The sequence below is a fragment of the Enterococcus sp. 3G1_DIV0629 genome (assembly GCF_002141285.1).
Classification (GTDB): Bacteria; Bacillota; Bacilli; order Lactobacillales; family Enterococcaceae; genus Enterococcus_B; species Enterococcus_B lactis.
In genome coordinates this window covers 855,898-913,568 of record NZ_NGLI01000001.1, presented here as the reverse complement: position 1 = coordinate 913,568, position 57,671 = coordinate 855,898, and the positions used below count along the sequence as shown (strand labels likewise).

Annotated in this window: 64 protein-coding genes (2 of these 64 only partly in view); 14 read left to right on the top strand and 50 right to left on the bottom strand. The window is 37.7% G+C overall.

Going from position 1 to position 57,671, the window contains the following annotated elements; genetic code table 11:
• The 3 genes from A5816_RS04685 to A5816_RS04675 all read right to left on the bottom strand — a co-directional run.
• Positions 1-525, bottom strand: the 5' portion of a protein-coding gene (locus tag A5816_RS04685; RefSeq protein ID WP_081156665.1) for a carbohydrate ABC transporter permease. It extends 306 nt beyond the left edge of the window; 525 of the gene's 831 nt are visible here — the first part of the coding sequence; its start codon is at positions 523-525; the stop codon falls past the left edge of the window.
• A gap of 10 nt (positions 526-535) precedes the next feature.
• Positions 536-1,363, bottom strand: coding sequence for a carbohydrate ABC transporter permease (locus A5816_RS04680; RefSeq protein ID WP_373404614.1), 828 nt, complete (start codon positions 1,361-1,363; stop codon positions 536-538).
• A 99-nt stretch (positions 1,364-1,462) separates the two neighbouring features.
• Positions 1,463-2,707, bottom strand: a complete 1,245-nt coding sequence (locus tag A5816_RS04675) for an ABC transporter substrate-binding protein (protein ID WP_086310844.1) — start codon at positions 2,705-2,707, stop codon at positions 1,463-1,465.
• 208 nt (positions 2,708-2,915) lie between these two features.
• Between A5816_RS04675 and A5816_RS04670 the strand changes: the two genes are divergently transcribed.
• Entirely contained in the window at positions 2,916-3,842 is a 927-nt protein-coding gene (locus A5816_RS04670; RefSeq protein WP_086310843.1) for a transcriptional regulator, read from the top strand.
• 77 nt (positions 3,843-3,919) lie between these two features.
• Here the strand turns inward: A5816_RS04670 and A5816_RS04665 are convergent, their stop codons facing one another.
• The gene (locus A5816_RS04665; protein ID WP_029682531.1) at positions 3,920-4,729 is read right to left on the bottom strand and encodes a glycerophosphodiester phosphodiesterase family protein; all 810 of its coding nucleotides are present in this window, start codon (positions 4,727-4,729) and stop codon (positions 3,920-3,922) included.
• Between the two features lie 578 nt (positions 4,730-5,307).
• On the opposite strand from A5816_RS04665, the gene A5816_RS04660 reads away from it, so the two are divergent.
• Positions 5,308-5,523: a DUF378 domain-containing protein gene (locus A5816_RS04660; protein WP_002289418.1), complete on the top strand. Its 216-nt coding sequence runs from the start codon at positions 5,308-5,310 to the stop codon at positions 5,521-5,523.
• Positions 5,524-5,660: 137 nt separating this feature from the next.
• Positions 5,661-6,113 (top strand): hypothetical protein, encoded by a 453-nt coding sequence (locus tag A5816_RS04655; RefSeq protein ID WP_086310842.1) that lies wholly within the window; start codon positions 5,661-5,663, stop codon positions 6,111-6,113.
• Positions 6,114-6,194: 81 nt separating this feature from the next.
• On the opposite strand, the gene A5816_RS04650 is transcribed toward A5816_RS04655, so the two are convergent.
• Positions 6,195-6,833 (bottom strand): hypothetical protein, encoded by a 639-nt coding sequence (locus tag A5816_RS04650; protein WP_086310841.1) that lies wholly within the window; start codon positions 6,831-6,833, stop codon positions 6,195-6,197.
• Positions 6,834-7,025: 192 nt separating this feature from the next.
• On the opposite strand from A5816_RS04650, the gene A5816_RS04645 reads away from it, so the two are divergent.
• The 4 genes from A5816_RS04645 to A5816_RS04630 all read left to right on the top strand — a co-directional run bounded on the left by A5816_RS04645 (position 7,026) and on the right by A5816_RS04630 (position 9,595).
• Complete coding sequence (locus A5816_RS04645) at positions 7,026-7,439, top strand: Hsp20/alpha crystallin family protein (RefSeq protein WP_086310840.1); 414 nt, start codon at positions 7,026-7,028, stop codon at positions 7,437-7,439.
• A 176-nt stretch (positions 7,440-7,615) separates the two neighbouring features.
• Positions 7,616-7,876, top strand: coding sequence for a hypothetical protein (locus tag A5816_RS16640; RefSeq protein ID WP_086311168.1), 261 nt, complete (start codon positions 7,616-7,618; stop codon positions 7,874-7,876).
• Positions 7,877-8,237: 361 nt separating this feature from the next.
• A complete protein-coding gene (locus tag A5816_RS04635; RefSeq protein ID WP_086310839.1) occupies positions 8,238-9,029 on the top strand; it encodes a TraX family protein in 792 nt (263 codons plus the stop codon).
• 173 nt (positions 9,030-9,202) lie between these two features.
• Entirely contained in the window at positions 9,203-9,595 is a 393-nt protein-coding gene (locus A5816_RS04630) for a VOC family protein (protein ID WP_025478503.1), read from the top strand.
• Positions 9,596-9,675: 80 nt separating this feature from the next.
• Here A5816_RS04630 and A5816_RS04625 read toward each other — a convergent pair whose 3' ends face one another.
• The 4 genes from A5816_RS04625 to A5816_RS04610 all read right to left on the bottom strand — a co-directional run bounded on the left by A5816_RS04625 (position 9,676) and on the right by A5816_RS04610 (position 12,074).
• The gene (locus A5816_RS04625; RefSeq protein WP_073994781.1) at positions 9,676-10,599 is read right to left on the bottom strand and encodes an NAD-dependent epimerase/dehydratase family protein; all 924 of its coding nucleotides are present in this window, start codon (positions 10,597-10,599) and stop codon (positions 9,676-9,678) included.
• Positions 10,600-11,277, bottom strand: coding sequence for a type 1 glutamine amidotransferase domain-containing protein (locus A5816_RS04620; RefSeq protein ID WP_086310838.1), 678 nt, complete (start codon positions 11,275-11,277; stop codon positions 10,600-10,602).
• Positions 11,255-11,608 carry a helix-turn-helix transcriptional regulator gene (locus A5816_RS04615; RefSeq protein ID WP_002374585.1) on the bottom strand — a complete coding sequence of 118 codons (354 nt, stop codon included), beginning with the start codon at positions 11,606-11,608 and terminating at the stop codon, positions 11,255-11,257. Before A5816_RS04615 ends, A5816_RS04620 begins: the two co-directional genes overlap by 23 nt.
• Positions 11,609-11,876: 268 nt before the next feature.
• The gene (locus A5816_RS04610; RefSeq protein WP_002324896.1) at positions 11,877-12,074 is read right to left on the bottom strand and encodes a cold-shock protein; all 198 of its coding nucleotides are present in this window, start codon (positions 12,072-12,074) and stop codon (positions 11,877-11,879) included.
• Between the two features lie 524 nt (positions 12,075-12,598).
• Here A5816_RS04610 and A5816_RS16510 point away from each other — a divergent pair.
• The 3 genes from A5816_RS16510 to A5816_RS04595 all read left to right on the top strand — a co-directional run bounded on the left by A5816_RS16510 (position 12,599) and on the right by A5816_RS04595 (position 13,797).
• On the top strand, positions 12,599-12,853 hold the full coding sequence (locus tag A5816_RS16510; protein WP_002374583.1) for a hypothetical protein: 255 nt from the start codon (positions 12,599-12,601) through the stop codon (positions 12,851-12,853).
• Between the two features lie 182 nt (positions 12,854-13,035).
• Positions 13,036-13,215, top strand: a complete 180-nt coding sequence (locus A5816_RS16635) for a hypothetical protein (RefSeq protein WP_002374581.1) — start codon at positions 13,036-13,038, stop codon at positions 13,213-13,215.
• 279 nt (positions 13,216-13,494) lie between these two features.
• Entirely contained in the window at positions 13,495-13,797 is a 303-nt protein-coding gene (locus A5816_RS04595; RefSeq protein ID WP_086310837.1) for a hypothetical protein, read from the top strand.
• Positions 13,798-14,020: 223 nt separating this feature from the next.
• On the opposite strand, the gene A5816_RS04590 is transcribed toward A5816_RS04595, so the two are convergent.
• Positions 14,021-14,227, bottom strand: coding sequence for a hypothetical protein (locus A5816_RS04590; protein ID WP_172436459.1), 207 nt, complete (start codon positions 14,225-14,227; stop codon positions 14,021-14,023).
• Positions 14,228-15,111: 884 nt separating this feature from the next.
• Positions 15,112-16,947 (bottom strand): translation elongation factor 4, encoded by a 1,836-nt coding sequence (gene lepA / locus A5816_RS04575; protein WP_002317740.1) that lies wholly within the window; start codon positions 16,945-16,947, stop codon positions 15,112-15,114.
• Between the two features lie 146 nt (positions 16,948-17,093).
• Here lepA and eis point away from each other — a divergent pair, with 146 nt between their 5' ends.
• From eis to A5816_RS04560, 3 genes are read left to right on the top strand one after another with little or no spacing between them, the layout of a single operon-like run.
• A complete protein-coding gene (gene eis, locus A5816_RS04570; protein WP_086310835.1) occupies positions 17,094-18,314 on the top strand; it encodes an enhanced intracellular survival protein Eis in 1,221 nt (406 codons plus the stop codon).
• A gap of 19 nt (positions 18,315-18,333) precedes the next feature.
• The gene (locus tag A5816_RS04565; RefSeq protein WP_086310834.1) at positions 18,334-18,828 is read left to right on the top strand and encodes a nucleoside 2-deoxyribosyltransferase; all 495 of its coding nucleotides are present in this window, start codon (positions 18,334-18,336) and stop codon (positions 18,826-18,828) included.
• A complete protein-coding gene (locus A5816_RS04560) occupies positions 18,806-19,492 on the top strand; it encodes a hypothetical protein (RefSeq protein ID WP_002316308.1) in 687 nt (228 codons plus the stop codon). The genes A5816_RS04565 and A5816_RS04560 overlap by 23 nt, the downstream gene beginning before the upstream one ends.
• 151 nt (positions 19,493-19,643) lie before the next feature.
• Here the strand turns inward: A5816_RS04560 and clpB are convergent, their stop codons facing one another.
• From clpB to A5816_RS04540, 4 genes are all read right to left on the bottom strand, one after another.
• Positions 19,644-22,253 (bottom strand): ATP-dependent chaperone ClpB, encoded by a 2,610-nt coding sequence (gene clpB / locus A5816_RS04555; RefSeq protein ID WP_002301554.1) that lies wholly within the window; start codon positions 22,251-22,253, stop codon positions 19,644-19,646.
• Between the two features lie 314 nt (positions 22,254-22,567).
• Positions 22,568-22,783 (bottom strand): hypothetical protein, encoded by a 216-nt coding sequence (locus A5816_RS04550; RefSeq protein WP_002340731.1) that lies wholly within the window; start codon positions 22,781-22,783, stop codon positions 22,568-22,570.
• A gap of 15 nt (positions 22,784-22,798) precedes the next feature.
• On the bottom strand, positions 22,799-23,371 hold the full coding sequence (locus tag A5816_RS04545) for a YcdB/YcdC domain-containing protein (RefSeq protein ID WP_086310833.1): 573 nt from the start codon (positions 23,369-23,371) through the stop codon (positions 22,799-22,801).
• 13 nt (positions 23,372-23,384) lie between these two features.
• Complete coding sequence (locus tag A5816_RS04540) at positions 23,385-23,804, bottom strand: MarR family winged helix-turn-helix transcriptional regulator (RefSeq protein WP_002374569.1); 420 nt, start codon at positions 23,802-23,804, stop codon at positions 23,385-23,387.
• 130 nt (positions 23,805-23,934) lie between these two features.
• On the opposite strand from A5816_RS04540, the gene A5816_RS04535 reads away from it, so the two are divergent.
• On the top strand, positions 23,935-25,284 hold the full coding sequence (locus A5816_RS04535) for an MFS transporter (RefSeq protein WP_256926001.1): 1,350 nt from the start codon (positions 23,935-23,937) through the stop codon (positions 25,282-25,284).
• A gap of 106 nt (positions 25,285-25,390) precedes the next feature.
• Here A5816_RS04535 and A5816_RS04530 read toward each other — a convergent pair whose 3' ends face one another.
• The 35 genes from A5816_RS04530 to A5816_RS04360 all read right to left on the bottom strand — a co-directional run.
• Entirely contained in the window at positions 25,391-26,437 is a 1,047-nt protein-coding gene (locus A5816_RS04530) for a lysylphosphatidylglycerol synthase transmembrane domain-containing protein (RefSeq protein ID WP_086310832.1), read from the bottom strand.
• 10 nt (positions 26,438-26,447) lie between these two features.
• Positions 26,448-26,720 carry a DUF1294 domain-containing protein gene (locus A5816_RS04525; protein ID WP_086310831.1) on the bottom strand — a complete coding sequence of 91 codons (273 nt, stop codon included), beginning with the start codon at positions 26,718-26,720 and terminating at the stop codon, positions 26,448-26,450.
• Positions 26,721-26,748: 28 nt separating this feature from the next.
• Complete coding sequence (locus tag A5816_RS04520) at positions 26,749-27,663, bottom strand: diacylglycerol kinase family protein (protein WP_002374562.1); 915 nt, start codon at positions 27,661-27,663, stop codon at positions 26,749-26,751.
• 130 nt (positions 27,664-27,793) lie between these two features.
• Complete coding sequence (gene pepT / locus A5816_RS04515; RefSeq protein WP_086310830.1) at positions 27,794-29,026, bottom strand: peptidase T; 1,233 nt, start codon at positions 29,024-29,026, stop codon at positions 27,794-27,796.
• 13 nt (positions 29,027-29,039) lie between these two features.
• Positions 29,040-30,161 carry a Nif3-like dinuclear metal center hexameric protein gene (locus tag A5816_RS04510; protein WP_086310829.1) on the bottom strand — a complete coding sequence of 374 codons (1,122 nt, stop codon included), beginning with the start codon at positions 30,159-30,161 and terminating at the stop codon, positions 29,040-29,042.
• Entirely contained in the window at positions 30,158-30,859 is a 702-nt protein-coding gene (locus A5816_RS04505) for a tRNA (adenine(22)-N(1))-methyltransferase TrmK (RefSeq protein WP_086310828.1), read from the bottom strand. The genes A5816_RS04510 and A5816_RS04505 overlap by 4 nt, the downstream gene beginning before the upstream one ends.
• A gap of 143 nt (positions 30,860-31,002) precedes the next feature.
• Complete coding sequence (locus tag A5816_RS04500) at positions 31,003-31,443, bottom strand: hypothetical protein (RefSeq protein WP_002374558.1); 441 nt, start codon at positions 31,441-31,443, stop codon at positions 31,003-31,005.
• A gap of 128 nt (positions 31,444-31,571) precedes the next feature.
• Positions 31,572-32,498, bottom strand: coding sequence for a primosomal protein DnaI (gene dnaI, locus A5816_RS04495; protein WP_086310827.1), 927 nt, complete (start codon positions 32,496-32,498; stop codon positions 31,572-31,574).
• Positions 32,498-33,871: a replication initiation and membrane attachment family protein gene (locus tag A5816_RS04490; protein ID WP_086310826.1), complete on the bottom strand. Its 1,374-nt coding sequence runs from the start codon at positions 33,869-33,871 to the stop codon at positions 32,498-32,500. Before A5816_RS04490 ends, dnaI begins: the two co-directional genes overlap by 1 nt.
• A gap of 22 nt (positions 33,872-33,893) precedes the next feature.
• Positions 33,894-34,373 (bottom strand): transcriptional regulator NrdR, encoded by a 480-nt coding sequence (nrdR, locus tag A5816_RS04485; RefSeq protein WP_077836495.1) that lies wholly within the window; start codon positions 34,371-34,373, stop codon positions 33,894-33,896.
• 313 nt (positions 34,374-34,686) lie between these two features.
• Entirely contained in the window at positions 34,687-35,019 is a 333-nt protein-coding gene (locus tag A5816_RS04480) for a hypothetical protein (RefSeq protein ID WP_002374553.1), read from the bottom strand.
• A gap of 51 nt (positions 35,020-35,070) precedes the next feature.
• Positions 35,071-35,700, bottom strand: coding sequence for a dephospho-CoA kinase (coaE, locus tag A5816_RS04475; protein ID WP_086310825.1), 630 nt, complete (start codon positions 35,698-35,700; stop codon positions 35,071-35,073).
• On the bottom strand, positions 35,664-36,500 hold the full coding sequence (mutM, locus tag A5816_RS04470; protein WP_065773060.1) for a DNA-formamidopyrimidine glycosylase: 837 nt from the start codon (positions 36,498-36,500) through the stop codon (positions 35,664-35,666). Before mutM ends, coaE begins: the two co-directional genes overlap by 37 nt.
• A 44-nt stretch (positions 36,501-36,544) precedes the next feature.
• Positions 36,545-39,190, bottom strand: a complete 2,646-nt coding sequence (gene polA, locus A5816_RS04465; RefSeq protein WP_086310824.1) for a DNA polymerase I — start codon at positions 39,188-39,190, stop codon at positions 36,545-36,547.
• A 124-nt stretch (positions 39,191-39,314) separates the two neighbouring features.
• Positions 39,315-39,998, bottom strand: coding sequence for a Bax inhibitor-1/YccA family protein (locus tag A5816_RS04460; protein WP_002374546.1), 684 nt, complete (start codon positions 39,996-39,998; stop codon positions 39,315-39,317).
• Positions 39,991-40,476 carry a MaoC/PaaZ C-terminal domain-containing protein gene (locus A5816_RS04455; protein ID WP_002291977.1) on the bottom strand — a complete coding sequence of 162 codons (486 nt, stop codon included), beginning with the start codon at positions 40,474-40,476 and terminating at the stop codon, positions 39,991-39,993. The genes A5816_RS04460 and A5816_RS04455 overlap by 8 nt, the downstream gene beginning before the upstream one ends.
• Positions 40,477-40,781: 305 nt before the next feature.
• Complete coding sequence (gene murC / locus A5816_RS04450; protein ID WP_002319131.1) at positions 40,782-42,116, bottom strand: UDP-N-acetylmuramate--L-alanine ligase; 1,335 nt, start codon at positions 42,114-42,116, stop codon at positions 40,782-40,784.
• 130 nt (positions 42,117-42,246) lie between these two features.
• The gene (locus tag A5816_RS04445) at positions 42,247-43,008 is read right to left on the bottom strand and encodes a YdcF family protein (protein ID WP_002374544.1); all 762 of its coding nucleotides are present in this window, start codon (positions 43,006-43,008) and stop codon (positions 42,247-42,249) included.
• 27 nt (positions 43,009-43,035) lie between these two features.
• Positions 43,036-43,506: a SprT family protein gene (locus A5816_RS04440; protein WP_002374542.1), complete on the bottom strand. Its 471-nt coding sequence runs from the start codon at positions 43,504-43,506 to the stop codon at positions 43,036-43,038.
• A gap of 19 nt (positions 43,507-43,525) precedes the next feature.
• On the bottom strand, positions 43,526-45,706 hold the full coding sequence (locus A5816_RS04435) for a Tex family protein (protein WP_086310823.1): 2,181 nt from the start codon (positions 45,704-45,706) through the stop codon (positions 43,526-43,528).
• Between the two features lie 143 nt (positions 45,707-45,849).
• A complete protein-coding gene (locus tag A5816_RS04430) occupies positions 45,850-46,581 on the bottom strand; it encodes a metallophosphoesterase (RefSeq protein ID WP_010732482.1) in 732 nt (243 codons plus the stop codon).
• A gap of 68 nt (positions 46,582-46,649) precedes the next feature.
• On the bottom strand, positions 46,650-47,591 hold the full coding sequence (locus A5816_RS04425) for a rhodanese-related sulfurtransferase (RefSeq protein ID WP_086310822.1): 942 nt from the start codon (positions 47,589-47,591) through the stop codon (positions 46,650-46,652).
• Positions 47,592-47,767: 176 nt separating this feature from the next.
• Positions 47,768-48,136: a VOC family protein gene (locus A5816_RS04420; RefSeq protein WP_002374534.1), complete on the bottom strand. Its 369-nt coding sequence runs from the start codon at positions 48,134-48,136 to the stop codon at positions 47,768-47,770.
• A gap of 607 nt (positions 48,137-48,743) precedes the next feature.
• Complete coding sequence (locus tag A5816_RS04415) at positions 48,744-50,135, bottom strand: L-cystine transporter (protein ID WP_002306552.1); 1,392 nt, start codon at positions 50,133-50,135, stop codon at positions 48,744-48,746.
• Between the two features lie 211 nt (positions 50,136-50,346).
• Complete coding sequence (locus tag A5816_RS04410; RefSeq protein WP_086310821.1) at positions 50,347-50,733, bottom strand: DUF1149 family protein; 387 nt, start codon at positions 50,731-50,733, stop codon at positions 50,347-50,349.
• A gap of 55 nt (positions 50,734-50,788) precedes the next feature.
• Positions 50,789-51,412: an HAD-IA family hydrolase gene (locus tag A5816_RS04405; RefSeq protein WP_002374528.1), complete on the bottom strand. Its 624-nt coding sequence runs from the start codon at positions 51,410-51,412 to the stop codon at positions 50,789-50,791.
• A 62-nt stretch (positions 51,413-51,474) separates the two neighbouring features.
• Positions 51,475-52,143, bottom strand: coding sequence for a 2,3-diphosphoglycerate-dependent phosphoglycerate mutase (locus A5816_RS04400; RefSeq protein ID WP_025478499.1), 669 nt, complete (start codon positions 52,141-52,143; stop codon positions 51,475-51,477).
• Between the two features lie 11 nt (positions 52,144-52,154).
• Positions 52,155-52,592: a hypothetical protein gene (locus A5816_RS04395; protein WP_025478498.1), complete on the bottom strand. Its 438-nt coding sequence runs from the start codon at positions 52,590-52,592 to the stop codon at positions 52,155-52,157.
• Positions 52,593-52,653: 61 nt separating this feature from the next.
• Positions 52,654-53,325 carry a hypothetical protein gene (locus tag A5816_RS04390; RefSeq protein ID WP_010732477.1) on the bottom strand — a complete coding sequence of 224 codons (672 nt, stop codon included), beginning with the start codon at positions 53,323-53,325 and terminating at the stop codon, positions 52,654-52,656.
• A 184-nt stretch (positions 53,326-53,509) separates the two neighbouring features.
• A complete protein-coding gene (locus A5816_RS04385; RefSeq protein ID WP_002292005.1) occupies positions 53,510-53,908 on the bottom strand; it encodes a P-II family nitrogen regulator in 399 nt (132 codons plus the stop codon).
• Positions 53,905-54,678 (bottom strand): DUF1538 domain-containing protein, encoded by a 774-nt coding sequence (locus A5816_RS04380; RefSeq protein ID WP_002329273.1) that lies wholly within the window; start codon positions 54,676-54,678, stop codon positions 53,905-53,907. Before A5816_RS04380 ends, A5816_RS04385 begins: the two co-directional genes overlap by 4 nt.
• The gene (locus A5816_RS04375) at positions 54,675-55,358 is read right to left on the bottom strand and encodes a DUF1538 domain-containing protein (protein ID WP_002292009.1); all 684 of its coding nucleotides are present in this window, start codon (positions 55,356-55,358) and stop codon (positions 54,675-54,677) included. Before A5816_RS04375 ends, A5816_RS04380 begins: the two co-directional genes overlap by 4 nt.
• A gap of 167 nt (positions 55,359-55,525) precedes the next feature.
• Positions 55,526-56,413 (bottom strand): carbohydrate ABC transporter permease, encoded by an 888-nt coding sequence (locus tag A5816_RS04370; protein ID WP_002374524.1) that lies wholly within the window; start codon positions 56,411-56,413, stop codon positions 55,526-55,528.
• Positions 56,410-57,279 carry a carbohydrate ABC transporter permease gene (locus A5816_RS04365; RefSeq protein ID WP_002329276.1) on the bottom strand — a complete coding sequence of 290 codons (870 nt, stop codon included), beginning with the start codon at positions 57,277-57,279 and terminating at the stop codon, positions 56,410-56,412. The genes A5816_RS04370 and A5816_RS04365 overlap by 4 nt, the downstream gene beginning before the upstream one ends.
• Positions 57,280-57,416: 137 nt before the next feature.
• Positions 57,417-57,671, bottom strand: partial view of an ABC transporter substrate-binding protein gene (locus tag A5816_RS04360; protein ID WP_086310820.1) — the 3' end only. The gene runs 1,032 nt beyond the window's last position; only the last 255 of its 1,287 coding nucleotides appear in the window; its start codon lies off the right edge, out of view; the stop codon is at positions 57,417-57,419.

Here is a 57,671-nt window from a genome sequence, read left to right as displayed (position 1 = left end):
ATCAACAACTGCCGATTCGTCTAGCTCTTTTGGGATTCCAAGAATAAATTGCCTCACTAGAAAAATATTGTAGACACCTGCTGCACCAGGAACGATGACAGCCATAAACGTATTCGTCCAACCAAGCATATCAATGATCTTAAAATTAGGGATAAGATTCATTACTGTTGGAAACATCATCGTGCCTAAAAGAAGAGAAAAGATCACCTCTCGACCTTTAAAAGTTAGACGAGTATAGCCGTATGCAGACATAGATACGATAAAAAGTACTAATAGCATATGCGAAAGTGAAATAATCAGCGAATTGACAAACCATCGAAAAACGGGAGACGATTCATTACCCATCAGCTGCAAATAGTTTGCTAAAGTCCATTGCTGTGGTAACAAACTGAAACCTGTTGCTTGGATCTCCATTTCTGGTTTGAAGGAAGTGAAGACAGCCCAGATCAAAGGGAACAACCAAATGATACAAACAGCTAGAAGCAAGAAAAAAGCGATTTTTTTACCTAGTTTATTTTCTTTCATTTTCTGTCCTCTACTTTTCTAGTTTTTTCATGCTTACAAACTGGAATATAGATACGATCATGATAGCTAACCCTAAAAGAACAGCCATCGCGGAGGACATTCCCGCTACTGATGTACTGCTTCCAAAAGCATTTTCCTGAATATACATCATCAAGACGCGTGTTGAATTATTTGGGCCACCCCCTGTCAGCATCAAAGGCTGCCCATAAATATTAAACTGAGCAATCGTCGTCATAACTGTCGTAAACAACAATTGATTTTTGATAGACGGGAGAGAAATCTTGAAAAATTTAGTGACGTTGTTTGCACCATCCAACTCTGCTGCTTCTAGCAATTCTCGGGAAACATTGCTAAGCGCTGCAGTATAGATGATGAGATTACCTCCTGCTGTCCACCAAATCGTTACAGCTACTATCGCTAACCAAGCCCATGGTTGCGTACCTGTTAAATGAACATCAAATCCAAAGAGCTCTTTGATAGGTCCAAAAGAAAGACTAAGTAAAAACCCCCAGATGATCATTACAGCTGAAATAGCGAATAATGTAGGCAAGTAAAGAATGGATTGAAAAAAACGGGCAAGTCTTGGTTTAGCTGATAACGCTGCGGCTAAACCTAATGGAATCACGATACATAGCGGAACTGACAATAAAGCAAAAAGCATCGTGTTTTTGAATCCATTGATGAATTGAGTATGATAAATAGAATCTGTATCCCATAGCAACGTCCGAAAGTTATCTAATCCAACAAATACAGGCTGACTGTATAGATCCCATTCTGTCATTGATACGTAAATACCAATCATTGTTGGAATAAGAAAAAATAGGACAAATAAAAGCATATGCGGACCAATAAATAAAGCAGGCCACACACTTATTTTCCCTTTGTTCTTCAATATTTGTGCACTCCTCTCACTTCAGATTCGTTCGATTTCTTTCGGTTACTTCATTTTTTCATCCACTACTTTTTGGATTTCTTCAAAAGTTTCTTTAATATCCGCCATTCCGGTAATCATATCCCAAGAACGATTATCATACTCAGCAAATACATAAGAAAGACCATCTTGATCGTTTACCGATAAAGCTTCCTGACCCTTTTCAGTCGCCAATAAAAATGATTGAGGCATATCCGTATACGATTCATTCTCTAACATAGCTAATGAAGTAGGGTTTGCTCCTGATTTGATCCATTCCAATTGATTGCTTTGCAACCAAGTCAAAAATTCGACCATACCAGCTTTTTTATCGTCCGAACGTTCCTCTCTCGTTTTGAACATTGCGAATTGATCAACACCTGTTCCTTGAACAAGATTTTCTGCATCCCATTGTGGTGTGAAGGTCGCTCCCCATTGAAAATCACTAATTTTTTCCATTTGTCCCAACATCCACGTTCCTTCTGGTAAGAAGAGGAGTCTTTGATTCAAAAATAATTTATTTGCATCCTCACCTTCTGGAACCATCAACTTATTATCATGAAGCTTTTTGAATTCTTCTACTGTTCGATACGAATGTTCATTGTTTATATCGATGTTATTCCCGCTATCTAGCCATTCTCCTCCCATCTGCTGATAAAGGTTCGAATAGTTCTGCATCCCCCAAGTATACCCATAACTATATATCCCATCTTCTTTTGCTTTTTGTCCGGCTTCTTCTATCTCTTGGTAGGTGATGATCTCATCATCTAACGCTTGAGGATGGTATTTTTCTACTAGATCCTTATTGTAATACATGATCCACGAGCCCATCGTTGCTGGGATACCATATTGATCCTCTTCTAATTTTCCTACTTCCCAAGCAATTTCTACATAATTCTCTTTTTTTAATTCTGTATCCGCTATCATTTCATTCCAAGTTTCAAGCATGTCCTGATTCTTATAAGTAGGAAGGGCTTCGGATGCAACAAGCGCAATATCTGGGACTCCTCTTCCTGATTTTCCAGCAGTAGTGAGCCGAGAAGTAAATGTATCAGCAGCCATTGAAACAAATTTTACAGGGAAATCGGGGTTTGTTCGATTATATTCGTCGATATTCTTTTTTATCTTCTCCCCATCTGGTCCCGTAGCAGAAGACCATAAAAGAATCTCATTTTTGTTTCCTGAAGAAGTATTTCCCTCACCGCAAGCAGCTAAACCGGTTATTGCAAGTGTTGCTACAGATAATGCCATCCATTGTTTTCTTAAATTCATTTTCCTCTCTCCTTTTTAGTCAACTCTTTCGTTTACTTTTTATTAAACAACTTGTTTATTAAATCATAAAACACGAAAGAAAACGCTGTCAAAAGGATATTAAGAGGATTAAAAACAGTAAACTAAATGGTTTATATTTACATTTGGTTTGTACAAAAGTTCTATATATAGTAAACTTGAAACGAAATAAAAAGAAAGGAGATCCGCCATGGAACTCTCCCTTGATCTAGATTCACTTCTTGTTTACAAGGCACTATCAGCAGAAACTCGATTAATCATATTGGATAAACTAGCACAAAAACCGCAGACTTCTAGTGAACTAGCACAACAAATGAATTTAAGCAAAGCCATCATCTCTCGTCACTTGAAAGTTCTTGAAGAAGCTTCACTTATTTCTCTTTTGGAACTTAGCGAAGTGGAGGAAGACAATCGAAAGAAGATTTATTCTTTATCTGTGGACAAAATAGAAATCCACTTCCCTCAACAAATCTATCTCCCTTATAAAAAAAAGAGCCACGAGATTGCTTTGGGTTATTTTTCGGATTTTTCTGTGCGGCCTTCTTGCGGATTAGCTAGTCCTGAAAAAGTGATTGGAAAAATGGATGACTTGCGTTCATTCGTATCAAACGAACGAGTCGATGCTTCCCTTTTGTGGTTTTCAGATGGGTATGTAGAATATATTTTTCCTAATCCTTTAGAAGCTTCTGATCAACCGGAACTATTGGATATTTCTCTAGAGCTTTCTTCTGAATTCCCAGTTTCCAACAACAACTGGCCAAGCGACATTTCCTTTTATATCAATGATGTAAAAGTTGGCACTTGGACCGCCAAAGGCAATTACTCCGACGTCCGCGGAAGATTGACGCCTGACTGGTGGGACAGTCGCTTCAGCCAATACGGTATGTTAAAGCACTTGCGCATCAATACAAAAGACACCGGGATAGATGGAGAGCAGCTATCAATAATCAATCTCTCTGATTTAAAATTGCAGCACTCCCCTTTTATCAAATTCAGAATCAGTGTCGACAAAGAGGCTAAGAACAAAGGCGGATTGACGATTTTTGGGCGCCATTTCGGTAACCACCCTCAAAATATTGTAGTTGATCTTTATTATTCACAAAAAGAAAAACATTGATTTCTCGATAAATGGTATTCATTCCATTAAAATATCCGCTTCTTTAAAAGAAACGGACATAATTAATTATTCTATTTTTATAAATCACTAGGATTGATTTCATCCGTTTCTACGATTGGAACGGATGATTTTTTTAACACTTCAAATCGTTTAACGTCATTCACACCATACACTTGATACTCGATTCCAGATTTATTTAGTTTATTGATTGTTTCTTCTGTAGCAGCATCATTAGATACTGAGAGCAACGCTTTTTTATAACTTTTTACTTGTTCAATCTCATCTTCAAGTTTATTTTTTTGGTCATATAACCAAGATACTGTGCAGTCAGGATGATTCTTTACGACTTCGTCTCGGATCTTTTTATCCGTCAGTACAAAAAATGAACGTTCATACACATTATTTTGTTTTAGCGTGTTTACGATGTCATTCACAAAATGTTCATCCTGCCAGTTTCCTTTTGAACCATCCACATTGACAATCAAGTTATTTTTTTTGATTTCCTTTACGGCTTCTTCAAAAGTAGGTATCTTAACTTTTTTATTTACGTATTCTGGATAGTTTTTCGTATCTAAATTAAACTTCTTTAGTTGTTTAATCGTGTATGTCTCTGGTTTCCCCGTTCCATCTGTTGTTCGATCCAATGTGTCATCATGCATCAAAAAATTCACGCCGTCTCTACTTGTCCGAACATCAATTTCGACTGCTTGGTAGCCTAATATTTTTGCTTGATGGATACTCTCCACCGTATTCTCAGGCGCAATAACGTGTGCACCACGATGAGCCACTAAGTAAGTTCCTTCATGTTCCAACCAATTATTCGCTAATGAAACACATCCTGTTAATAAAACAGTGAATAATATTACTATTCCAATCTTTTTTTTCACTTGCCAAATCACCTCAAAAACAAGTATAGCAAACTTAAACCTGATTAAAAAGTTATTTTAAAATGAGCTAAAAATATCCCTTATGGACTTTTTCTTCTTATTCTGTTATACTAAAGAAACACGAAAGATATTTTTATGCGACACTTTTCATTTGTTTTTATGAAATTTATTCAAAACTGGCGTAACTTCAGAGTTACAAGGATGTATTAGAGGTTAGGGAATACATCGTTTAAATGAGAAATAAGTAATAGTTAGTAATAGTCACCGAAACTTTAAATTAATGAATATTGAATCGTCAGATAGCCTTCTCGAGTTTTCGAGAAGGCTATCGTTTATTTTATGGATAAGTGAGTCCGCAAGTCATTCCTCATCGGAGCTCATCAAGTATTTCTGACTGTCAATGTTGAAAATCAGTCGTTTTGTAAGTCGATTTCTTTTTTGATTGAAGGCATTATCTGCGATACTTTTACTTATTTTTCCTCTTTTTGCATCATTTGCTAAAATTACTGAGCGTTATATAAGCAATGTTTCTCTTTTTGATATATAATTATTTTATCATTTAAGAAAGGAGAATTCTAATGAAAACTTTAGATGCTATTGCATTAACTTTATTGATTGTGGGAGGGCTGAACTGGCTATTGGTAGGCTTGTTCGAACTTGATTTAGTAGCTATGATTGCTGGTGGTTCAACAACTATTTTTGCGAAGATCATTTATATCGTCGTAGGTATTTGTGCGATCTACTGCTTGAAATTTTTCCCTATGATTACTAGAAAAGTTGATGAAAGATATTAGAAAGCTATAATTATTAAAAAAGCTATTATCTTCATGAACCTTCCCATTAGTGGGAAGGTTTTTTCATTTGAAGTCATCTGATTCCACACGGGAAGTGGTATACTGAATTAAGATAATCTATTTTAGGAGGTACCATCATGAATAAAGGGCTTTACATAGGATTGTTGGGGGTTGCACTACTTTTTTCAGCCTGTGGAAATGCTACAAAGAATTCTCTCAATGAATCTTCACTAATCAATTCAACAACTGAGGTCGGTTCGACTAATACTAGTAATGTAGATTCTCAATATAGCCAATCAAGCATTCAGTCGTCTCCCATTTCTTCAACATCTGAAATGCAAGAAAGAACTGAACCTTCTCTTCCATTGGAAAACTCTGATGAAGCACTTCTATTTCTTATTGCCCATCGTTCCGAATTACAAAGTGAAGATATCGTTACTAGCTTTTATCAAAAAATCGATAAAGATTATTTGTTCACGACTTCTAGCAAGCAGACTCGTGCCCAAGGAGGATCAGGAAGTGTCGGTTTCTATCGAGTGTCCCCAGATGGAGTGATTTCGATTACTGATGCGTACGGCACACCGCTTTGATGATATAGAAAGTTTCACATTTCTGTCTGTCCATTGTGTGTTTTAACGCTATTTTATTTTGAAAAAACGCGAACGAGTATCTCAATCGTTCGCGTTTTCTATTTCAAAATTCTCTGGTACGTCCCATTTATTCGCCACCATTTTTTTGTCAGATGCAGTCATACGATATAAGTGACCATTTGCGTCAACTACATAGTTTGCTACAGCTACTTCTTCCATAAAAATATCTACTTCTACTTCTCTAACTTGATTGATACGAACGTCAAACCAACAATAGTTAGCGCTTACAATAGTTGGATCTTCTAACTTCAAATGATAGTATGCCCACTTTTCTACTTGCTCTCTTGTTAAATTTGTGGTATCCACTTCGCTTTTGGTCAGTTGTGTAATAAAATTAGTCGCCGAATGGTTTTCTAAATCCAATTTTTCTATATTTGGGTAAAAGAATTTGCTTATTATAAAAAATGACACGATGATGATTCCTGCTATACAACATGTGTAATAGACGATTTTTCTTCTACGGGTTTTACGTATCGTTTTTATTTGGTAATTTCGCGCTTCTCGATCTCGCCATTTTCGTTGCTGCAAAGCTGTTTTTTCTTTTTCTAAAAGATAGCCGAGTTCACGTTTCTTTTGTGGATTGCTTGTCCTAGCGATTTCTAATTCTAAATGATAGATTCTGCTTTCTTCTCGCCAATAGGGATTTTTGGTTTTTGCCATATTTTCTCCTCTCCAAATTATTTTCTTACTATTATTCTAGCAAACCCTTTCTCAAATTAGAAAGATAACCTTTGTAATTCACTAGATGAAACTTTCACAAAGGCAACCGTTATACTTGCATTTTTTTCAAAATAGAGTTATTACGTAAATAGGGATAAATAAAAAAATACTCTATTGAAAGGATGATCAAAAATGGCAAATGTACCTAGCATTCGCGACATGTTCCCTGATTTCAATGATGTGTTTAGTCCAGCGTTCAATGATTTTTTAGGTGTTTCAAGTTATCCAAAAGTAGATTTAGTTGAAAATGAAAAAGAATACAAACTAACAGCTGATATGCCTGGCTGTGACAAAGAAGACACAACAGTTGAATATTCAGACAACACTTTGACGATCTCCGCCAATCACGAGTCCCATACGGAAGATAAAGAAGATGGCAACTACGTACGGAAAGAAAGACACTCGGTCTCTTACAAACGTTCATTCTATCTTCCTGATGTTGATGAAGAAAAAATCACCGGAACCTTTAAAAATGGTGTGCTGAAATTAGCATTACCTAAAACGGCGCATCATCCAAAAGAAACGAAAAAAATCGAGTTAAACTAGGAACTTTCGCCTCTCCATGAATGAGAGGCGATATTTTTGATAAGAACAAAGTGATTTCTAATTGAATTTTATAGTTATTCAGAACCAATTCCATGATCCTAATTAAAATTTCAAAAGGCACAAAAAAATATTTTGTTTTAGCGATAAAGATGGTATGATCTCTCTTGGTAAAAAATATGGGAGTTGATCATTTGATTGTCTTAAGTAAACTTTTATTTTGGATACCATTCATCATAATGACCAGTGTTTTCTTTTACTTATTCAAAAAGCCCAACAAATACTTACTTTTAGCTGCTTGTCCGATGATTTATTTTATCCATAAAATCAGAGGATTTTATTATTATGACTCTGGTATTTCATTGTTTTACTACGAAATCGGTTTATTAGCTTCGGCCATCTTTTTCATTTGTGTGTTAGGATATTTCAGAAAAAAATAAGCTTCCAGTCAATTTTGGCTGGAAGCTTTTTATTTGGCGTAGATCTTTTCATCATACAAATTGAATAAAAAGATAAATGTCTAAACAAGTTAAATTTTTTTTTGGTACATGGTGTATTGATATATAAATTATTTTTCGATATAAAGTTTACATAATTTAATTATAGTTATAATCTGTTATTCTCTACTACTCTCTGATATTCCAATCTCTGATATTCCAAAGATGATTTCTATTTTACTTTGATTTTTGTAGCGATTCACATGACAAAAATGTTCGACTTTTCGATTGTGTTTCTGACTTCAATTCATTAATAATGTGATTGTCACTTGTTTCATTTATTTAATCATTAGGAGGGAAAAATTTGAATACTGTTCGTTTGAAAAGAGGACTTTCTACCTTTGACTTGAAAATTTTAGGGATTACATTGATGTTTATCGATCACATTCATCAAATGTTTTATCCGTTTGGTGCCCCCGACTGGCTGGATTGGTTTGGTAGGCCAGTTGCTACTTTGTTCTTTTTTATAAGCGTTGTAGGCTTCTCACATACACATGATAAAAAGAAATATATGCAGCGACTTTATCTCTCAATGGTTCTTATGGCCTTCTTTACTTATTTTTTAGGTAATATCGTCCATTATGATGAAGTGGTATTGATGAATAACATTTTCAGAGATCTGTTTATTGGTACGGTCATGATGTATGCAATCGATCTTTTCACTGAGGGAAAAAATACAGGAAGTTGGAAAAAGATTGTTACAAGTATTCTCTTATTCATTTTACCAATCTTGCTCTCATTATTTATCCCGTTGTTATTTTCTAGTCCTGTTATCCTTCAAAACAAAGTTGTTTTTATGCTGATTACATCATTTTTACCTGCACTGCTTTTAGCAGAAAATAATTTTATGGTTCTTTTGATTCCTTTGCTTTATTTAGCAAGAAATCACCGTAACATTCAATGTGTCATCATCTCATTTGTTGCTGGAATATTCTTCTTTTTAGGTATGACCCAGTGGATAATGATCTTTTCAATCATCCCAATCTTGCTATATAACGGACAAAAAGGAAAAGGCATGAAATATTTCTTTTATATCTTTTATCCGGCACATATTGCCCTATTATATTTGCTGTCTGCCTTTTTATATAAATACTAGACTGATTATTATTAACGGAAGAAAAACTTGTCATGAACACTTAAAGAATCCCCTGAAACTTATACAGGAGAATTCACCATTTCGATTTAGTTCCTATCTTTAGTCTTTTTTATCCATTCCATGTTACAATCGCTTTGCAATCGATCTCAAAAAAGGAATCAGGAGGGAAAAAGATGAAGCAAATATTACCGTTTTTGACGTATAATGGTCAAGCAGAAGAAGCAATCAATTGGTATCACAAAGCTTTTCCTAACTCCCAAATCACCAAGTTGAATCGGTATGGAGATGCCAGTAAAGAGGAATCGGATCTTATCCTTGAAGGCGAACTTAAATTAGGCAATCAAGTAATTGGATTTTTGGATATGTCAAAAGATTTCCCTGCACCTATCTCCACCTGGGCATCTACCATTTTGATTGAAGTAGATAATCAGGAAGAATTTGATCAAGCATTTCATACATTAAAAGATAGCGGAACCGTAATGATGCATGAAAAAAATTACGAGAAGTATACAGAAGTTTGCTGGGTGACTGACAAGTTTGGCTTTACTTGGCAACTGTTATTCTAGCCATGACATAAAACAAAAAAGCGATAGTTGGCTTTCCATATTTAGCGGATGTCAACTATCGCTTTTTCTCTCGAGTAGCATTACTTTTCTAATTTGAATAATTCGTCTAATGCATTGGAGAATGTTGTTATTTCAAAATCTGGAAATTTCTTTTTAAATTTATCAGAATTAAACTTGTTGTTATAATGGTATCGAGGTAGTAACTCTTTTAGCTCTTGCATATTTTTATTGAATATAGAACCCAGATCAAACATCCATTGTTTGATCACTTTATATTTTACCGGTTTGCGCAGCTTTTCTTCCATCAACTTTATCATCTCTTCATATGTTCGACTTACATCACAAGGTAGATGCCAGGTTTGGTTATAAGTGTCAGGCTGATTTGCTAAAAGCGCCATGGCTTTACTAGCATCAGGTGTCCAAATCAAGGTCCTTAAAGTTTGATCAGAAATTGGTACCAAAGCAGTCTTATCGTCTTTCACTCGGTTAAACAATAAACTGTTTGTAATACTTTGCGTCTTATTAGGTCCATAAAATTCAGGAGCGCGACAAATCATCACATCGATGTCAGGATTCTCCATTTCAGTCACTAGCCGATCTGCCATTTTAGCTCGAACAGTGGATTTGATACCATCATAAATAAATTTGCTATCCTCAAATTGTTCCGTGTCATTTTTTTCGTACATATAAGTGTTATCGAAAAAAACTAATTTCGCCTTTGTTTCTTTACAAGCCTGTATGACATTTTCTAACATGATTTCAAATTTTGTTTTCCACTGTTCGGAGTCCATCGGTAATCCTGCAGCAAAATAAACAATCTCACTTCCTGCTACAGCACGAATAGTTGCCTCACGATCTAAAATATCCGCTGAGATCAGTTCGTCTGTATCGTTGATTGATTTCGGATTTCGACTAACTAAGCGCAGCTGTTTCCCGTACGTTTGATTGAGCTCTTTTGCTAATTCGTATCCAATTTGGCCATTACTGCCAATAACTGTTTGCATTTAGATAACCTCCTTGATGAATGTTCGTGCTAGTTCTCTTGTTGAATACGGGTTTTGTCCAGTTATCAGATGTCCATCCTTTACCACATGACTCTTAAAGAAACGCTTCTTGATAAAATGTCCTTTTCTCCTTACAGTCATCTCTTCATTATCAAAAGGAACTATTTTGCTTTTCATCGCTAATCGTTCCTCCATTTTAGTAAAACCAGTCAATTTTTTATTTGCTATTAAATAGTCATTATTAGCAAGTCTGATATTCAATAAACCTGCTATACCGTGGCACACAGATAATACATATCCATTTGATTCATAAATATCACTAGCTATTTTTTGTAATGCGTTATTCTCTGGAAAATCCCACATGACACCATGTCCTCCGGTAAAGTAAATAGCAATATAATTTTCACTCTTTATGTTTGCAGGAGACAATGTATTCTTCAAACCTTTTTCAATAAATGTTTTATTAGAATAAATGTCCATAACATCAGAATCTAGATTTTTCATACTTCGAGGATCAATCGGCACATAGCCACCTAACGGACTAACAAAATCAGCTTCAAACTGATATTTATAGATTTCTGCTAAAAATTCTACTGTTTCTCCTAGCCAAAGCCCAGTAGCTTTATTTGTTCCTTTGTATTGATTGACATTTGTTTCAACGATCAGGATTTTCTTCACTGTTTTTTAGCTCCTCCATTTCATCTATTACATCATTCAAAAAATCTCTTAATTTGTATATATTTTTATTTTCGTGTTTTAAATAGTAAAAATTTTTAGTTCCTTCTTCTCTGACCTCCAATAAATCGGCGTCTTTTAAAATTTTCAAGTGGTGCGATACTGCTGGTCTTGATAAACCTGTATCGTCAGTTAGTTCTCCTACTTGCAAACCATGACAGCTTTTTTCATTTAATAATCTAATCAAGATCAATTGTCTTTTTGTGTCTCCTAAAGCTGCTAAAAAACCACTCAATGATTCTAGTTCTGTTTTTAAGCGATCATGTCTAATCATTGTAGCTCACTCCTTTGGTTTATAAGTTTAAACCATTAAACCATCTTTGATAAAATATGTAAATTCCTTTGCTCAAAAAAGTAGCTTCTTTATGATTTGACGGTTTCAGATAAAAACTGAGTGACAGAAATAAACAAACTAAAGCAAACAATAGTGTTAAACTTAATCAATGAACGAAAACAATCCCTCACCTAATATTACAGTGAGGGATTGTTTCTACCAACATAAACAAAAAAACCACCTCATATGAGGCGGTTAACGTTCAACATTATTTTACGATATTTACTGCTTGAAGACCACGTTGACCTTCTTCAATATCATAAGTAACTGCTTGGCCTTCATCTAAAGACTTAAAGCCTTCTCCTTGGATTGCTGAGAAATGAGCAAATACGTCATTTCCATCTTCACCAGTGATGAAACCAAAACCTTTATCTGAGTTAAACCATTTTACTGTACCGTTATTCATATATATTTCCTCCTGATACGTATATAATACGTGTTTTATTGCAATTAATATTACTTGGTAAAAGGAGTTTTTATAGTGTGAATATATCGCTCAGATTACGTTTCAAATTAGATTACTTATTTACTATAACACGGATATAATACTAACACAAGGATAATCACTCGATATAAGACTTAAAGATGTAAAATTTCAGAAAGAACACAACAATTGGTTAATGAACGAGCGAGATCTCCGATTAATAATCTCATATCTATCTACTTTCTTTTTGTTCTTCGTTAACTACTTGGATTTTCAACCCGAATGATGGCCGGAAATACAATTGCTCGCAACTTTATACGCTGCTTCTTTAGGAACACCGTATTTTTTAAACTTTGCTTTTATTGCAGTTAGTTCTGGTTTTCTGAATTTTTCATTCTGGTGTGCTTGTAGTCCATTCGAAAGAAACTATTATCCTTAATATTTGGTTATTAATTGATAAAATGCTATTATCCTAATTGACATAAAACTATATAGGAGATGATACGGTGGTCACATTTAGCATGCTTTTATTTTGGATTCCAGTTTGTATTGGTATCAGCTCTTTCTTTTACTTCACTAAACGTTCTAGAAAAACAGTTATATTAATACTTTCTTTTTTTCCAACAGCAATTTTTATAATAAAAATAGTGCAATATACATTTTATCAATCGCTTTCAGCATTATTTTTTTACGTAGTTGGGTTGTTTTTATCACTTATTCTTTTCATCGTTGTTTTACGTTATCTTTATAAGAATGATTAATTTTTATACTTTTATAACTACAAATTTTCTCACTTATTGTTTTTGTCTTTATACTAGTACTATTAATAGACATCTATCTGTTTCATCTTGATTCTTCTTATTTCTGCCGACATTTTTATTAAGGTATTGACTACAAATTGAATAAGAGATACTCTTTTCTAAAAGTGATTGGAGATAGAAACATGACACCTATCAATAAACTTAACACTAATATATTTTTATACATCGGAATGATTCTTGTTATTCTTAATGCTATTTTTTTAGATTTCAATTTTTTTGTAAATATTTTAGGTCTTGCTCTTATCTTATTTTCTAGCAATATTATAAAATTAATTGGTAACTTTCTAAAAGACGATCACTAGTTGATTGTCTTTTTTTCTGAATGTCTATGTAATTAAAAAATAAAAAAGAAGCGGTTTATCTTTTCGCCTAGCGATAGTCGCTAAACTTTCCTTGCCCTATTTTCTCTTTTTTACTCATTTAAATAAATTTCTGATTTATCTTGTGTAGATTAAATTAGCTCCCTCCTAATTCTTCTCCTGCATAATGACCATAATCTTCTCTTCAGCAAAAAAATGGATAGAAACAAAAGTATCATGTATAATTAAATTAAAATTAAAATAATTAGAGAAGGTGAAATTATGGATGAATTCCAAATGATAAAAAGTACTCTTATGTCTATAAAAGAATATGTATCGATGCTAAGTAGCTTTCCTAATGAAAGTGATAGAAACAGTGTAATAAGACAGTTTAATATTCAGTTCATAGGAAAAGAACGTAAAAAAGTTATTTCTATAGAGATTGCTAATTATTTAAAATTAGAAAATAGTATATTTAACAAATATATTCAAGAAGTTGCCAAAGAACTCCACATCAAATTAGAAGGACTCCATAAGGTAAATTCTGCTACTTCGGAAGCTGATGCGTATTATATCTATCTTTGACAATAAGTAATTGATGTATTTTAAATAAACGTAACTTCGATGTTTATAAATTAATAGACAGCAACGGAAATAGTAAGAACAAGGATGTGAATTTCAACTCTTCCTAATTGTTCTTACTATTTTTCAACCGTTGCTGTTTATCGCATTTCATCATTCTTTCAATCCGAATTAATTAGGGTACTTTATCGGCATATCTAGTATTAAACCGTCTATACCATAACTACTAGCGTAACATCCGTCTTTTATTTTCATTCCGCTCCCTCCCATTGACGAGCATCATCTTATATAGAAATCCAAGCTTACGAATAGCCTCACTTGCAATAGCAACACCCTGACTTGCCGCTTTATATACTTCTTCTGTAGAAACTCCGTATTCTTTTTCAAATGTTTCCTTCAGTACATTCGATTCTTGTTTACTCAATTTATTCATTGCTGTTTCTCCAATTCTCATCAATCAATAACATTTTAAGTCGATTTTCTGAACTTATGTATCAATGATCATATAGCTTGAAATCGTTCTTATTATACTGTAGTAATCTACGTATCTAAGCAACCATTCATTTTTGTATAAGTCTTTTATTACCGACTCCCCCCTTCAATCTCATTTATTTCTCATAATCAATAAATAATGATAAGATAAATATATTGCGAAAGAGAAAAAATAAAGGGGATATAACTTTGTTATTTATTAGTAAAATTTTATTCTGGGTTACTTGTGCATATAAAATTATTGTTCTACACTGTTTAAAAATATGGCGTAAAAAAGATTGTTTACTGATCGTCTCATCCCTCCCATTTATCTATTTCATGATTCAGATTTGGGATGATTCAGATGCTGATCCCCTTTTTTTATCCAATTATTTAGTTGGGTTAGTAGTTTCGATAGTATTTTTTATTTGCATACTAATTTATCTGAATACAAAAAATTAAGTTTTCCAGCTCTTACGGCTGGCTTCTTTTGTTTCTAGTCTATTTTTTTCTAAAAAGTTACTTGAATAAATACACTTTTTGAGAGATTATAGCCAAACTATTTTTTAAAACAGCTAGGAATTTTGCGCTAATTTAAACGACATCACTCAGTTTATACATGGATTCTTTTGATTAATCCAAAGTTGTTTCCGACTAATCCTCTGATTTCAAGGCATCCAAAACATGATTAGATGGACAGTTATTCTCATGTTACAAATAACATGAGAATTGAAATAGTAGATATCATGGAGAATTTTACCAACAAAAAAGCCACCGGTGACATTCCGGTGGCAAACCCATGTAAATATGGTATATTTTTTTTAGTGATGTTAAACAGACCACTTGCTACTTCTTACTTTCTTCCTCATCCATTTTCAGAACGGCCATGAAGGCTTCTTGCGGAACTTCGACGGAGCCGATTTGTTTCATCCGCTTCTTCCCTTCTTTTTGTTTCTCTAAGAGTTTACGTTTACGAGAAACATCTCCACCATAACATTTAGCCAAGACGTTTTTACGCAAGGCCTTGATGTCTGAACGGGCAACGATTTTTTGTCCAATAGCTGCTTGGATTGGCACCTCAAATTGTTGGCGTGGGATTAGTTTTTTCAGTTTTTCAACGATTGCTTTTCCACGTTCATAGGCAAAGTCTCGGTGAACGATAAAGCTTAATGCATCGACTTTTTCTCCATTCAGCAAGATGTCCATCTTCACTAACTTGCTTTTTTGATAACCAGACATTTCATAATCCAATGAGGCATAGCCTTTCGTGCTTGATTTCAATTTGTCAAAAAAGTCAAATACGATTTCAGAAAGCGGAATATTATAGACGACATTTACTCGGTAATCGTCTAAATAATCCATCGTAATGAATTCTCCACGTTTTCGTTGAGAAAGTTCCATGACTGCACCGACAAAATCATTGGGCACCATAATCTGTGCTTTGACAAATGGTTCTTCTACATCTTGGATCGTTACAGGTTCAGGGAAATCTGCCGGATTATCTACTGTAGCAGTCGTACCATCTGTTTTATTAACATGGTAAATAACGGATGGTGCAGTCGTGATCAATTCTAGATTGAATTCCCGTTCCAAACGTTCTTGGACGACATCCATATGAAGAAGTCCTAAGAATCCGCAGCGGAACCCAAATCCTAATGCTTGAGAAGTTTCTGGTTCGAATTGTAAAGCAGCATCATTCAATTGCAGTTTTTCTAAAGCTTCCCGCAAATCGTTGTAACGAGAAGTATCAATTGGATAAAGACCACAATAAACCATCGGATTCATTTTTCGGTAACCTGGTAAAGCTTCAGCGGCAGGATTGTCTGCTAACGTTACTGTATCCCCTACTCGAGTATCTTGGACAGTTTTGATACTTGCTGTGATATAACCGACATCACCGACCATCAAAAAGTCTCTAGCAACTGCTTTTGGCGAGAAGACCCCGACCTCTGTAACATCAAATGTTTTGCCATTACTCATCAGTTTGATTTTATCTCCGGGTTTGACCATACCGTCCGTGATCCGGACATTTAGAACAACACCGCGGTAACTATCATAAATAGAATCAAAGATCAAAGCTTTTAGCGGTGCATCTAAGTCTCCACTTGGTGCTGGAACATATTCCACGATCTGCTCGAGAATATCTTCAATCCCAATCCCTGATTTGGCACTGGCTAATACAGCTTCACTAGCATCGATTCCGATTACGTCTTCGATTTCTTGACGGACACGTTCGGGATCTGCTGCGGGTAGGTCGATTTTATTGATGACTGGCAGGATCTCCAAATCATTGTCTAACGCTAAATAAACATTGGCCAATGTTTGGGCTTCGATTCCTTGGGCTGCATCGACCACTAAAACGGCGCCTTCACAGGCAGCAAGGCTTCGAGAGACTTCATAGGTGAAGTCGACGTGCCCTGGAGTGTCGATCAAGTGAAAGATATATGTTTCTCCGTTTTTCGCTGTGTAATTGAGTTCTACAGCATTTAATTTAATCGTGATTCCACGTTCACGTTCCAAATCCATCGAGTCTAACAGCTGATCTTGCATTTCGCGAGACGTCACAGTGTGCGTCATTTCTAAAATACGATCGGCCAATGTAGATTTTCCATGGTCGATATGAGCAATGATCGAAAAATTACGAATCTGCTCTTGGCGTTCTTTCATTTTCTTTATATCCATAGCGTCTCCTCTTTTCATATAATCAGCACTTTCCATTATACCAACGAAAAGTAGTAATTTAAAGACTTTTTAATTAGTCAGCTTTAGAAGTTTTTTTGGTAGAATTTTGCTATACTGTTATCAAGCTAATAAATGGAGATGAAAAAATGGATCAAAAAGATTTTAGAGAAAATCTTGAATTAAAACCAGTCACTCAAGAACATATCGATCAATTCAACGAATTACTTTCCTATGTGTTCCAAGTGACTGAAGCAGATATCGAGGAAAGCGGGTTTGAGAATAAACGAGCTTTTATCCGTTCCAAAAGACCGATTTTAGAAGTATCGAAAGTGTTCGGGTGGTTCCATGAAAACAAACTGATCTCTCAAATCGCTATCTATCCTTGTGAAGTCAATATTCACGGTGCACGTTATAAAATGGGGGGTGTGACTGGAGTTGGAACTTATCCAGAATATGCGAACCACGGATTGATGCAAGATCTAATCATCGTTGCATTGGATAATATGCGCAAGAACAAGCAATGGATCTCTTATTTGTATCCTTACAGTATCCCCTATTATCGGCGCAAAGGATGGGAGATTATGTCTGATAAACTTTCCTTTAAAATCAGAGATACTCAACTACCTAAACAAGTCCCAGTAAGTGGTATGGTTGAGCGATTACCAGTTGATCATCCAGACGTATTTGCCGTTTATAACAAATTTGCCCAACGAAACCATGGTGCTTTATTCCGCAGTGATTTTCATTGGGAAGAATATTGGCGTTTCGAAAATGAAGATGAGCGCACAGCCGCTGTCTACTACGATAGCAATCATGAACCAAGAGGTGTTCTATTCTACTGGGTAGCTGAAGAAATATTTCACGTAAAAGAAATGTTCTATCTTGATCAAGAAGCTCGAAATGGCTTATGGAACTTTATTTCCGCTCATTTTTCCATGATTTACTGGGTACATGGAGATATTTACAAAAATGAGCCCTTAGCTTTTTTGATTGAAGACAGTCAGATCAAAGAGCAGATCGAACCATATTTTATGGCTCGGATCGTTGATGTAAAAGAATTCCTTCAACGGTTTCCGTTTGTTGGAACAGCTGATGCTTTTCATTTCATCATTGAAGATCCTGTCGCTCCTTGGAATAATGGCGTCTTTGCTTTAACATGGGATGAACAAGGAAAAGTCCGTGTCTTGAACGAACCTATAGGAAACCCTGTTCGATTGAATATCCAAACATTGACTTGCTTGATGATGAATTATCGACGTGCTTCTTATTTGGCAAGAATCGAACGGTTAGAAACAGATAAAGAAACACTGAAGTCACTAGAGCGTATCATTCCAAACATGGAAGCTTACTTTAGCGATTATTTTTAATAAAAAGGATGATGTTTAGATGAAAATTTATTTTGCCGCACCAATGTTTGCTAAAAGTGATTTGTTATATAACGAGCAGATAGTTAAAGAAGTCAGAGCGCTCTCTCCTGAACTTTCAATTTATCTTCCTCAAGAAAATGAAGCAATCAATGACAAAACTGCTTATGCAGACAGTCGGATGATTGCTCTTGCAGACACAGAAAAAGTGTTGGAAAGCGATTTGATGATTGCTTTATTAGATGGATTGACGATTGATGCTGGCGTAGCATCGGAAATCGGTGTGGCTTATGCGAAAGGTATCCCAGTGATTGGCTTGTATACTGATACTCGGCAGCAAGGCGGAAACCACCCGAAAAAAATCGCTGCGCTACAAGAAACAGCTGAAAATCAATTTCACTATCTGAACTTATATACAGTAGGCCTGATCAAATTGAACGGAAAAGTGGTTTCTTCAGAGTCTGAGTTGCTTTCAGAAGTAAAAAGATTTTTAGATGGAGGGACTTTCAGTGATTAAAGAAATCAAAAAGGTTCAAATAGCTTTACTTGCTTTTGGTGTATTCGTTGTCTGCTATAATTTTTATGAATTTATCACCCAAAAGTATTCGACTTCTCAAGGAATCACATTTATCGTGGAATCTTTATTAGGGATTGCATTGATTTTCATGCCACAAGTCATTTTGACAGTTTTCAAACTTAAAATTCCAGCAGCAATCGTTTTGTTTTACTGGTTCTTCTTATTCATCTCTGTCTTTTTAGGTACAGGGATGCATTTGATCAGTATCATCTCTTTTTGGGACAAAATCTTACATGCGGTGAGTCCAATGGTCCTGACAGCTCTTGGCTATGGATTGATTGGTTACTTGATGAAAGATGCGGAGATATCAAAAACCAGTCCTTGGTTGTTCCTCTTATTCGGCTTTGCGTTTGCTGGACTTTGCGGCGTGTTTTGGGAGTTCTGGGAATTCTTATGCGACCAGTTCTTAGGCATGAATCTTCAACGTTTTGCTGCTTCTGATGGCACACTGTTTGTCGGACGAGCAGCATTGATGGATACGATGGGCGACTTGCTGACAAATACGATAGGTGCTGCCTTGATGGGATTGTTTGCATGGTCTCAAAGTAAAAAAGATGAGCGTTACTTTGAAAGTTATAAATTAGAAAAAGTGAAAAATACCTAATAAAAGAGGTTGTGACAGAAGCGGGCAGCTTCAAGAAATTTCGGCTTATTTTTCGAAGAAGCTACTTCTGGAACACTGTTTATTTGAAAAAAAGGAGGTCTGACACTAGTTGTGTCAGACCCCTTTTTTCTTTTATAGTCTCAATGGAAGATTAGACGATTTCTTCTAGCTCTTCTGTTTTGAAATGAAGTTGTCCATCAAGTAAAGTAATCGTTACTTTTGATTTAGGCATAACATGTCCTGCAACGATTTCTTTAGCCAGTGGTGTTTCTACTTCCTTAGTGATAAATCGTTTCAATGGTCTTGCACCATATGCTGGTTCATAAGCATTTTCAGCAATCCACGTTTTGGCTTCATCACTGATTGTCAACAGGATTTCTTGATGTTCCAGACGTTGTGCCAATTGCGCCACCATTTTGTCAACGATTCCTTTCACGTTGTCTAGGCTCAATGGTGTAAATAAAATCGTGTCGTCGATTCGGTTCAAGAATTCTGGTTTGAAGTTTCCACGTAATAGCGTGTTGACTTGTTCAGCCACTGCTTCTGGAATCGTTCCATCAGCAGTCACACCTTCCAACAGTAACTGTGAACCGATATTGCTAGTCATGATCAGAACCGTATTTTTGAAATCAACTACTCGCCCTTTTGAATCGGTTAGGCGTCCGTCATCTAGGACTTGTAACAAGATATTGAAGACATCGGGATGCGCTTTTTCGATTTCATCCAACAAGACGATTGTATAAGGATTTCGTCTGACAGCTTCCGTTAATTGACCGCCTTCTTCGTAACCTACATAGCCTGGAGGAGCTCCGACTAGACGAGACACAGCATGTTTTTCCATATATTCACTCATATCGATCCGTACCATATGATCTTCTGAGTCAAATAAGTTCTCAGCTAAAGCTTTCGCTAATTCAGTTTTTCCGACACCAGTTGGTCCTAGGAAAAGGAAAGAACCTAAAGGACGATTTGGGTCTTGCAATCCAGCCCGTGAACGAATCACCGCGTCACTGACCGCATCAACTGCTTCATCTTGACCAATCACTCGTTTGTGAAGTGTTTCGTTCAATTTAATCAGTTTTTCTCGTTCGCCTTCTACAAGTTTCGTTACGGGGATACCCGTTAATCTGCCAACGACTTGAGCAATCTCATTTTCGGTAACGGACTCTTGAACCATCTTGATCTCGCTGTCTTTTGCTTTGGCTTCTAGTTCCTTCAATTCTTTTTCTAATTGAGGTATCGTACCATGACGCAATACAGCAGCGCGTTCTAAATCATAGTTATTTTCTGCATCTTCTAATTCGTGTTTTGCTTTATCGATTTCAGCACGTTTTGCTGAAACAGAATTGACCTCTTCTTTTTCTGTTTCCCACTGCATCTTCATTGCATTTGCTTCTTCACGAAGTTCAGCTAATTCTTCTTGCAAATTTTTCAGTCGTTTTTTACTTGCATCATCTGATTCTTTTTTCAGTGCAGCTTCTTCGATTTCCAACTGCATCAAACGTCTGGTAACTTGATCTAATTCCGTTGGCATAGAGTTCATTTCTACCCGAATCGTTGCACTGGCTTCATCGATCAAATCGATTGCTTTGTCCGGTAAGAACCGATCAGTAATATAACGGTCAGATAAAGTAGCTGCTGCTACTAATGCGTTGTCATGGATGTTAACACCATGGTGGATCTCAAAACGTTCTTTTAATCCACGCAGAATACTGATCGTATCTTCCACTGTTGGTTCTTTGACTAATACCTTTTGAAAGCGACGTTCCAACGCTTTGTCTTTTTCCATATATTGACGGTACTCATCTAAAGTTGTGGCACCGATCAAATGTAATTCACCGCGAGCAAGCATTGGTTTCAACAGATTTCCGGCATCCATACTTCCTTCTGTTTTTCCTGCTCCTACGATATTGTGGATTTCGTCAATGAACAAGAGGATACGCCCATCACTTTTTTTGACTTCTTTCAAGACCGCTTTTAGTCTTTCTTCAAATTCACCGCGGAATTTTGCTCCAGCGATCAATGCACCCATATCTAATGAAAAAATCGTTTTATCTTTTAAATTTTCAGGCACATCTTTGCGTACGATACGTTGAGCAAGTCCTTCAACGATCGCCGTTTTCCCTACACCGGGTTCTCCTATCAGAACAGGATTATTTTTTGTTTTTCGCGAAAGAATACGGATGACATCACGGATTTCTTCATCACGACCGATGATTGGATCCATTTTTCCACTTTTGACTTGCTGTACTAAATCAACGCCGTATTTTTCTAATGCTTTGTATTGTTCTTCTTGGTTTTGCGAGGTCACCCTTTCTCCTCCTCTCATCTCTTCGATGTTTTTACGCAATTCTTTTTCAGATAATCCGTTTTTATTCAAATAAACAGTTAACGGATAATTTTTTAATTTCATCAACGCTAAAATAACGACTTCCGTTGAAAGAAACTCGTCGCCGAAGCTTTCACGTATTTGGTCTGCTTCATTCAATAATCGAAAGAAATTCTGGCTGAGGTTTTGTCCATATTGGACGTTTCCACCAGAAACAACTGGATACTCATCCAGTAGACGATCGATTTCATGTTCAAAAGATTCGACATCCAATCCGGCATCCGTATAGAAATTTCGACCAAAATGATTAGGTTGTAAGAAGATTTTCCATACATGGGCAATGTCGATATCTTGGTGTTTTCGAGTGACCGCAATCTGTTGAGCTTCAGCAATCGCTTCTTGAAGCGTCGTGGTCATTTTCTCAATATTCATACAGATATACCTCCTAATTAAAGGTAAGATCACTTATTTCTTTGATCTTTACAAAAACTATTATATCTCTTTGGTCAATTTTGGTCAAAATATACACATAGATTTTTGACTTTTTTTCTCGTCTTATATAAATCTTAAAAAAACAAATTTGATTGTATGTATACAAAAAAAGAGCCAAACAAACGTAAAATCATCTTACCCAATATGGATATTGGGCAAGCATTCTTTTTCAATAGAAGAATAATATTTTAGCTGTTTGGCTCTTTTTTCATTGATTATTTACGTTAAATACTTGCTTTTAATAACTATATTTTTCACCACTGTGTTTCTTCCATACGATCTTCTAATTCTCGAATCGTGTGAGACAGTTCTTCTATTTCTTCTTTTATTTCGTCCAATGTCATGCCACTAGCACTGTATCCTTTATAGTAGGCAGTCATGTAGTCTGTATCTTCTAGTCTCTGTAGCCGATTTCTTAGATTTCCTAAAAGTTCTAGATCAAATTCATCATATAGTCCATTCGTGTTCATTTCTGTCCCTCCTTGTTAAGCTAATGCATTCGGACTTGGAAGCTGAGGCCCTTTTCCTTCACGAGCTAATACCCAATCGTCATTGTCCCACATTTCCGTTTGTCGGCGTCCGTGAAAATAATCCCACCTTGAGTCGATTTCCATCTCAATGAGTTTGCCGTTGGCTCCTAATGTAACCCAGTTGTAGCTTCCATTTCGATGAGCAAATTTGATCCATTGAACAGGAAATGTTTGTTCCACGCTGTTTTCATCTATAAAGCTACGTTTTTGTTGCTCTATGCGCATAAATGTCAACCCTTTCGCATAGGTTGGATTGAACTTATGAAATATCTTTTCAGCTAAAGCTTTGGCACGTTCGATTGATAACAATTTTCCTTCAGGTATTTCGGTCAGATTCTTAAAACTGACTAAAAGCTTTCCTTCCATGACTTCAATGATTCTTGGTCCATTATGAAGATAGATTCCTTGATTTTGATAACGGATGATGTTGACTTTCTTTTTGTTTCTTTGTTCTATTAATTCATTGACTAATTCGTAATGATTAGGAATTTCTACTAGTCCCTTTAGTACATTGGATGTATTTTCCATGAGGATCACCCTTCTATTCTTCTTGTGCCAACTTTCCTAACAGATACTCAAATGTTCCTTGCTCATCAGCTGTCAATTTTGACAGAAAATTCTTCTGAGCATTTTCTACAGATTCTACTACTTGAGCGTGAAGTTCTTGTCCTTTTTCAGTTAATTCTAAAAGAAAACTTCTTCGATCTTGTGTATTTTTTTCTTTTGTCACTAACCCCATCTTCGTCAACTTCTGTATTGTTCTGGTGACATTGCTTCCATCCAATCCGGTCAATTTGATTAATTCTTCTTGTTTCAATTGGTGATAATCATGGATTTTCACAATAAAGTAATAATTCGTTGAATTTAATTTGAGCGGAGCTAGTGCTTGGTCTAATTCTTTTTGATAAATTCGGGTCAATTTGGCTAACCACTTCAAATTGCTTTCGCCTTTGTTTTCCATTCTTCTCCTCCTTTTAGTTGACAAACTATTCTCGCAAGGCATATAATTGCGTGCGCAAGCATATTCTAAAACAAATAATTGAACTTGTCAATTTGTAGGATGCTTAAAAAGATTTTTAGGAGGAAAAAAGATGAGTCAAACAAAAAAAAGATGGATATTACTAGCAATCTATCTTGCTACATTTATGACTGCAGTCGAATCCACGATCGTCATCACAGCTGCTAATGCTATTGCTAATAGTTTTGGTCGTGAAATCCCGATTGCCTTACTGTTTTCTAGTTACTTATTTTCCAGTGCATTGTCAACACCTGTATTCAGCCGTCTGGCGGATCAGTATGGAAAGAAACCGATTTTTATCATTGGATTGCTCTTGTTTATGACAGGTACTTTTCTTTGCGGTATTTCCCAATCATTTTTTATTCTGGTATTTTTTAGGATGGTTCAAGGAATAGGTGCGGGAGGAATCATGCCCATTACTTTCTCTCTGATTGGTGATTTATTTGATTATGAATCTCGCGGAAGAATAATGGGATTGAATAATTCGGCATGGGGGATTGCTTCGTTAGCTGCTCCTCTTTTAGGAGGGCTATTGGTCGAAAACTTTAGTTGGCACTGGGTGTTTTTTATAAACATTCCTGTTGGCTTAATAACGATTTTGATCTTACTTTTATTCTATAATGAAAAAAAACGTCCGTCTGTCTCTTTTTCTTATCAAGAACTGGGACAATATCTCTTTCTGATTACAGTTTTATTTCTTTTACTAGTTGGTATACAGATAATACCAGATCATTTTATACTTGGTGGTGGCGTGTTCCTTTTTGGCATCCTTGTTTCTTTCATTTTGCTTTCCTATGAAAATAAAGTAAAGGAACCAGTCTTACCTGTCGAAACATTGAGATCATCTGACTTTCTTTTGTTCAACCTCGTTACTTTTCTCATGAATGGAGCAATGATGGGGTTTCAAGTATATCTTCCGTTATGGATTCAGACGCAACTTTCTTTATCTCCTAGCCTTGGTGGTTTAGCGCTTTTACCTTCCTCTGTCTTTTTTATTACTGGATCGATGATTGCTGTGCCATTAGGAAAATATTTTGGAACGAAACGTTTGTTAACCTTTTGTATGGGGGTGAATGGTTTAGTTTTTCTTATTTTAGGATTTCTACCGCAAATGACGCCTTATTTCGTTCTCCTTATCTTAGCCTCTTTTTCAGGTTTTGGTACTGGCACAACGGTTACTACAAGTGTCTTGTCTGCACAAGCTTTAGCTACAGATAAAAATATCAGTACGGTATCTGGTTTCATCACCCTTTGCAGAAATCTAGGTCAAAGCTTCATGATCACTTTTTTTGGTATCGTATTCCAATTGTTTGGTAAAAGTACTTTTTCAATTGATGGTTATCAGGGAGTATTTTTTTCTGCTTTGTTTGTTGTTCTATTAAGTATCTTAATGGTTCTTTTAAAAAAAGACAGTCAAGAATAAATGCATTGGTAGAGTTGCTTCAAGAAAAAATGTTTTACATGTTCAAGTGACATAGCTTCCTAATGTTTTTCTTTTATAAAAAAAAAGGGTAGATCTTATAAAAGACCTACCCTTGATTTTCTTTATTCTCTTTTTTTACTTCTATTATTTCTTCTTTGATCACTCTTCGCCGTTCAGCAATCACATACACAAATCCATAGAGAAATGGCAAGATAAAGGAACTGAAACGATACAACAAAAGCGAAGAAACTGCGTCAACTGTTCCGACAACTGGTCTAAACAATAACAAGTAGACAAATTCAAAGGATCCAATACCAGCTGGCGTAGGAATAACTCCTGAAAGCACTACTGCAAAGCTGATAAACGAAATGGTCAGTAGGAAATCTATTTTAGGATGGTTTTCAATCAGAATCAAATAGGGAAGTACATACCAAAATACAAGTTTCAACATATTCCATAGATAAATCCGCAATAGCGCAGTCCTGTCTTGGATAATGGTTTGGACCGTTTCCCTTAAAGAGTAGATCTGCTGATTACATGTATCCACCCATTTTCGCAAACGCTCACTCTTAAATAACTTATTCGATAAGCTGACAAAAAATATTTGGACATTCAGACTGATGGACATTACCAATAAAAAGGCAACAATCACGATCGTCAAAAGAATGCCAGCAATAATAAACCAGATCATTGACGGACTATTAGAATAAAAAAGAGAGAATTGGATGAGCAAGCCAGCTAACGCATAGGTAATCACTGCAAGTTTGTACATGATCATATGGAGTGCTGTCACCCCTGCTCCCTGAGACAGTTTCATTCCTTTTTTATTATAAAAATAAATTTCCGAGATCAATGTTCCTGTACCAAATGAAACGATTCGATAAAATGCAATATAGCTAGAGGTCAGAAACCCATCTTTCGTTGTAAAATTCGGCGCGAAAGGTTCCGCAATCTCTTTGATCGAGCGCCCTTCAGCGATTTGGTAAACTGTCCCTAATACAACAGTGGCTGCCAAAACGACAACACTGGTAGACAGTAATTCGGCAAAGATATCTGCAAATGATTGATTGATTAAATAATAAATAATAGCAAAAATCGCAATCAGCAAAAGCAGATTCAGAATGATTTTAATTTTCGTTCCTTTAGATGACATCTCCTGCTCCTTAATGGAAAAAATAAATGAGAATCAAATCAACAAGCACACCCGCAATGAATCCTACGGTAAACTTCTTTTTCCTTGTTTTATGATGAAAAACTTTCCGAGAAATCAATCCTCCCAAACCACCGCCTAACAGACTAACAAATATCAAATTATTTTCAGGTACACGCCAGCCGCCAGTTCGAGCCTGATGTTTATCATATCCCATCAGACAAAATAAATAAAAATTTACAATGAATAGATAAAACCACAAAGGATTGTGTAACAATACATCCATTATTCTTCTTCCAACTTTCTATTAACTACTATTTCTGATCTTTTTCTTCTTTTTTTGGTGAATAAACTGCTAATCCTTTTGATACAACAGATAATTCAACTGGAAGATCATCTGTCGTGTCTCCATCTGTCCGAGTGCCAACAGATCTTTCCTGTGCTTTGATTTTCATGCGTTTGGCTGTGAAATAAGTGATGCCAGGTATCGTATAGAATTTTCCTCTCATGATTCTAGGCAAATAAAAAATAAATCGGAAAATATCTAAGGAAGGTACGATCGTTACATGGAATTTTCCATCATCTGGGGTCGCTGAGTCGTCGAAATTTGTAAAGCCGCCCACGGAGTTAGACATCGTGACTGTCAATAACTGGGATTTTCCTTTCCAATGCTCCTCGTCTGTTTCTAAATCCAAATGATATTTTTTCTTCTTCAGCAATAACTTAAAGAATTTCTTGATAAAAATCCACGAGCCATAACGCTGTTTTTCTTCTTGACTGATCCAAACTGCTGTATCGGCTAAGATACCGATTGTCAGTGTAGAGATAATGACTGCATCATTGACTTGGCCATAGTCTATTTTTCGGACATTTCCTTCTAGAATCACATCAGCAGCCTCTTCTTTCTTCAAGGGGATTTCAAGGACACGTGCGAGATTATTGACTGTTCCACCTGGAAGTAATCCGATATGATACTGAGATAACGTTTGCTGGAACGCTTGAACGATATGATGGATCGTGCCGTCCCCTCCTATGATCACTAGAGTATCGGCTCCTATAGCTTCTGCTTTCTTGACTAAATCCGCATGGTCAATCGACGGGCCAGTTTCAGCTAAATCTACAAATAATTCTGGTTGCTTTTCTTTTACATAATCTTGAAACCAGCGTGCTAATTTCTCACCCTCATCTTTCCCTGAACTTTTGTTATAAAAAACTAGCAGCTTTTCCATTCTTTACCTCCTATTTACTCTTCAAAAAAGAGGGCGGGACAATCCATTCCATTGTCCTGCCCTTTAGCCTTAGACAGATGACATTCCATCATCGGACGAACGCCTTGTCATAAGCTGTTCTTTTTCGATTTTAACTCTTTGTGTTCAATTCTGCAATTTTAACAATCACATCTGTTGCTTTTTCCATTACTTGTAAAGAAACAAATTCGAATCGACCGTGCATATTTTCTCCTCCGGCAAATAGATTTGGCGTCGGAATACCCATGTAAGAGATTTTTGAACCATCTGTTCCTCCGCGAACTGGTTCGATCACTGGAGAGATCCCAAGCTCGATCATTGCTTGTTTCGCTAATTCCACGATGCTCATATCTTTTTCGATGATTTCTTTCATGTTGTAATATTGATCATACATATCTACTTTGATTCGTTCTTGATCAAATCGTTGATTCAATTCTTCTTGGATATGTGTGATTTGTGCTTTGCGCGCTTCGAATTTTTCACGATCATGATCGCGAATGATATAACTCATAGAAGCTTCTTCAGGATTTCCATTCAATGCCATCAAATGGAAGAAACCTTCGTATCCTTCTGTTTTTTCTGGAACTTCATCGGCTGGAAGCTGATTATGAAAATCAATCGCCAGCTGTAAAGCATTGATCATCGTATCTTTTGCCGTCCCCGGATGTACATTTTTCCCTTGGATCGTGATATTTGCTTGAGCAGCACTGAATGTTTCATACTGCAATTCACCTAAAGGACCGCCGTCTACTGTATAAGCAAAATCCACATTGAATTGCTCAACATCGAATTTATCCGCTCCGACACCGATTTCTTCATCAGGTCCAAAAGCTACTTTGATGGTACCATGAGGGATAGAAGGATTATTGATCAAGATCTCCATTGCAGTCATGATTTCCGCAATCCCTGATTTGTCATCTGCTCCCAGTAAAGTACTGCCATCTGTAGTAATCAACGTGTGACCTTCATAATTTTTCAAATTTGGAAAATCTTTTGTATTCAACGTGTAACGTTCTTCCCCATCTAGTACGATCGTAGACTCTCCATCATAGTTTTCAATGATTTGTGGATTGACTCCTACTGCATTAAAGTCTGCTGTATCCATGTGGGAAATAAATCCAATAGAACGCACTTCATGATCGACATTGCTTGGTAATGTTCCCATAACGAACCCATTGTCTTCATTATAGAAAACATCAGATAAACCTAACTCTTCCAATTCTTTTTTCAATTCTTGCGCAAAAGCAACTTGTGTCTGAGTCGATGGGGTCGTTTTGCTTGTTGCATCGGAGCGTGTTTCTGTTTTGACATACCGTAAAAAACGTGGCAAAAGATTTTCGTACATAGTATTCTCTCCTTTAATTAAATTGAAATGGGTTTGTATTCGTTTCAGAGACGAAAAAGTCAATAGCCCAATTTTCTTCTTGTTTCCAAGTCTCAAATTTCTCGATGAACCGTTCCTTACATAACGATTCAATATAATGTCCGGGATCAATTGCGATCAATCCGGCGCTTTGCATATCATGAGCCGTATGATAATAGATGTCTCCGGTGATATAGACGTCTGCTCTTTGAGCGATTGCTTGCGGATAAAATTTTTCGCCGCTTCCACCGCAAATCGCAATACGCTTGATGGATGATTTTGTTTTTTGAGGCTGAACGATTCTCAGTCCCTCTAATTGGAAAACTTTTTTTACTTGTTCCACAAATATTTCTAAGGGGATTTCTTGCGGTAATTCACCTATTCGACCTAGCCCAAACTTTTCGACTGGTGCATCAATTGCGAAAAGATCGTACGCAGGTTCTTCATAAGGATGAACTGATTGCATGGCATCAATCACTTGTTTTTCGATTGTTTCGGGCAAAATAACCTCGACTTTTGCTTCTTGAACTTGTTCTGTCTTCCCTACTTTCCCAATCGCTGGTTGTGCACCAACATTCGGAGTAAATCGACCGTGTCCAATCGAGGTAAAACTTGTACCGGTATAATCGCCTTGCATACCAGCACCAGCTGCAGCTAATGCTTCACGCATTTTCTGTGCATGATCCACAGGTACATAAACCGCCAGTTTTTTATAATGGATTTCATGAGTCTTCACTAAATAACTCTCCACTTCAATACCAAGAAGTTCGCAAAACCAGTCATTCAGTCCGTCCCAAATAATATCCATATTCGTGTGTGCCGCATAAACGGCAATATCATGTTTCAACAGATCTGCATACATTTTTTCTTGCGGCTGATCAGTAGTCAGCCGCTTTACAGGACGAAAGATTGGGGGATGTTTAGCAATCAGCAGATCGATTTTTTTCTCGATTGCTTCTTCGACCACTTCTGGGCGAACATCCAATGTCATCATTACCCGTTGAATCGGTTTATCTAATGTTCCAATATGCAGTCCGACTGGGTCTCCTTCTTCAGCTAGCCATTGAGGACAATAGCTTTCAAACTTTTGGATGAAGGTACGTCCGCTGATTGTCATGACTCTAAAACCTCCTCAATTATTTGGATTTCCTGCTCGATTTGTTTTTGACGTGCCTCTTGATTAGCTGCTTGTTTGAGCTGTTCACGGATAGCTTTTCTTTGTTGAAGCTCTCTTGTCCATTTTGATTTGAAGATCTCACTTTTCTCTTCAAGCAGAAATGGCCCGAACATCAGCTCCATTTCACTGTAAGTAACTGGTTTTTGTCCTTTTTCGGCTACAATGATTTCATATATTTTTTTGTTTTCTTCAAGTATTTTTTCTGATTGGATTTTGTATTGGTTTTCTTGCAGCCATGATCGTAACGTACGCTCTCCGATATTTGGCTGAAGGATCAAACGTTCTTGTCCACTTAGGCGTTGATTCAACTTGCCAGCTTCTAGGATATCTCGGATCAGCGAACCTCCCATACCCGCGATTGTGACAGCCGTTATAGCATCTTGCGGTTGGATCGCATCTAGACCATTTGCAAGACGTACAGTGATACGATCTTCCAATCCATCTTTTTGGACTTGCTTACGTGCTGATTCATAAGGACCTTGAACGACTTCACCTGCAACTGCATATTCGATTTTTCCTTTTAGCATCAATGCAACAGGTAAGTATGCGTGATCTGATCCAATGTCTGCTAAACGAGCAGATTCAGGGACAAAGTCACCAACTGCCTCTAAGCGCTGAGATAAATCTAAATGGTTCATAGCTTCACTCCTTCTAGGTAATTATAGCATTTTCCATATAAAATAAGGAGACTAGGAATAAAAAAATTCCCAGATCTCCTTAAAAAATATACCTTTTTGTTCTATAAAACAACATATTCTTTCTTTGAATAAAGTGTTTCTGATTATTTGTTCAACGAAACGTCAATGATCGAATCTCCAGGCACTTGTGGTGGGATAGACATCGTCATGATCGGCATCTCAACTAATGTAAATTGGACTTTGTCACCGATTTTCAGTTCATTTATGTCCACGCTTATTTTTTCAGCAGTAGCGTTCAAAATCACTCCGTCATTGCTGAATGATGTCCCCATATTCGCTGGATCTTCCTTTGCCATGACATCGACGAGTTTCAGCTGAATCGTTTCTTCTTCCGCTTCTACTTGAGTGATGCTTTCAATCGTTCCTACAAATATGCTTTGTCCCTCCGTTTTCGTACTGCTTGTTTTTACTGTTTGACCCGCATCAATCGAATCAACAGAACCTGTGTTGCTATCTGCACTACCGCATCCTGCTAAAATAAAAAATAGACCAACTACAGATATACTAGAAAAAATAGCCCTCATAAAAAATCCTCCGTTTAAGTTTTTGCATTACTTGTTGCGGTGATTGTCTCCGGTCATTTCTGTCCATGTAAAGATTCGCTGACCTGCTTTTACTCCTTGGTCAAATATCAGTTGGACTTATCAACTGTTCAACCATTGCGGCGGTTGCGACCAGTCATTTCGATTTCTTTTGTCAAATAACGTATGCGTTCCATTATGCGTTTTGCTTTCAGCGGCTCTTCATCTCCACGTTGAGTGACGGACAAATGCTGTTCCAATTCATCCATTGTGAAATTTGATGAAAAGAATGTCGGTAGCTGTTCCTGCATCCGATATTGAAGGATGACGCCGAATACTTCATCCCGTATCCAACTGCTCATCGCGTCTGCACCAATATCGTCAATCATTAAAATGGGGGAACGCTTCACTGCATCTAGCTTTTCTGCCACTTGATCTTTTCCGATTGCCTGTTTCATCTCAACGGCAAACGTCGGAAAGTGGACTAATGTCGTGGTGAAACCAGCAATCGCTAGTTCTCTCGCTGTTGCTCCTAATAAGTATGTTTTTCCAATACCAAAACTCCCTACCAAATAAAGACCTTTATGATACCCTTTTGGATCTGCAGTATATTTCTCTACAAAATCTAGGGCTTCCAAGCTCGCATATCCTCGTCCATCTGTACGCTCAAAGTTTTCAAAAGATGCTGATTGAATATCTTTTGGCATATCCATTGCTTTTACTCGGCTTCTGATTTCTTCTTGTCTTTGCCGAGCTAACAATGCTTCTGTTGGTACATAAGTGACATCCACATAATGAAAATTCAACGTCAACTTCGGCTCGTAGCCTGGAGCGATCATCGTTGGATCGTTTTTTTGATATTTACGCTTTTCCTGCACGAACTCATACAATTTGGCGTAGCTTTTTTCAATATCCGCTTGTGTCAGTTCTTCTTGGTGTGCACTTAGAAAAGCTTGAACATCCGCATCATTTAGGACGTCAGCAATCATTTCAGCATATTTTTCTTGATAATTACGTTTGCTGATGATCCTCTTCAATTCTTTGCCTACGTCTTCCATTAGATGTCACCCTCCTTTTTCGCCAGGTATTCTTTAAAACGGCGGTCAATCTCTGCTTTTTTCTCACTACTGATCTGTTTTTCATCTTTTGGCTGGTTGACCCAATCAGGAAGCTTTTCCCGCCGAACATTTCGCTTGCCGTTTGGATAATTTGTTTGCTTCTTTTGTTTTGATTGTTTTGCTTGATTGCTTATTTGCCGAATATGCTGAATTGCTTCTTCTGCTGTGGCGATTTTCTTTTGTGCCCATTCATTTGCCACTGTATTCACATAACTAGCATTTAAGCTAGCATTATTTTTGATCACCAATACATAATTCAACAAAACATTGATCACACTGCTGGAAAGACCTGATTGAGAAACAAGGTCTTGCAGTAACCAATTTTCTTGTTTAGAAACATATCCGCCTTTTTCTGACTTGATTGCTTCCAGATATTTCATCGGTGGAATGCTCTGTGCTTCTTTTATCAACTGAAGCGCTGCATTTGTCAAATGTTCATTCGTCGGAGATTCATTGCTGTTTTCAGCAACAGCGACTGTTTCCTTTATTTGCTTTACTGGTCGTCTCTGCATTGCCAAAACAGCTTTTTGCAGCTCCTTCATGGATACTTTTTGTTCACTAAAATCATAAGATTGACTGATGAGTTCACCAAGAGTTAGTTCATCGAATCCATAAAGCTGATGATACATGTCGACTTGTTTGATGATTGAATCATCAAGAACAGTCATATGTTTTTTTGCCAGCCAATCATTCAAAAATTGCCAATCGAATGTCGAATCTGTTTCAAGTAATGCTGATGGCTCAGATTCTTCAAAAGATTTATTCAGTGATTCGATGTTTTCTTGATTAGCAGCGTATACTGCTTCATTGAAGCGATAAACATCTAAAAATTTTTTTGTGATTTTTTGATATCCCTGTGTTGTATGCCTTTTAGGTTCAAACAACTGGGTAAGCTTCTGGAATCGTCGTTCACCAACTTTTTCCAAAAGAAGAAATGCCAGAACAGAATCTTTGAAAAATGCTTTAGGAACGAGTGGCTCTAACAACTCATAAATAAAACGAGGCCCCAGATCGCTATCTTCTTTAAAATAAACATCCAGTAAGCCGATTCCTTCCAGCTTTTTTCTTGCATCATAAAATTGAGGGATCCCGCAGCCTAGACTACTGAGTAAATCTGCATGCATCCCTTCAGGACCTTCACCAGATTCTTGCGAGATCTCTGATAATAGAGTGAAATAGATACTCAAGGCTTCTCCGCCGATCAGTGGCTGATAAAGATACAGCAAGGCGTTCTTGCTGTCTTCCCTCAGCGGAGCTTCTTTTCTTCCTTGGTAAATATTTTTTGGTTGAAGCTCTTTCCAAGCATTTTCCAAGGAAATGCCTCCTTTTTGTTTCTTAATTGTTTTCTTTATTATTCTCTTTTGCTTTATCCACGATATCTTGCAACTCTTTTAAGAAAACAGACATATCTTTGAACTGGCGATAAACACTGGCAAAACGGATATACGCGATTTCGTCTAAATCGACTAAATCCTCCATCACATATTCACCAATCAGATTCGTTGATACTTCGTTTTCCCCAAGACTGCGTACGCGGTTTTCGACATGGTTGACGATTTGTTCCATTTGCTCCATAGCTACAGGTCTTTTTTCTGCTGAGCGGATGAGTCCTCTTAAAATTTTATCGCGATTGAATTCTTCGCGTTCCCCGTTTTTCTTGATGACTAATAACGGAGCAGCTTCAATTCGTTCAAACGTAGTGAATCGGAACGAACAATTCTCACATTCGCGACGGCGACGGATCGCACGTCCATCATCTGCTTGACGGCTGTCGATTACTCGTGAATTATTATGTTGACATCTGGGACATCTCATTTTGTCTCACCTCTTGCATCGCATTTTTATATAAAGGATGTGTCTTTCTTTACAACTAGTTGTATTATAACACGAAACAAATCACAAACGCGACTGTCCTACCCAAAAAAACACGGATATAAGAACAATTTTTTCTATTTTCATGCGTAATTATGTCCCCTGTTCTAATCCAATTTCAATTTTCCAGTACTGATGACCTTGATTGCTGAGAAATGACTCGCCCAAAAGCTGATTTAGTCGACTAGCGCAAAAAACTTGAAGCAGATGAACATCTTATCATCTGCTTCAAGTCACGTCTCTATTTCTTACTATTTTATAACTTCTCTTCGATTCCTGTATAGTGTTTCAGTCGTTGTTCCTCGATCTTTTGTTCATCAGGAATGTGTTCACTTTCTGGGAGCGGTGTCTTACTACGATCAGGTGCCGGATTTTTTCGTTCTTGAGTCAAATCTTGCTGTTTCGCTTCTTTTTCTGCCTGCTGGTCTTCTATTTCATCGATTCTTGCTTGGTACTGCTTTTCTTTCTCTTCTGCTGTTTCTGATTGCGTACGACCTTCATCGATTAGATTTTCTTTATTGAGTATTTCGCCGATTTTTTCTTTTGCGTTACCTACGACTTTATCCTTTTGGTTTTTAAATGATCCCATCGCTATCCCTCGCTTTCTATATACTCAGGATAGCAAACTTGACACAGATACTCAAAGAAAGCGATTAGCTAAAAGCCAATTTTCGATTTGTTCCACAAGTTCCTCTTTCGTTCCGTTGTTGTCAAACAAAATATCCGCACGCTGCTTTTTTTCTTCGATTGGAAGTTGACTGCGAATTCTCTGCTGCGCTTGTTCTAGTGTTAGTTGATTACGTTTCATCAAGCGTCTGAGTTGAATATCTGGCGTAGTATAAACGACAGCTACTGCATCCATATAGTGGTCATAATGACCTTCGTAGAGCAATGGGATATCTACAATTACTAAAGGATGATTGGAACTTAGAGAGGCGATTTGATCTTTTATCGCTTTTCGGATAAACGGATCTAATAGCTGATCAAGTTTTTGCCGTTTCTCCTTTGATGGAAAAACAATCATCCCAAGTTTCCCTCGATCTAGCTGACCATTAGACTGCAATATCTCTTGGCCAAACACAGACACAACCTTCCTCAGAGCAAGCGTTCCAGGCTCAACAGTTTCTCTGGCAATCACGTCGCCATCGATCAAAGGAAATCCATGAGACTGAAAGACTTTGGCTGCCGTACTTTTGCCAGTAGCTATTCCGCCCGTCAAACCTAAAACAAAGCCTACTTTTCGATTTTCAGCCTTTGACAATTCGGACAATAGTGAGTCCCCCTTTGTGCCACTTTTGTTTTCACGATCGGTGTCCCACAACGTATACATGGTTTGCCAGTTTGCTGATAGACATGCAGTGCTACTTGGAATCCGCCTGATTCTCCTAATGCATTCAAATAGCTGCGAATCGTGGTACCTCCGGCTTCTATTGCACGATTCAAAACATCAATAATCGATAGACGTAATTGTTCTATCTCTTTTGGACGTAATGTATTCGCCGGTTGTTCTGGATGGATCTTCGCTTCCCATAGTGCTTCGTCTACATAAATATTACCTAGTCCCGTTACTAAACGTTGATCTAGCAGTAAAGGCTTGATTGCTTTGTGCGATTTTTTCAGTCCAGCTGCAAAATCTGCTAATAAAAAGCTGTCAGGCAATGGCTCAGGTCCTAATTTCATGATTCCTCGGTAAGTTGCACTTGCTCCTTTTTCGACGATTGTCATACGACCAAATTTTCGTACATCGTTGTAGCGAAGTTGGCTCCCGTCCTCAAAAAAGAAAAGTACATGCGTATGTTTATCGATTGGTGTATTTTCTTTCGTGAATTGATATTTTCCTTCCATTCGCAAGTGTGAGATCAGTTCATAATGATCGAGATGAAAAATCAAAAACTTCCCTCTACGTCCAATGGATTGGATGGTTTCGCCAACAAGAGAAGCCTCAAAGATGGGTGTCTCTGGTTGCTCGATGATTTTGGGCCACAAGACTTGCACTTTCTGAATCGTTTTTCCTACTACTAACCGTTCCAATCCTTTACGAACGGTTTCTACTTCTGGTAATTCTGGCATTTTTTCTTTTCACCTTCATTATATTGCTCTGTCTTAAACAATGTTTATTTTGCTTCGTACCACGTTTTTCCCCAACTGCTGTCAGTGATCAGTGGTACATGGAGAGAAACAGCTTGTTCCATAACTTCCTTCACCAATTTATCTAATGATTCAAGTTCTTTTTCAGGTACCTCGAAGACAAGTTCATCATGAACTTGTAACAGCATCGTAGCTTGAAGACCTGTTTCTTTCAATCGTTTATCCAATTCGATCATCGCGATTTTCAAAATATCAGCAGCACTTCCTTGAATTGGTGTATTGATAGCTGTTCGTTCCGCAAAAGAACGGATATTGTAATTTCTTGAATTGATGTCTGGCAAATATCGACGGCGGTGATACAGCGTTTCGACGTAGCCTTGGTCTTTTGCTTCGCGTACGATTCTTTCCATATATTCTTTGACACCTGGGTATTTTTCAAAGTACGTATCGATGTATTGCTGTGCTGCTTTTCGGCTGATGCCTAAATTTTGTGAAAGTCCGTAATCAGAGATGCCATACACGATACCAAAATTCACTGCTTTTGCTTGCCGACGCATATTTGGTGTGACATCCTCTGCCTTTTCGATTCCAAATACGCGCATCGCTGTGCTGGCATGGATATCTTGACCTTCTAGGAAGGCAGCTTTCAAATGTTCATCATTTGAGATATGCGCAAGTACGCGTAACTCGATTTGTGAATAGTCAGAAGAATAAATCAACCAGTCTTTTTCTCTAGGAACAAATGCCTGACGTATCTTTCTCCCTTCATCTAATCGAATCGGGATGTTCTGCAAATTAGGATCAACAGAGCTTAATCGTCCTGTTTGGGTCAATGTCTGGACATAACGGGTATGCACTTTTCCATCTGATTGGATCACTTTCAGCAGTCCTTCGACATAGGTAGATTGAATTTTTGCGATTTGACGATAGGTTAGGATATCCTCTACGATTGGTGCTTGTTCACGAAGCTGTTCCAGTACATCTACGGCTGTAGAGTACCCAGTTTTTGTTTTTTTGATAACGGGTAATCCCATTTTTTCAAATAAGATCACTCCTAATTGCTTTGGTGAATTCAAATTGAATTCTTCGCCGGCTTCTTCGTAGATTTTTTGTTCGATCTCTCTTAAGCGAGCAGAAAACTCGCCCTTCATTTCTTGTAAGCGAGTCGCATCTACTTTGATCCCGCTTATTTCCATCTCTGCCAAAATGATAGACAAGGGCAGTTCCATTTTTCGGAAAAGATCTTCTTGGTTCTTATCTGCCAGTTCTTGGCTCAATTTTGGTGACAACGCATTGATTGCAGCTACTTTTCGCGCCAAATGAGCAAAAAAGAGTTCCTCTTCTTCTGGTAAACCTTTTTTCGCCCCTTTGCCGTATACAGTTTCATCTGATTGAATATCGTTGTATCCGTAATGTGCGGCTATTCCTTCGATATCTGTGCTTTTTTCATTCGTATCGAGAAGGTATGCACCTAGCAAGACATCAAAATCGATTCCTTTCGTTTTTCCAGTATAGCGATTTAAAGCAACATAAGTTCGTTTCGCATCATATACTTTTTTCAATCGGGTCGGATCAGTGATCCAAGAATGGAACGCTTGGTTTTCGAATACAGACAGATCATTCGTGACATAGATTTTCTTTTCTGTCCCCCACGCTACACCGACGATTTCCTCTGTATGATAATTGTCTCCCATCATTTCCACATACAGTGCCATATCCGTAGTAAACATTTCCTCTTTAAATTCATGCACGACTTCAAATAAAATATCATCCATTTTTACTTCTTCTTCAACGATATTCAGTTTAGAAAGGAACTGATTGAAATCCATTTCTTTATAAAACGGAACGAGTTTATCGAGATTTTTCCCTTCATACTTCAGTGAGTCGATAGAGACCTCCACAGGCGCTGAGGTATTGATGGTTGCCAATTTTTTCGATAAGAACGCTTGCTCTTTATCATTTATCAGATTTTCTTTCATTTTGCTTTGCTTCATTTCATCAATATGCTCATAGATTCCTTCGACTGAGCCATATTGTTTCAATAGCTTGATAGCTGTTTTTTCACCGATTTTAGTCACACCTGGGATATTGTCAGAGGCATCTCCGGCTAGCCCCTTTATGTCAATAATCTGTTTTGGTCTCAATCCATCATATTTTTCCGCCACATGTTCTGGTGTATAACTTTCGATATCGCTGACACCTTTTACAGTGATATCCACTTTGACTTCTTTACTAGCTAATTGAGTCAAATCCCGATCACCGGAAAGTACGACGACATCAAATTGATCTTTGTCTACTTTTTCTGCCAAAGTACCGATAATATCATCCGCTTCATAATTGGGCAATTCATAATACTGTACACCTAATCCCGTCAACAAATCACGGATATAGGGCATTTGTTCTTTGAATTCACCTGGTGTTTTAGATCTTCCGCCTTTGTACTCCGCATACATTTCTGTCCGAAAGGTCGTTTTTCCTGCATCGAACGCAACCAGAACATGCGTCGGTTGCTCTTTTTGCATAACATTTTCAAACATCGTATTGAATGCATAGATTGCATTTGTATGAAGACCGTTTCTGTTTTTGAAACGTTCAAGGGAATTGTGCAGCGCAAAGAATGCGCGAAAAGCCACACTGTTCCCATCAACGAGTAATAATTTATTTTTTGTCATCTTCTTAACTCCTTACTGTAAAGTTCTTATTCATTCTAACAAAGAATCATGCGGAATGCGAAAAGAAAAAGCGGGACCATACCAAATATTTCGGTATAGCCCCAACTGATCAATTTTTTCTTTTTTAGTTGTTCCGTCCAAAGATTCTTAGAAACGCCAAGAACAAGTTGATAAAGTCCAAATACAGCTTCAATGCCATGAATACAGCAATGCCACTATGTGCTGTTCCATTTGTCTGGACATAGATATTACGAATGCTTTGGTTATCATAAGCTGTGATCCCTGCAAAGATGACGACTAAAAGCAGTGAGATAAACAGCTCAACTGCGCTACTTCTCAAAATGAAGATGTTCAAGACTAGTGCAATGATCACTCCGATCAAAGCAGCCTGTCCTGCTCTTCCAACCCCGCTAAGATCTCGTTTTGTTGTTACTCCGACAACAGACATCCCCATGAACATCAAGGTAGCTGTCAAGAAAGCTTGCGTTACTGTTCCAATATCGTAGTATGCAAGAGTAACTGCTAATGTTATGCCATTCAAAAGAGAGTAGGCAATAAATCCACCGATTGCTAAGCTCGGATTCTTTTGTGCTTTTACGCCTAGAACCATTACTAAAATCAGTTCAACGATCCACAGACCCATAAAGCCTAATGGAAAGTTATTGATAAAAGTTGCTAGTTGCAAAGGAAATACCCAAAGAGCCAAGTAAGAAGTGACTGCACTAAGGGCAAGTCCCATACCTAAAAAACCATAAACTTTTGCATAAAAACGATTGATACCTGACATTGATGTACTTGGATTATTCATTTAATTCACCTTCACTTTCGATTGCTATTTCCAATTCAGGAACTTGTGGCGGTTGGACCATAACAACAGCATCCAACACACGATCTTCGTTCGTGTTTTCCGCTTCTACAGAAATCGTCACCACATCCTTCATCTTATCTACTTTTATGACCTCAAACTGAAAAGTCAGTGTTTCATAATGGAAAACCGGTTCAATAAAATTGACAGAAAAATTGACAACATGTGATCCTGGTCCAGGAAGATGCTTTGAAATTGCACTTGTGATGATCCCCATCAGCATCACTGATGGAACGATTGGCTGATGATATTCTGTTTTTTGTGCAAAGTCATGTTGGATATACAAAGGATTTGCATCATTCGTCAATCCCAAATACAGCAAAAGCTGGTTATCTTCAATAGATTCTGTTAAGGATAACGAGTCGCCTTCCTCGATTTCATTTATTGTTTTTCCTAGTTTTCTCGGCTTACCTATGTTCAAGATAGAAACCCTCCAGTTTATTTTTAATCATACATTATTGTACCAAAAGCAGCACAAAAGGCAAGTTCTGCTCCATTGATTTAACAGATTCCTATAGTTTAAAGAGGTCGTGAAAAAGCTGTCCTGCATCAAGTAATAAGAACAGCCAAGAAAAACAGCTTCTCATGTTTTTGATTTGGTTGGGCTTATTACCGCAGATGCAAGCTTTTGAACGCCGTTTATCAAAAGTTGTAAAAAAGGGAGCATGACAAGAATTTTGCCACTCTCCCTCTTTCTATTTTTATAAGGACACTGCAGTAATTGTATTACAGTACATTTTTCGTCGTGCTGCTTAAAAGTTTTTCATACGCTTGTTCAAATTTTTGAACATCTCCAGCACCCATGAAGATTACTACTGCATCATGATAATCTAATAGTGGAGATACATTATTTTCTTTGATGACTTCTCCACCTTTTTTGATTTTCGCTCCAAGGTCTTCAATCTTAACGTTTCCTTGTTCTTCCCGAGCCGAACCAAAAATATCGCATAAGTAAACTTTATCAGCTAAATCAAGTGCTTCTGCAAATTCATCCATCAATGCAATCGTACGCGTAAACGTATGGGGTTGGAAAACTGCAATTATTTCTTTATCTGGATATTTTTGGCGTGCGCCATCGATCGTTGCTTTGATTTCTGCAGGGTGATGCGCATAATCATCGACTACGGTCATGTCTGCTACGATTTTTTCACTGAATCGACGTTTTACTCCTGGGAAAGTCAGCATTTCTTCCGCAACTTCTTTCAGATCCAGTTTTTCGAAATACGCAACTGCAATAACACCTAAAGCATTTAAAATATTGTGTTTGCCGAATGCTGGTACAGTGAAATGTCCAACAAATTCATCCCCATGATAGACATCAAAAGCAGAACCGGATGTTGTACGTTCGATGTTTCGTGCTTGGATATCATCATTTTCTGTGACACCATAATAATAAATCGGCACATCTGCTTCTAATTTGCGTAAATAAGCGTCGTCACCGTACGCAAAAATAGCTTTTTTCACTTGTCCAGCCATTGTTTGGAAAGCTGTAAATACATCGTCGATACTTGTATAATAATCCGGATGATCAAAATCGATGTTTGTCATGATCGCATAGTCTGGTGAATAGGCAAGGAAATGACGGCGATATTCACAGGCTTCAAATGAAAAGAATTCCGCTTGCGGATCACCATGGCCTGTTCCGTCTCCAATTAGATAACTTGTTGGACGGACACCACTCAATACATGAGAGAGCAGACCAGTCGTACTTGTTTTTCCGTGAGAACCTGTTACAGCGATACTCGTATAGTTTTGGATAAAATGACCAATAAAGTCGTGATAGCGAATCACTTCCAAACCTAATTCTTTTGCTCGCTGGATTTCTTCATGTGAATCAGGAAATGCATTTCCTGCAATAATCGTCATACCTGGTTTTACATTCTCTGCGTTAAATGGCAGAATCGTGATATTTGCTTTTTCTAAATCTCTTTGTGTAAAGAAATATTTTTCAATGTCTGATCCTTGGACATTTAAACCTTGTTCATGTAAAACAAGAGCCAAGGAGCTCATTCCTGAACCTTTGATACCAACGAAATGATACAATTTATTTTGATTTTCCATTTGAATCCTCTTCTCTTATCTAGCGTCCATTCTTTTAGCTATTACATTCAACACGCTCCTCATTATCTTATAAACGATTGAAAATTTCAACCAAATTTATTTAGAAAGGAGGATTCGCCTGCTAAAAAGGTCATGTACGGGAAAAATCTGTTTTTATTGACTGTTTGATTCTTGTATAAGAAGACCAAACTTCTTCTGATATATCAATATGAGGAATAAAATCTTTTCCTTTCGGACCATAGCCATTCTCATCGTCGTGGAGTCGCTCCATTTCTCCTAACACCAGTGCATAGAAATATTCCTTCGGCCATTGATGGTTCAGTTCTTTTGCTGTAAAGATGATCTCCTCAGAAAAGTGAAGGATTTCCGGCACAAATGGCACAGCATTTGCGAAAACAGTTTGTTCATTTTGCCATACTTTCTCAAAAGTTGCTCGAGTCCTGCGTTGCAGTGTCGGATCATTCATCAATAGGACTTTTTCTGGTACAGCATCTAAGGAATGAAGAATCTCCAGTGAAAAAGTGGCGTTCTCTCCAGAATTTGTAGACTTCGATTCTATCAGGAAAGCCTTATCGGGCAAATCATAGACTTCTTTTAGATACTGACGACAGATTTCACTTTCACTCATGCCTTCTTCAAAATGAAATCCTTGCTTTTCAAAATTCTCATAAAGGATCCTAGTCGCATGACCCACCCCGCCGACCAAAAACAAACGTTCTACTTGACCATTTACATACATTTGTGCTGCTTTATCAGCTAAGATAGGAAGACCGTTTCCAGCTAAAATAAGTGTAGGTGCCGACAATTTCTCAAAATCTTTCTCATCAGGTGCGGCTAAAAAGGCTAATAACTGATTCCAGTCTTTTAGATTTCTCTGCTCGTTTTTTTCCAAAAACTCTTCATCCTTTCATCTGATTTTTTATACTTCATTGAGGCTTTCTCTCTTTGTCTCAATCCATTTGATTTCCCCATGACATCTTCCACAACGATATTTGTGTACATCGATTCTTCTTTTGCGGCAGATTGTGGCAGAACAATCTTGGCATTGATAATATTCGATCTTTATCTGTTTCTTCGTCAAGGCTGGCGCATAGCGCAATCCTCCTGTTTTTTTCAAAAGATACTTGAAATCCATATCTTTATGACGATACCCTCTTCCAGTTAGATGAAGATGATAATGGCAAAGTTCATGTTTGATGATTCCTGCAATCGTCTCTTTGTCTGACTCTTCAAACAGCTTTGCATTAAAATCTAAATGATGATCGTTTAAATGATAGCGCCCGCCAGTTGTACGCAAGCGTGGATTGAACATTGCTTGGTGCTTGAAAGGACGCTGGAAGCTTTTTAATGATATCTCTTCTACTAACTGCTGCAGTTCTTCTTGTGTCAATTTTTGTTACTCCTCATTGTTACTCTTCATAAGGGGAAAGCATCGTCAAACTGATTCTGCCTTTTTTCGTATCAACTTGTTCTATCCAAACCGTCACGATATCTCCGACTGACACGACGTCTGTTGGATGCTTGACAAATTTTTTGCTAAGTTTTGAGATATGGACAAGTCCGTCTTGTTTCACACCGATATCGACAAATGCGCCGAAGTCGATGACGTTACGGACCGTTCCAGTCAATTCCATCCCTGGTTTCAAATCTTCCATACTCAACACATCTGTACGCAATAGGGGCGCTGGCATCTCATCACGCATATCTCGTCCAGGTTGTGTCAGCCCAGCTAAAATATCGGCTAACGTTTCTTCTCCGACTGATAAGCTTTCAGCCAGTTTCTCCGCGGATAACCGTGTCAATTTTTCTACTGCTTCTTCTGTCCCAAGCTCTTTTTCTGAAAGATGGACTGTCATTAATATGTCTTTCGCAATAGAATAACTTTCGGGATGGATACCGGTGTTGTCCAAAATGTTTTTCCCGCCAGGAACTCGCAAGAAGCCGATTGCTTGTTCATATGCTTTTGGCCCTAAACGTGGCACTTTTTTCAGCTGAGTTCGTGCAGTAAATTCTCCATTTTCTTCACGATAACTGACAATGTTTTGGGCAGTCGTTTTATTCAATCCTGATATGTGTTGCAAGAGCTGTGGACTAGCCGTGTTCACATCCACGCCTACTTGGTTGACCGCTGTTTCCACGACAAAATCCAATTGTTCAGCCAAACGTTTTTGAGAAACATCATGTTGGTACTGTCCTACACCGACAGCTTTAGGATCGATCTTGACTAATTCAGCTAAAGGATCTTGCAGACGACGGGCAATAGAAACTGCACTTCTTTCTTCTACTTGTAGATGCGGGAATTCTTTTCGTGCAATTTCGCTAGCGGAGTAAACAGAAGCGCCAGCTTCATTGACAATGGCGTAATAGGCTTTATGGTCGGCTGATTTCAATTGCTCAGCCACAAAAAGTTCTGATTCCCGACTGGCTGTTCCATTCCCGATAGCTACCATATCTACTTGATATTTATTGATCAATTGGATAAAAGCTGGACCAGCAGCTTCCCTTTTCGCTTGTGCTGCAGGTTTATGCGGATAAATGACTTCGATTGCCAAAACTTTTCCTGTCGCATCTACGACTGCTAGTTTACATCCAGTACGATAGGCCGGATCAAATCCCAGTACGACTTTACCTTTTAGCGGCGGTTGCAACAAAAGATTGCGAAGATTTTCTCCAAAAATAGCGATGGCTTGCTCATCCGCTTTTTCAGTCAATTCATTACGCAGTTCTCGCTCGATTGCCGGCTGTATAAAGCGTTTATAACTATCTTGATAGGCTTCTCTTACAAAGGAAGAAGAAGGAGAGGCAGGATTTTTCACTAATTGGCGATCCAAGTAAGCTAAAACTGCTGCTTCGTCTACTTGAAGGAACACTTTGAGAACCTCTTCTTTTTCTCCTCGATTAGTGGCCAATATCCGATGAGAAACCATTTTATGGACAGGTTCTGCAAAGTCATAATACATTTCGTATACGCCTTTTTCATCTGCTTGCTCATCCTTGACTTGGCTGACATACATGCCTTTGTTATACGTATAAGACCGAATCCAAGTCCGAAATTTTGCATTATCGCTGACTTGTTCAGCAATGATCTCATGCGCACCTTGCAACGCTTCTTCAGCAGAAGAGACTTCTTTTTCTTTATCGATATATTTTTCTGCTTCCGATTGCACCTCTCCATCTGTAAGCTGTATCAGCCACAGCGCGAGTGGTTCAAGTCCTTTTTCTTTAGCAATCGTTGCTTTTGTCCGTCGTTTCTGTTTGTATGGACGATATAAATCTTCCACTTGTTGCATTTTTACGGATTGCGTGATTTCTGTTTCTAACTCAGGGGTCAGTTTCCCTTGTTCATCGATCAGCCGAATCACTTCGTTTTTTCGTTTTTCTAAGTTTTCAAGATATGCATACCGCTCTTCGATTTCACGAATCTGGACTTCATCAAGACTTCCCGTCATTTCTTTTCGATAACGCGCGATAAAAGGAACGGTGTTTCCTTCATTTAACAAATTAAGTACAGTCGTCAACTGCTTGGGACGATAGTCTGAAAGCTCTTTTTGTACAAGCTGAATGATTGTCTGGTTCAAATTTTCCGTCATTAAAATGCCTCTTTTCTGCTAAAAATTGCTTCTTTATTCTATCATACTTTTTATCATGGGTTAAACTGCTGAAAGAAACAATATTCTCTATACAAATAAAAAGAGCCGCAACAAAGTCGCAGCTCCTTCATTCTTTCCATTCGTCAGATTCCTTGCCAAGATCCTTTGTTGTTCTGATATTCAATGTCTTGAAGGATACCTTCCTTGTCAAAAACAACCCCATGCAATGACCCTCCGAATACAGCCCCACCGTCCATTCCGATTTTATGATCCTGAATCCAGAGGTCTGTTGTCTGCATATCTCCATGGAGCATTGGTGTAATCGTATGTCCAAATACAATTGTCTTACCTGTGTTGTTTTTCCCTTCATGAAATGGTTCCCGTATCCAAATAAAGTCTCTTGGACTTGTCTTACGCCAGTCTTTCTTTGTCAAATCCACTCCAGCATGGACAAACAGATAATTTTCCCATTCATAATACAAGGGGCGCTGGACTAAAAATTCAATCAGTTCTGGGTATCTTGATCGAATCATCATTGAGATTTCAGTCGGGGAGTATTCCTCCGATGCACCTGGGTGAAGTAGGCTTTCAAATGTTTCTTTTCCACCATTTCTGATATAAGGCGCATACCAGTCCTCCGGTGCTTGCAGAAATTGCAAAAAATATTCTTCATGGTTTCCCCGGAGATAAATGGCACCTGTTTCTTCGACTAATTGCTTTCCTAATAGAAAACATTCCTTTGTACGAGGCCCTCGATCATTGAGATCTCCTAATAAAACAAGCTGATGGATCGTCGGATCATAATAGTGAATAAGTTTTTCAAAAAGATCATATTTACCGTGGACATCGCCAATAGCATAAATCAATGATTTCATGTGGATCACCATCCTCAACGATAGTATAGCGCATATTGGAAATGGTCGACAATCAAAACTATTGTTTTCTATTTACTTAAAGCTGCAAACCGCAGTTCTGCTTCTTCTGGAGAGATTCCATGGTCTTGAACATAGCGGTTGCGTGGATGTTTCGCACACTCTACGCTACATGCTCCTAAATGTTTTTCTTCATTTTCAACGGAAGCAAGAATCTGACGATTGCACTCAGGATTGCTACAATTGATATATCGTTCACATGGTGTTCCGTCAAACCAGTCGCGACCGACGATTTGTTTATCTACTTGGTTGATATCGACAGCGATCCGTTCATCAAACACATACATCTTGCCATCCCATAATTCTCCTTGGACTTCAGGATCCTTTCCATAAGTAGCAATACCGCCATGTAGCTGTCCGACATCTTTGAATCCTTCACGGACAAGCCAACCAGAAAACTTCTCGCAACGAATGCCGCCAGTACAGTAGGTCACTACCCGTTTTTCCATAAATTCTTCTTTGTGCTCGCGGATCCAGTCTGGAAGCTCTCGAAAACTGCGTATATCTGGGCGTACAGCCCCTCGAAAATGCCCCAAGTCATATTCATAATCATTCCGTGCATCAATCACCACTGTCTGTTCGTCTAAAATAGCTTCTTTAAATTCTTGCGGTGAAAGATAAGCACCTGTCACTTGGTTTGGATCAATGTCCTCTTCTAGTTTTAAACTTACAAGCTCTGGACGGTATCTTACAAACATCTTCTTAAAGGCATGTCCTTCGCTTGGATCAATCTTGAACATCGTATCAGCAAATCGAGGATCAGCTTTCATTGCTTCCATATAGGCAATCGTGTTTTCAACGGTTCCAGACACAGTACCATTTATTCCTTCTTCAGCTACTAGAATACGACCTTTAAGATCCAAAGATTTGCAAAAGGCTAAATGATTTTTGGCAAATTCCTCTGGTTCTTCTATTTTTGTATAATTGTAATAAAGCAGTACTTGATAATCCATGTATTTCTTCCTTCCTTCTTTTCGTTCCTAAACAGTATAAAGAAGGCGTTCGCATTTGACGATTTATTTGCTTGTGTATAATTACGCATGTGATTTTTGTTTACATAATATTATTATTTGAATTAAAAAGACTTCGCTTTCCTGTTTCGCACAGAAAAACAAAGTCTTTATTTCTATTATTTACCTGTAACCGCAAAGTAATTGCCATCGGGATCAGCAAAGTTGAAGACATATTCTTCTCCAAGCTGTACCATATCACCTAATGTGACTGATTGCGTCTGCATTTTTTTATATAGTCCAAAGATATCTTTGCTGTAAAACATCAAAGATGGGGCACTAGTAGCTGTGCCAGGTGAATGGGACTCAACAAACGCTCGATCATATAACACGAATGAGGTTTGACTGTCCTCAACTCCTACTTCAATTACAAGCGTCCCATCCATTTCTTGACGATCTTTTTCCGCAAAGCCAATTGCTCTCCAAAACGCTGCATTTTTCTCTACATCATCCACATAAAGCATGATTTTTATTTCATTCGTAAACATCTGTTTCCTCCTAAACGATCTGTTCTAACATTCCCAACTTTGTCAGTTTACCATAGGAAAATGGGAAAATCTACGAAAGCTCTCAACAGAATCGTCCTACTTAAATACGCTTTTCTTTAATAATAAATAAGTTGGTTGTTTTTATTATTCACGCTTTCACTTTTCGGAATAAATAATATGTATTTATATGGAATATATAAAAAAAGAGGTTGTGACAAAAATCAAGTCACAACCTCTGGTAAACGGTGTTCTCCTGCCAACTCCTCGGTCACAAGTCACAATATTCAACAAACATGAGAAGCTGTTTTTTGAAATTGCTCCTTGTGACTCAGAGTTAAACGGCGGGCTCACGACCTCTTTCTTAAACGGTGTTCAAAAGCTTGCATCTGCGGTAATAAGCTCAACCAAACGTAAAATATGAGGAACTATTTTTGTTTGGCTGTTCTTATGACTTGATGCAGGGCAGCTTTTTCACAACCTCTTATTCACGGTGTTCCAGAAGTAGCTTCTCGGAAATAAGCCGAAATTCCACAAAGATTTGAGAAGCTATTTTTGGGAAACTTCTTATTTCTTAAAGCTGACCACTTCTATCACAACCTCTTTTTAGCTATGCATTCACATCGATCACTTTTGAATCATCATTGATGACATCGCGATCTAAATCTTTGATGCGTGCACTTGTCACGATACCAGCTACCATGCTACCGCTGACGTTTACTGCTGTACGTGCCATATCGATCAATGGTTCTACAGAGATAACTAACCCAACGATTGCTACTGGCAAGTTCATTGCCCCTAAAACGATCAGTGAAGCAAATGTTGCACCACCGCCGACTCCGGCTACACCAAAAGAACTGATTGTTACAATCGCCACAAGCATCAAAATAAATTCCAAACTAAAGACATTCACTCCAGCCGCTGGTGCGACGATCGTTGCCAACATAGCTGGATAAACGCCAGCACAGCCGTTTTGTCCAATAGACAAACCAAAACTTGCTGAGAAATTAGCTGTTGCATCGTCTACTCCTAAAGCTTTTGTCTGAGTCTCGATGTTCAATGGCAAGGCTCCGGCACTTGAACGTGAAGTAAACGCAAAGCTCAATACTGGAAAAGCTTTTTTGAAATAGTTGATTGGATTGACTTTGGCACCAATCAAAATCAATGAATGGACAATCAAAACAGCAAGCAATGCTACGTAAGATGCAACGACAAATTTACCTAAATTGACGATAGCTGCAAAATCACTTGTTGCCAAAACGTTTGTCATCAAAGCAAATACCCCATATGGTGTCAAACGCAGAACAAGCGTCACGATTCGCATAATGATTTTATACAGACTGTCGACTAAATCTGAAAAGAATGCTGCTTCTTTTGGCGCTTTTCTTTTCACACCTAGATAAGCGATACCGACAAAGGCTGCAAAAATAACGACTCCAATCGTACTAGTTGCACGGCTACCTGCTAAATCAGCAAATACGTTTTTAGGGATAAAGGATAAAATCTGCTGCGGAATCGATAAGTTTTCAACCGTTTCCTGACGTGTCGCCAATTCAGAGATCCGTGCTGTTTCTGCTGCTCCTTGTGTGAATTTAGCTCCTTGAAGACCGAACAGCATCGTTGAACCGATTCCGATCAATGCTGCAATAGCTGTTGTACCAAGTAAAGAAGTCAGTACAGTTGCACTGATTTTCCCCAGCTTTTCAGAAACTTTCATTTTTGTGAATGCACCAATGATCGAAATGAATACTAAAGGCATAACTAGCATTTGCAAGAATGATACATACCCTTGTCCTACGATCCCGATCCATTCCATTGATTGAGTAACGACTTTGTCTTCTACACCAAAGATCAATTGAAGCAGACCGCCAAAGACGATACCAACTCCTAATGCTGTAAAGACGCGTGTTGAAAATTTTGTATGGCGCTTTTGCATACGATAGAACACATATAATAATGCCGCAAAAACTAGAACCACTAAAACTGTGATGAGTGTTGTCATTTTTCTCCTCCTCTTATTATTAATGACAAGTCCATCGAAGGAAGTAAAGGTTCCCGAGAATGATTCTTCAACCATCCTCCTGAAAAAATTTTTTCAGTGACTTTTACATTTTAGACGATTTTTATCGAAATGACATTCTTTTTGCTTACAATTAGTAATAAAAAAACATTCCTGTGATAGATTAAAACTATCACAGGAATGTTTTTACTGTCTATTCTTGTTTTTCTGATTGAAAATTCAATTTTACCCCAGGCTGATCCAAGGCGATCTCTGTCACCTCATAAGACATCCTGCGTACGATATCGAATAACGGTGCTACTAGCTCGTCCACTTCTTCTTGTGCGACATCATTTTGACCTTCAATTTTCCGATTGAGGATATGATTGATTTGACTCACACTTCCAGATAAAACATATGTATCAAACACTAAACGGAACTCTAAGCGTGCTCCTACGATGCTATGTTCTTTCGGATAGTTTTCGATCGTTTCTTTCAAAGGCGAGAAGCCCACTTTTAAATCTGTTTCTACTTCTTGGTTCGGTAATCTCATATCATAATGAAATGCTTCTACTACTTCTTTTTGTCTTCTGATTTCCATATAATTTTATCACTCCTTTATAAAAATTATAACATATCTCCTTTGTAAGGGGATACTATTTTTTTACGTTACTCCGCAAGGATAGGATTTCATTTAAATTTCCTACAACATGATCTGCAAGAATCTCCCCCAGAAAATGATCGATATCGTAAAGACAAGTAACGACTCCTGCGTTTTTCCCTGCTTCGATATCTAAACGGCGATCGCCGATCATCATCGTGTCTGTTCTTTCTAAATGAAAAGTATCAATCAAATACTTTAAAGATGCTGGATCCGGTTTACGAGGGAAATCCTGATCAATCCCTACTACTTCCTCAATCAGATGGGCTAATTGATACTCTTTCAGCAGTTCCCATGTCGATTCTGTCAAACGGTGGGTCAAGATGAAGTGACGTCCTCCATTGGTTTTTAGCCTTTCAAGTACTTGTTTCGTTTCTGGAAATGGACGGGAAGCTTCCTTGCTTTTTTTCTCATACCGATGAAACAATTCATTAAACTCATTGGCGTCCAAATTTGATTCATTGATCAAATAACTGGTGGAATATTTTTTCATTTTGAAGTAGATCTCTTTTTTGTCCATATTGATACCAAAATATTTTAGAGCTTGCTGAGCACCATCTACCATTGCGGGATACGTATCAAACAATGTACCATCAAAGTCCCATATATAATTTCTCATGTTCTTTTTGTTCCATTCCTTTGCTACTTTTTTCTATCTTTCATTATAGATAAATACGTTGATTAAAGTATTGTTTTCTCTAGAATCGTCAAATCGTCTGCTAATGTATATTGGATTGGTTGTGCATTCGGGATATCAATTGTATCCATTTGATCCTCAGGAACATTTTCTAAATATTTTGTCAGTGCTCGGATGCTATTCCCATGACCCACAACTAGTAAATCTTTCCGATCTTTTAGTTTTGGTGCTAGTTGATCTTGCCACAAAGGAATGATCCGATTCACTGTCATTTCTAGACTTTCTCCGTACGGAATCAAATGTGGATCCAAATGATCGTATCTGCGGTCAAATCGGTTTTCTGCGGTTAACGGCGGAACTTCTGTATATCCTCTGCGCCATTTCTTTACTTGATCTTTTCCGTATATTTCTTTCATCTGATCCTTGTTTTTACCAACAAGATCCCCATAGTGCCGTTCATTCAGACGCCATGTTTTTACTATGGGAAGCCACAACTGCCCCATTTCTTCTAGTGCGACTTGACCGGTAAGAATCGCGCGTTTTAAAACAGAGGTGTAAACCGCATCGAATTGAAGACCGGCTTCATACATTTTTTGACCGGCTACTGCTGCTTGTTCTTTTCCTTTTTCTGTTAAGGCGACATCTAGCCACCCTGTCCAGTAATTTTCAAAATTTGCTTCGCTTTCGCCATGACGCAATAATACTAATTTCATTTTTTTCTCCCTTAAACATTCGTTTCGAATTTTATGCCACATGTTTTGCATGTCACGCGTATTCGTCCTTTTCCTCTAGGCGCACGCTGCTTTTGATGACAATTCGGGCACTCAAAAAAAGTATAGCTTTTTCGTTCCGTTTTAGCTTGCTTTTTGTTTCTCATCTGATGATATTTTTCTTTGCCTTTATCAAAATATTCCAAATAACGTTGATTTTCATTTAGTCTAGGATAGATTTTTTTTGATAGAAAACGAAATAGCATCCATCCGAAAAAAACGATGAACAACAATTGCCCGATCCTAAATGGCAACCACCGACTTAGTAAACTAAAAAAAAGTGCGATAATCAATAAAACACGATTCAATTGATCAAATTTTGCATATCTTCCCTGCATAAGTTTTTGATAGTTCTGCTGAAACCGTATCAGTCTTTCTAACCATGTTTGCATCCTGTTATCTCCTCCATCATCTATCATTCATTATGACAAAAAAATCAAAAAAGAAAAAGCCTTAATTGGCCTTTTCCATTGCGACTTGATGAAGGACATTCCGATTTCTGGTAAAGTCGATCACAATCACTTTCTTTTTATCTTCTCTGTTGACTACACGGAATGTGTCCGTCAATGGCAAAAACAGCTTCTTAGATGGTAGCTGTTGCATACGTATAAAACGATGGATCATCGTAATTAATTGAGGGAATTGAATGGACGTATGAAGCAGATTTGGATATTTTTTCAACAGTTGAGTCGTTTTAAGCAAATTCCTTTTTTTACTGATTACTTTTAAAAAGCTTTTTAGAATCTTTTGCTGACGTCTAAAAATAGAAAAAGAATTTTCATCATCTATTTGATAACGCATTTGTTTCTGTAGTTCTGCTGCAGTCAAATGAATCTTCCCATCATTCGTATCGATCATCAAACCTTCTGGGAATAGCTCAACGACTGCTCGATCCCAAGATTCAAGAGAAAGCTCGATATAATCTTTTACCGGTAATTCCAATTCTGCCTCAAAAAAGTGCAAAACAGCCGATAGCCCTTCTGCTTGATAAATTTCTCCTAATGTTAGTCCCTCTAGATGGAACTCTGGTGAAAAATGCAGCAATGTTTTATTTTCCTGCAATTGAACATATAGAAATGTAGACCGCTCAATCAGAGTATCTTTTAAAACAACTAAAAAATTCATTTTTCTCCCCCTTTTTTCATCATTTTTAAAATAGCATATTTTGAAAAGAAAGTCTGATGCTTAGAGAAGAATTTCATAAAAATTTACTATTTCATAAGTATTCACGAAAAAAACCTAAACAAAAAAGCGGAAATAATGCTCATCCGCCTTCTTGTTTAGGTTTATTTCTTCTTCAAATGCTTGTCTATGATTCAGGATTTTCTCTATCGTTAGTTTCATCCAAAAGTTCCTGCATCCCGATAATTTCCCGATACTGATGAATCTTAGTGATACCAATTACTTTATCTACATCAATACTAAAACAAATCCCGTTACCTGGAACATCGATGTTGATGCCTTGACCAATCGCATCCATCACTTGATTCGTCAAACTATCTGGTACTAATGTCAAAACAACATCTTTTTCTGGCGAGATGTCCAAACCTAAAAATTTCCCTGAATCATGTACACCAGAACCACGACCATGCAAGATTGTTCCGCCTGCTGCACCTGCTTCTTTTGAAAAGTCGATGACATCTTCACCTGTTCCTCCGTCCACGATTGTCACAATCATGTGAAGATTCAATGCTACAAGATCTTTCATTTGCTTTCCCCCAATTTTTGCAATCTTTCTTTTTCGATTCTGTCTTTTTCATCTTTTCGTTTATAAATATATCCTAGTACTAAAGTGGATAATATTGGTGTCAATGCAATCATTGCAACCACACCAAACCCATCAATGATCGGATCTCTTCCCTCAATTTGTGCAGCGATCGCCACGCTCATTGATAAAATAAATGTCGAACACATCGGACCCGTTGCTACTCCACCGTTGTCAAAAGCCATTGCTAAAAAGATCTTGTCCACTTTTCGTCCTAAAATAAATGCTAGCCCATATCCTGGGATCAAGAAATAATAAAGAGAGAATCCGACGAGCAAACGCCACATAGACAACCCTACTGCTGCGCCAATCCCAATCGAAATCACCATCAGCATGATTTTCGACCGGATCCTTCCTTCACTCAATTCTTCAACCTGTTTGACCATTACATGAATCGCCGGCTCAGCAAACCCTACTAGGAACCCCATCAAAAAGCCAAGGGGAACCAATATATAATTATAGGGCAATCCAGCGATCGTACTACCTAAATGCTGTCCTACCGGAACGTAAGCCATATTGACTCCGTGCAGGAAAAGGATCAACCCAATAGTCGTTATCAAGAAGCCTTTCATAATGTCAAAGAAACGCTTCTTGCGCATACGAAAACTAATGATATTCATCAAAACAAATAGAATCACGATAGGTGCCACTGCTAAAATAACTTCCATAGTAACGATCTCGATACCATCTATCACTTGCTGCCAGAAACTCATTGGAAGATCACCCCCAAAATCATTACGGCAAGAATTGGCCCTAATGAAGCAATACCAACCATTCCAAAGCTGTCATTTTCATTTTTCTTTTGTTTGATCATACTAGTCATCCCGCCGGCAAGGGCCAAGATAAATGGAACAGTTACTGGACCGGTAGTTACTCCCCCCGAATCAAAAGCAATCGGCATGAATTCGGAACTGGTGAAAAACGAGGCGATCAAAACGCCTATGTAGCCTATAGCCATCAATTGATAATAGGATAGCTTGAATACGACCCGAAGCAGCGCAAAGGCTAGAAATACTCCAGTGCCGACGCTGACGATTCCAATCAGCAACACTCTGCCAATCTCTCCGTCAGATATATCATATACTTGTTGTCCCAAAACTTGCACGGAAGGTTCAGCAATCGTGATCACGATCCCGATAGCAAACCCCAAACTGACCAAAACAGCCAAACTTTTCTTTTTGATCATATATTTCCCTACTAGATCTCCGACTTCCATCATGGAATAGTCTGCCCCAAACAAAAAGAGCGTCATTCCGATCATCATGATAGCCGCACCTACCAAGAATGAAGCGAGGTCTTCTCCTTCTAACGGCGCAAAAACAAACGTTAAAATGACAATCAGGACGGTCATCGGCAATATGGCAGCAATCACTTCTTTAAAATTTTTTAGCATGTATCCTCCTCCTTTACTCTTTAAGTTTACCTTAAAATGAAAGAGTTTTCGAGCATAAACTTAAAACGTTATCATTTAATTTTTCTCAACATAAAATAACACACGTCCCAAAAGTGTCTTTTTACTTGGAAAAGATGACTTTGTAGGGACGTACTTATTGTTGTTTTTTATTTTACAGAGCCGATCATTCCTTGAACGAATTGTTTTTGCAAAACAAAAAATACGATGGCAGTTGGTAAAGTAGCGATGACTAATCCAGCCATGATCATTCCATAATCTGGCGTATAGGAAGCACCCATAGCAGATAAAACAAGCGGAACCGTCCGTTTATCAGGTGACTGCAAAGCCACTAAGGGCCATAAATAATTGTTCCAGCTGCTCATGAATGTGATGATTGCTGCCGCTGCATAGGTATTTTTAGCCGTCGGCATATATACTCTAAAAAAAATACTTAGTTCTTTTAGACCGTCTAATCGAGCGGCTTCTACTAGATCTTTTGGAAAGGATTTAACATTTTGCCGGAAGAAGAAGATCAAAAAAGCAGTGCTGACAGATGGTAAGATGACAACTAAGAAACTATTGATTCCCAAAATCGTTCCGTTCAATTGTGAAAACATTCGATACAAAGGAATCATCAATGCCGCAAAAGGAACCATCATCGATAGCAGTAGAATACTGAAAATCAAATCTTTTCGCTTGCTTTGATAAATCTCAAATCCATATCCTGCCATTGACGAAATCAGCAATGCAAACACAGTGGTCACTAGAGCGATCATTGCTGAATTCCAAAGGGAACGAGTAAAATTCAGTTCATTGGAAAACAAATTTTGAAAATTGATGATCAAGTTACTGCCAATCTTTATTTTTCCCGATGTGATATCCACGGGTGTATTCGTCATTCCCAGAATCATCCAGACAAAAGGGAAAATGGAAATAAATGATAGGATGCTTAATGCTGTATACTTTAATGCTGACCCAATTGCCGAACGAAGTCCTAAGGCTTGTTTTTTGACGTTGGGGTGTGCGATCGTTTCTTTTTCTACTATGCTTTTCATCGACTCTCTCCTCCTACTTTCGTTTGGATTATCGACAATATCACAATAAAGGCAACAATAACAAAGGAAACTGCTGCCGCATATCCAAAATTAGGCGTGAATTTATAACTCAAATTATAGATGTATTGAGACAGCGTGGTCGTTGCATTTGCTGGTCCCCCGCCAGTAATATTTTGTACTTCATCAAAAAGCTGCAATGTCCCGATCGTTGAAGTAATGGAAGTAAACAAAATGATCGGTTTTAAATTCGGGATCGTCACTTTGATAAACTGCTGCCATTTAGAAGCACCGTCAATAGATGCTGCTTCATAAATCTCCGAATCAATATTTTGCATGCCTGAAAGGAAAAAAATCATATTGTATCCAGTCCAACGCCAAGTGATCGAAAGAATGATCAAAACTTTCGCCCAAATTGGATGAGTCAGCCAGCCAATCGGAGTGTCAATCATACCAATGCCCAACAACAAGTTGTTTACAAGGCCAGATTGAGAAAATAGACTTTTCATGATCAGAGAATAACTGACCATCGAAGTGATACACGGAAGAAAAATAGCTGTTCGAAACAACCCTTTATATTTCAGCTTTTTATCATTTAAAAGGTTGGAAATAAAAAGTGCTAGAAACAGCATGATTGGTACTTGAACTAGTAAATACAGGAACGTATTGAAAAAAGCTTTTTTAAAAGTTGCGTCTGTCAGCATCCGTTGATAATTACCTAATCCGTTAAATGTCATATTGACAGGGGGACCACTTTGAAAAGACGTGATCAAAGCCAAAACCATCGGAATAAAAACCATGATCGATATCAAAATGACTGGCAAGATTAAAAAAGCATGCCCGTTTTTGAATAAATCTTTCTGCTTCATTCTTTTCCCTCCAATTTCTATCATTGATTATTTAATTGAAAAGACAAGAAAGACAACGTCTGTAAGGCAGCCGCCATCTTTTTTGTCTTTTCTGTTGTTTGATGAAAAAGCGAAGAAATTCACTTTTTTATCACCAATCAATTAGCCAACTGTGCTTCTACTTGTTTTTGTGTATCTGCTAGTACCTTGTCTGTCTCTTCTCCATTGATGATTCGATGAAGAGCTTCGGCTACGACTGCTTCAATTGCATAGGTCTCATGTCCGTAATTCACTTCTGGAATTTCTGATGTCCATTTGGAAAAATTATCAAAGACCTTTTGACCACTGTAAAATTCTGAAGCTTCTTGATAAGCTTCTTGTTCATTTGCACTAAGCATCGCAGACACCAGTCC

Excerpts from the sequence above, each read along its gene's own strand:
- A5816_RS04395 (WP_025478498.1), bottom strand. The coding sequence starts at position 52,592 with ATGCAAACATGGTTAGAAAGACTGATACGGTTTCAGCAGAACTATCAA.
- A5816_RS04545 (WP_086310833.1), bottom strand. The coding sequence starts at position 23,371 with ATGGAAAATACATCCAATGTACTAAAGGGACTAGTAGAAATTCCTAAT.
- A5816_RS04385 (WP_002292005.1), bottom strand. The coding sequence starts at position 53,908 with ATGAAAGATCTTGTAGCATTGAATCTTCACATGATTGTGACAATCGTG.
- A5816_RS04535 (WP_256926001.1), top strand. The coding sequence starts at position 23,935 with ATGAGTCAAACAAAAAAAAGATGGATATTACTAGCAATCTATCTTGCT.
- A5816_RS04660 (WP_002289418.1), top strand. The coding sequence starts at position 5,308 with ATGAAAACTTTAGATGCTATTGCATTAACTTTATTGATTGTGGGAGGG.
- A5816_RS04380 (WP_002329273.1), bottom strand. The coding sequence starts at position 54,678 with ATGAGTTTCTGGCAGCAAGTGATAGATGGTATCGAGATCGTTACTATG.
- A5816_RS04530 (WP_086310832.1), bottom strand. The coding sequence starts at position 26,437 with ATGTCATCTAAAGGAACGAAAATTAAAATCATTCTGAATCTGCTTTTG.
- A5816_RS04500 (WP_002374558.1), bottom strand. The coding sequence starts at position 31,443 with ATGAGGGCTATTTTTTCTAGTATATCTGTAGTTGGTCTATTTTTTATT.
- murC (WP_002319131.1), bottom strand. The coding sequence starts at position 42,116 with ATGGAAAATCAAAATAAATTGTATCATTTCGTTGGTATCAAAGGTTCA.
- A5816_RS04645 (WP_086310840.1), top strand. The coding sequence starts at position 7,026 with ATGGCAAATGTACCTAGCATTCGCGACATGTTCCCTGATTTCAATGAT.
- eis (WP_086310835.1), top strand. The coding sequence starts at position 17,094 with ATGGATCAAAAAGATTTTAGAGAAAATCTTGAATTAAAACCAGTCACT.
- polA (WP_086310824.1), bottom strand. The coding sequence starts at position 39,190 with ATGACAAAAAATAAATTATTACTCGTTGATGGGAACAGTGTGGCTTTT.
- A5816_RS04525 (WP_086310831.1), bottom strand. The coding sequence starts at position 26,720 with ATGGATGTATTGTTACACAATCCTTTGTGGTTTTATCTATTCATTGTA.
- A5816_RS04655 (WP_086310842.1), top strand. The coding sequence starts at position 5,661 with ATGAATAAAGGGCTTTACATAGGATTGTTGGGGGTTGCACTACTTTTT.
- A5816_RS04390 (WP_010732477.1), bottom strand. The coding sequence starts at position 53,325 with ATGAATTTTTTAGTTGTTTTAAAAGATACTCTGATTGAGCGGTCTACA.
- A5816_RS04400 (WP_025478499.1), bottom strand. The coding sequence starts at position 52,143 with ATGAAATTAGTATTATTGCGTCATGGCGAAAGCGAAGCAAATTTTGAA.
- A5816_RS04370 (WP_002374524.1), bottom strand. The coding sequence starts at position 56,413 with ATGAAAAGCATAGTAGAAAAAGAAACGATCGCACACCCCAACGTCAAA.
- A5816_RS04565 (WP_086310834.1), top strand. The coding sequence starts at position 18,334 with ATGAAAATTTATTTTGCCGCACCAATGTTTGCTAAAAGTGATTTGTTA.
- A5816_RS04420 (WP_002374534.1), bottom strand. The coding sequence starts at position 48,136 with ATGTTTACGAATGAAATAAAAATCATGCTTTATGTGGATGATGTAGAG.
- A5816_RS04505 (WP_086310828.1), bottom strand. The coding sequence starts at position 30,859 with ATGAACCATTTAGATTTATCTCAGCGCTTAGAGGCAGTTGGTGACTTT.
- A5816_RS04590 (WP_172436459.1), bottom strand. The coding sequence starts at position 14,227 with ATGAATAAATTGAGTAAACAAGAATCGAATGTACTGAAGGAAACATTT.
- lepA (WP_002317740.1), bottom strand. The coding sequence starts at position 16,947 with ATGGATATAAAGAAAATGAAAGAACGCCAAGAGCAGATTCGTAATTTT.
- A5816_RS04520 (WP_002374562.1), bottom strand. The coding sequence starts at position 27,663 with ATGGAAAAGCTGCTAGTTTTTTATAACAAAAGTTCAGGGAAAGATGAG.
- A5816_RS04415 (WP_002306552.1), bottom strand. The coding sequence starts at position 50,135 with ATGACAACACTCATCACAGTTTTAGTGGTTCTAGTTTTTGCGGCATTA.
- A5816_RS04550 (WP_002340731.1), bottom strand. The coding sequence starts at position 22,783 with ATGAACACGAATGGACTATATGATGAATTTGATCTAGAACTTTTAGGA.
- A5816_RS04670 (WP_086310843.1), top strand. The coding sequence starts at position 2,916 with ATGGAACTCTCCCTTGATCTAGATTCACTTCTTGTTTACAAGGCACTA.
- A5816_RS04540 (WP_002374569.1), bottom strand. The coding sequence starts at position 23,804 with ATGGAAAACAAAGGCGAAAGCAATTTGAAGTGGTTAGCCAAATTGACC.
- A5816_RS04625 (WP_073994781.1), bottom strand. The coding sequence starts at position 10,599 with ATGCAAACAGTTATTGGCAGTAATGGCCAAATTGGATACGAATTAGCA.
- A5816_RS04615 (WP_002374585.1), bottom strand. The coding sequence starts at position 11,608 with ATGATTAGACATGATCGCTTAAAAACAGAACTAGAATCATTGAGTGGT.
- A5816_RS04405 (WP_002374528.1), bottom strand. The coding sequence starts at position 51,412 with ATGAGAAATTATATATGGGACTTTGATGGTACATTGTTTGATACGTAT.
- A5816_RS04630 (WP_025478503.1), top strand. The coding sequence starts at position 9,203 with ATGAAGCAAATATTACCGTTTTTGACGTATAATGGTCAAGCAGAAGAA.
- clpB (WP_002301554.1), bottom strand. The coding sequence starts at position 22,253 with ATGAATATTGAGAAAATGACCACGACGCTTCAAGAAGCGATTGCTGAA.
- A5816_RS04610 (WP_002324896.1), bottom strand. The coding sequence starts at position 12,074 with ATGAATAACGGTACAGTAAAATGGTTTAACTCAGATAAAGGTTTTGGT.
- A5816_RS04460 (WP_002374546.1), bottom strand. The coding sequence starts at position 39,998 with ATGAATAATCCAAGTACATCAATGTCAGGTATCAATCGTTTTTATGCA.
- A5816_RS04430 (WP_010732482.1), bottom strand. The coding sequence starts at position 46,581 with ATGAAATCATTGATTTATGCTATTGGCGATGTCCACGGTAAATATGAT.
- A5816_RS04375 (WP_002292009.1), bottom strand. The coding sequence starts at position 55,358 with ATGCTAAAAAATTTTAAAGAAGTGATTGCTGCCATATTGCCGATGACC.
- nrdR (WP_077836495.1), bottom strand. The coding sequence starts at position 34,373 with ATGAGATGTCCCAGATGTCAACATAATAATTCACGAGTAATCGACAGC.
- A5816_RS04480 (WP_002374553.1), bottom strand. The coding sequence starts at position 35,019 with ATGGGATCATTTAAAAACCAAAAGGATAAAGTCGTAGGTAACGCAAAA.
- A5816_RS04410 (WP_086310821.1), bottom strand. The coding sequence starts at position 50,733 with ATGGAAATCAGAAGACAAAAAGAAGTAGTAGAAGCATTTCATTATGAT.
- A5816_RS04560 (WP_002316308.1), top strand. The coding sequence starts at position 18,806 with ATGGAGGGACTTTCAGTGATTAAAGAAATCAAAAAGGTTCAAATAGCT.
- A5816_RS04365 (WP_002329276.1), bottom strand. The coding sequence starts at position 57,279 with ATGAAGCAGAAAGATTTATTCAAAAACGGGCATGCTTTTTTAATCTTG.
- A5816_RS04675 (WP_086310844.1), bottom strand. The coding sequence starts at position 2,707 with ATGAATTTAAGAAAACAATGGATGGCATTATCTGTAGCAACACTTGCA.
- mutM (WP_065773060.1), bottom strand. The coding sequence starts at position 36,500 with ATGCCAGAATTACCAGAAGTAGAAACCGTTCGTAAAGGATTGGAACGG.
- A5816_RS16635 (WP_002374581.1), top strand. The coding sequence starts at position 13,036 with ATGACACCTATCAATAAACTTAACACTAATATATTTTTATACATCGGA.
- A5816_RS16640 (WP_086311168.1), top strand. The coding sequence starts at position 7,616 with ATGGGAGTTGATCATTTGATTGTCTTAAGTAAACTTTTATTTTGGATA.
- A5816_RS04435 (WP_086310823.1), bottom strand. The coding sequence starts at position 45,706 with ATGACGGAAAATTTGAACCAGACAATCATTCAGCTTGTACAAAAAGAG.
- A5816_RS04425 (WP_086310822.1), bottom strand. The coding sequence starts at position 47,591 with ATGGATTATCAAGTACTGCTTTATTACAATTATACAAAAATAGAAGAA.
- A5816_RS04595 (WP_086310837.1), top strand. The coding sequence starts at position 13,495 with ATGGATGAATTCCAAATGATAAAAAGTACTCTTATGTCTATAAAAGAA.
- A5816_RS04650 (WP_086310841.1), bottom strand. The coding sequence starts at position 6,833 with ATGGCAAAAACCAAAAATCCCTATTGGCGAGAAGAAAGCAGAATCTAT.
- pepT (WP_086310830.1), bottom strand. The coding sequence starts at position 29,026 with ATGTACGAAAATCTTTTGCCACGTTTTTTACGGTATGTCAAAACAGAA.
- A5816_RS04510 (WP_086310829.1), bottom strand. The coding sequence starts at position 30,161 with ATGACAATCAGCGGACGTACCTTCATCCAAAAGTTTGAAAGCTATTGT.
- A5816_RS04680 (WP_373404614.1), bottom strand. The coding sequence starts at position 1,363 with ATGCTTTTATTTGTCCTATTTTTTCTTATTCCAACAATGATTGGTATT.
- dnaI (WP_086310827.1), bottom strand. The coding sequence starts at position 32,498 with ATGGAAGACGTAGGCAAAGAATTGAAGAGGATCATCAGCAAACGTAAT.